The 57,671-nt window shown below is 69.0% G+C and carries 47 protein-coding genes and 2 pseudogenes (2 of these 49 only partly in view); 31 read left to right on the forward strand and 18 right to left on the reverse strand.

What is annotated here, in order from left to right:
* On the reverse strand, nt 1-254 hold the start of the coding sequence (locus ACWEO7_RS02400; RefSeq protein WP_452420157.1) for a PAS and ANTAR domain-containing protein. 385 nt of this gene lie to the left of the window's left edge; only the first 254 of its 639 coding nucleotides appear in the window; it begins with the start codon at nt 252-254; its stop codon lies off the left edge, out of view.
* A gap of 307 nt (nt 255-561) precedes the next feature.
* On the opposite strand from ACWEO7_RS02400, the gene ACWEO7_RS02405 reads away from it, so the two are divergent.
* From ACWEO7_RS02405 to ACWEO7_RS02440, 8 genes and pseudogenes are all read left to right on the forward strand, one after another.
* Nucleotides 562-855 (forward strand): hypothetical protein, encoded by a 294-nt coding sequence (locus ACWEO7_RS02405; protein WP_452420158.1) that lies wholly within the window; start codon nt 562-564, stop codon nt 853-855.
* A gap of 65 nt (nt 856-920) precedes the next feature.
* Complete coding sequence (locus ACWEO7_RS02410) at nt 921-1,049, forward strand: hypothetical protein (protein ID WP_452420159.1); 129 nt, start codon at nt 921-923, stop codon at nt 1,047-1,049.
* A 158-nt stretch (nt 1,050-1,207) separates the two neighbouring features.
* Nucleotides 1,208-1,921, forward strand: a pseudogene (locus tag ACWEO7_RS02415) (APC family permease); the annotation flags it as partial.
* Between the two features lie 106 nt (nt 1,922-2,027).
* Nucleotides 2,028-2,450 (forward strand): amino acid permease, encoded by a 423-nt coding sequence (locus ACWEO7_RS02420; protein WP_452420267.1) that lies wholly within the window; start codon nt 2,028-2,030, stop codon nt 2,448-2,450.
* Between the two features lie 150 nt (nt 2,451-2,600).
* Nucleotides 2,601-3,146, forward strand: a complete 546-nt coding sequence (locus tag ACWEO7_RS02425; protein WP_452420160.1) for a hypothetical protein — start codon at nt 2,601-2,603, stop codon at nt 3,144-3,146.
* A gap of 404 nt (nt 3,147-3,550) precedes the next feature.
* Entirely contained in the window at nt 3,551-5,863 is a 2,313-nt protein-coding gene (locus ACWEO7_RS02430) for an arylsulfatase (RefSeq protein WP_452420161.1), read from the forward strand.
* A gap of 354 nt (nt 5,864-6,217) precedes the next feature.
* Nucleotides 6,218-6,493 (forward strand): annotated as a pseudogene (locus ACWEO7_RS02435) (hypothetical protein); the annotation flags it as partial.
* A 105-nt stretch (nt 6,494-6,598) separates the two neighbouring features.
* Nucleotides 6,599-7,609 (forward strand): DNA topoisomerase IB, encoded by a 1,011-nt coding sequence (locus ACWEO7_RS02440; RefSeq protein ID WP_452420162.1) that lies wholly within the window; start codon nt 6,599-6,601, stop codon nt 7,607-7,609.
* Between the two features lie 42 nt (nt 7,610-7,651).
* On the opposite strand, the gene ACWEO7_RS02445 is transcribed toward ACWEO7_RS02440, so the two are convergent.
* The gene (locus ACWEO7_RS02445; RefSeq protein WP_452420163.1) at nt 7,652-8,854 is read right to left on the reverse strand and encodes an AI-2E family transporter; all 1,203 of its coding nucleotides are present in this window, start codon (nt 8,852-8,854) and stop codon (nt 7,652-7,654) included.
* A gap of 506 nt (nt 8,855-9,360) precedes the next feature.
* Between ACWEO7_RS02445 and ACWEO7_RS02450 the strand changes: the two genes are divergently transcribed.
* Nucleotides 9,361-10,425, forward strand: coding sequence for a DUF4185 domain-containing protein (locus tag ACWEO7_RS02450; protein ID WP_452420164.1), 1,065 nt, complete (start codon nt 9,361-9,363; stop codon nt 10,423-10,425).
* On the opposite strand, the gene ACWEO7_RS02455 is transcribed toward ACWEO7_RS02450, so the two are convergent.
* From ACWEO7_RS02455 to mftR, 6 genes are all read right to left on the reverse strand, one after another.
* Nucleotides 10,370-12,661 (reverse strand): SpoIIE family protein phosphatase, encoded by a 2,292-nt coding sequence (locus ACWEO7_RS02455; RefSeq protein WP_452420165.1) that lies wholly within the window; start codon nt 12,659-12,661, stop codon nt 10,370-10,372. The two genes, ACWEO7_RS02450 and ACWEO7_RS02455, sit on opposite strands and share 56 nt — an antisense overlap.
* Nucleotides 12,658-13,293, reverse strand: a complete 636-nt coding sequence (locus ACWEO7_RS02460) for a SpoIIE family protein phosphatase (protein WP_355077479.1) — start codon at nt 13,291-13,293, stop codon at nt 12,658-12,660. The genes ACWEO7_RS02455 and ACWEO7_RS02460 overlap by 4 nt, the downstream gene beginning before the upstream one ends.
* On the reverse strand, nt 13,286-13,699 hold the full coding sequence (locus ACWEO7_RS02465; RefSeq protein ID WP_051020806.1) for an ATP-binding protein: 414 nt from the start codon (nt 13,697-13,699) through the stop codon (nt 13,286-13,288). Before ACWEO7_RS02465 ends, ACWEO7_RS02460 begins: the two co-directional genes overlap by 8 nt.
* Complete coding sequence (locus ACWEO7_RS02470) at nt 13,689-14,078, reverse strand: STAS domain-containing protein (RefSeq protein WP_039798459.1); 390 nt, start codon at nt 14,076-14,078, stop codon at nt 13,689-13,691. Before ACWEO7_RS02470 ends, ACWEO7_RS02465 begins: the two co-directional genes overlap by 11 nt.
* Before the next feature lie 13 nt (nt 14,079-14,091).
* Nucleotides 14,092-14,997, reverse strand: coding sequence for an STAS domain-containing protein (locus ACWEO7_RS02475; RefSeq protein WP_039798458.1), 906 nt, complete (start codon nt 14,995-14,997; stop codon nt 14,092-14,094).
* Nucleotides 14,998-15,135: 138 nt separating this feature from the next.
* On the reverse strand, nt 15,136-15,732 hold the full coding sequence (gene mftR, locus ACWEO7_RS02480; RefSeq protein ID WP_452420166.1) for a mycofactocin system transcriptional regulator: 597 nt from the start codon (nt 15,730-15,732) through the stop codon (nt 15,136-15,138).
* 64 nt (nt 15,733-15,796) lie between these two features.
* On the opposite strand from mftR, the gene mftE reads away from it, so the two are divergent.
* Complete coding sequence (gene mftE, locus ACWEO7_RS02485; RefSeq protein WP_452420167.1) at nt 15,797-16,498, forward strand: mycofactocin biosynthesis peptidyl-dipeptidase MftE; 702 nt, start codon at nt 15,797-15,799, stop codon at nt 16,496-16,498.
* Nucleotides 16,495-17,718 (forward strand): pre-mycofactocin synthase MftD, encoded by a 1,224-nt coding sequence (gene mftD / locus ACWEO7_RS02490; RefSeq protein ID WP_452420168.1) that lies wholly within the window; start codon nt 16,495-16,497, stop codon nt 17,716-17,718. Before mftE ends, mftD begins: the two co-directional genes overlap by 4 nt.
* Nucleotides 17,719-17,722: 4 nt before the next feature.
* On the opposite strand, the gene ACWEO7_RS02495 is transcribed toward mftD, so the two are convergent.
* Nucleotides 17,723-18,193: a MarR family winged helix-turn-helix transcriptional regulator gene (locus tag ACWEO7_RS02495; protein ID WP_452420169.1), complete on the reverse strand. Its 471-nt coding sequence runs from the start codon at nt 18,191-18,193 to the stop codon at nt 17,723-17,725.
* 274 nt (nt 18,194-18,467) lie between these two features.
* Here ACWEO7_RS02495 and ACWEO7_RS02500 point away from each other — a divergent pair, with 274 nt between their 5' ends.
* From ACWEO7_RS02500 to ACWEO7_RS02515, 4 genes are all read left to right on the forward strand, one after another.
* The gene (locus ACWEO7_RS02500; RefSeq protein WP_452420170.1) at nt 18,468-20,144 is read left to right on the forward strand and encodes a fumarate hydratase; all 1,677 of its coding nucleotides are present in this window, start codon (nt 18,468-18,470) and stop codon (nt 20,142-20,144) included.
* 137 nt (nt 20,145-20,281) lie between these two features.
* Nucleotides 20,282-20,746 carry a hypothetical protein gene (locus tag ACWEO7_RS02505; protein ID WP_452420171.1) on the forward strand — a complete coding sequence of 155 codons (465 nt, stop codon included), beginning with the start codon at nt 20,282-20,284 and terminating at the stop codon, nt 20,744-20,746.
* A gap of 775 nt (nt 20,747-21,521) precedes the next feature.
* The gene (locus tag ACWEO7_RS02510; protein WP_452420172.1) at nt 21,522-21,812 is read left to right on the forward strand and encodes a hypothetical protein; all 291 of its coding nucleotides are present in this window, start codon (nt 21,522-21,524) and stop codon (nt 21,810-21,812) included.
* A 268-nt stretch (nt 21,813-22,080) separates the two neighbouring features.
* Nucleotides 22,081-22,500 (forward strand): M15 family metallopeptidase, encoded by a 420-nt coding sequence (locus tag ACWEO7_RS02515; RefSeq protein WP_452420269.1) that lies wholly within the window; start codon nt 22,081-22,083, stop codon nt 22,498-22,500.
* Between the two features lie 221 nt (nt 22,501-22,721).
* On the opposite strand, the gene ACWEO7_RS02520 is transcribed toward ACWEO7_RS02515, so the two are convergent.
* From ACWEO7_RS02520 to ACWEO7_RS02535, 4 genes are all read right to left on the reverse strand, one after another.
* Entirely contained in the window at nt 22,722-26,912 is a 4,191-nt protein-coding gene (locus tag ACWEO7_RS02520) for a TIGR02680 family protein (protein WP_452420173.1), read from the reverse strand.
* A 3-nt stretch (nt 26,913-26,915) separates the two neighbouring features.
* Nucleotides 26,916-28,340: a TIGR02678 family protein gene (locus ACWEO7_RS02525; protein ID WP_452420174.1), complete on the reverse strand. Its 1,425-nt coding sequence runs from the start codon at nt 28,338-28,340 to the stop codon at nt 26,916-26,918.
* The gene (locus tag ACWEO7_RS02530; RefSeq protein WP_452420175.1) at nt 28,340-30,037 is read right to left on the reverse strand and encodes a TIGR02677 family protein; all 1,698 of its coding nucleotides are present in this window, start codon (nt 30,035-30,037) and stop codon (nt 28,340-28,342) included. Before ACWEO7_RS02530 ends, ACWEO7_RS02525 begins: the two co-directional genes overlap by 1 nt.
* A gap of 107 nt (nt 30,038-30,144) precedes the next feature.
* Entirely contained in the window at nt 30,145-31,284 is a 1,140-nt protein-coding gene (locus ACWEO7_RS02535; protein ID WP_452420271.1) for an XRE family transcriptional regulator, read from the reverse strand.
* A gap of 331 nt (nt 31,285-31,615) precedes the next feature.
* On the opposite strand from ACWEO7_RS02535, the gene ACWEO7_RS02540 reads away from it, so the two are divergent.
* On the forward strand, nt 31,616-31,921 hold the full coding sequence (locus ACWEO7_RS02540) for a hypothetical protein (protein WP_350901430.1): 306 nt from the start codon (nt 31,616-31,618) through the stop codon (nt 31,919-31,921).
* Here ACWEO7_RS02540 and ACWEO7_RS02545 read toward each other — a convergent pair.
* Nucleotides 31,823-34,414: an AMP-binding protein gene (locus ACWEO7_RS02545; protein WP_452420176.1), complete on the reverse strand. Its 2,592-nt coding sequence runs from the start codon at nt 34,412-34,414 to the stop codon at nt 31,823-31,825. The two genes, ACWEO7_RS02540 and ACWEO7_RS02545, sit on opposite strands and share 99 nt — an antisense overlap.
* A gap of 114 nt (nt 34,415-34,528) precedes the next feature.
* On the reverse strand, nt 34,529-35,413 hold the full coding sequence (locus tag ACWEO7_RS02550) for a PAC2 family protein (RefSeq protein WP_063018039.1): 885 nt from the start codon (nt 35,411-35,413) through the stop codon (nt 34,529-34,531).
* A 166-nt stretch (nt 35,414-35,579) separates the two neighbouring features.
* Between ACWEO7_RS02550 and metH the strand changes: the two genes are divergently transcribed.
* From metH to ACWEO7_RS02605, 11 genes are all read left to right on the forward strand, one after another.
* Complete coding sequence (gene metH, locus ACWEO7_RS02555; protein ID WP_452420177.1) at nt 35,580-39,176, forward strand: methionine synthase; 3,597 nt, start codon at nt 35,580-35,582, stop codon at nt 39,174-39,176.
* A gap of 656 nt (nt 39,177-39,832) precedes the next feature.
* On the forward strand, nt 39,833-41,653 hold the full coding sequence (locus ACWEO7_RS02560; protein ID WP_452420178.1) for a serine/threonine-protein kinase: 1,821 nt from the start codon (nt 39,833-39,835) through the stop codon (nt 41,651-41,653).
* Nucleotides 41,654-41,799: 146 nt separating this feature from the next.
* A complete protein-coding gene (locus ACWEO7_RS02565; protein WP_452420180.1) occupies nt 41,800-42,501 on the forward strand; it encodes an HAD family hydrolase in 702 nt (233 codons plus the stop codon).
* 159 nt (nt 42,502-42,660) lie between these two features.
* Nucleotides 42,661-43,524, forward strand: a complete 864-nt coding sequence (locus tag ACWEO7_RS02570) for a HalD/BesD family halogenase (protein WP_452420182.1) — start codon at nt 42,661-42,663, stop codon at nt 43,522-43,524.
* Between the two features lie 44 nt (nt 43,525-43,568).
* On the forward strand, nt 43,569-44,405 hold the full coding sequence (locus ACWEO7_RS02575; protein WP_452420183.1) for a class I SAM-dependent methyltransferase: 837 nt from the start codon (nt 43,569-43,571) through the stop codon (nt 44,403-44,405).
* Complete coding sequence (locus ACWEO7_RS02580; RefSeq protein ID WP_452420185.1) at nt 44,402-46,216, forward strand: choline/carnitine O-acyltransferase; 1,815 nt, start codon at nt 44,402-44,404, stop codon at nt 46,214-46,216. The genes ACWEO7_RS02575 and ACWEO7_RS02580 overlap by 4 nt, the downstream gene beginning before the upstream one ends.
* Before the next feature lie 102 nt (nt 46,217-46,318).
* Entirely contained in the window at nt 46,319-46,600 is a 282-nt protein-coding gene (locus ACWEO7_RS02585; RefSeq protein WP_450020653.1) for a phosphoribosyl-ATP diphosphatase, read from the forward strand.
* 47 nt (nt 46,601-46,647) lie between these two features.
* The gene (hisG, locus tag ACWEO7_RS02590; RefSeq protein WP_452420187.1) at nt 46,648-47,499 is read left to right on the forward strand and encodes an ATP phosphoribosyltransferase; all 852 of its coding nucleotides are present in this window, start codon (nt 46,648-46,650) and stop codon (nt 47,497-47,499) included.
* Nucleotides 47,500-47,612: 113 nt separating this feature from the next.
* Nucleotides 47,613-47,747 carry a hypothetical protein gene (locus ACWEO7_RS02595; protein WP_355077510.1) on the forward strand — a complete coding sequence of 45 codons (135 nt, stop codon included), beginning with the start codon at nt 47,613-47,615 and terminating at the stop codon, nt 47,745-47,747.
* Entirely contained in the window at nt 47,747-48,943 is a 1,197-nt protein-coding gene (locus tag ACWEO7_RS02600) for a YeiH family protein (RefSeq protein ID WP_452420189.1), read from the forward strand. Before ACWEO7_RS02595 ends, ACWEO7_RS02600 begins: the two co-directional genes overlap by 1 nt.
* Nucleotides 48,944-49,099: 156 nt before the next feature.
* A complete protein-coding gene (locus ACWEO7_RS02605) occupies nt 49,100-49,327 on the forward strand; it encodes a hypothetical protein (protein ID WP_452420191.1) in 228 nt (75 codons plus the stop codon).
* Between the two features lie 4 nt (nt 49,328-49,331).
* Here ACWEO7_RS02605 and ACWEO7_RS02610 read toward each other — a convergent pair whose 3' ends face one another.
* Nucleotides 49,332-50,243, reverse strand: coding sequence for a RecB family exonuclease (locus ACWEO7_RS02610; RefSeq protein WP_452420193.1), 912 nt, complete (start codon nt 50,241-50,243; stop codon nt 49,332-49,334).
* 74 nt (nt 50,244-50,317) lie between these two features.
* On the opposite strand from ACWEO7_RS02610, the gene ACWEO7_RS02615 reads away from it, so the two are divergent.
* Nucleotides 50,318-51,151, forward strand: a complete 834-nt coding sequence (locus tag ACWEO7_RS02615) for a tRNA (adenine-N1)-methyltransferase (protein WP_355077516.1) — start codon at nt 50,318-50,320, stop codon at nt 51,149-51,151.
* A gap of 32 nt (nt 51,152-51,183) precedes the next feature.
* On the opposite strand, the gene ACWEO7_RS02620 is transcribed toward ACWEO7_RS02615, so the two are convergent.
* Nucleotides 51,184-51,699 carry a hypothetical protein gene (locus ACWEO7_RS02620; protein ID WP_452420195.1) on the reverse strand — a complete coding sequence of 172 codons (516 nt, stop codon included), beginning with the start codon at nt 51,697-51,699 and terminating at the stop codon, nt 51,184-51,186.
* Between the two features lie 179 nt (nt 51,700-51,878).
* Here ACWEO7_RS02620 and arc point away from each other — a divergent pair, with 179 nt between their 5' ends.
* The 3 genes from arc (at nt 51,879) to ACWEO7_RS02635 (ending at nt 55,973) form a co-directional block, all read left to right on the forward strand.
* The gene (gene arc / locus ACWEO7_RS02625) at nt 51,879-53,639 is read left to right on the forward strand and encodes a proteasome ATPase (protein WP_450020639.1); all 1,761 of its coding nucleotides are present in this window, start codon (nt 51,879-51,881) and stop codon (nt 53,637-53,639) included.
* A gap of 182 nt (nt 53,640-53,821) precedes the next feature.
* Complete coding sequence (locus tag ACWEO7_RS02630; protein ID WP_452420197.1) at nt 53,822-54,457, forward strand: TetR/AcrR family transcriptional regulator; 636 nt, start codon at nt 53,822-53,824, stop codon at nt 54,455-54,457.
* Entirely contained in the window at nt 54,450-55,973 is a 1,524-nt protein-coding gene (locus ACWEO7_RS02635; protein ID WP_452420199.1) for an ArnT family glycosyltransferase, read from the forward strand. The genes ACWEO7_RS02630 and ACWEO7_RS02635 overlap by 8 nt, the downstream gene beginning before the upstream one ends.
* Before the next feature lie 12 nt (nt 55,974-55,985).
* Here ACWEO7_RS02635 and ACWEO7_RS02640 read toward each other — a convergent pair whose 3' ends face one another.
* On the reverse strand, nt 55,986-57,671 hold the 3' portion of the coding sequence (locus ACWEO7_RS02640) for an acyltransferase family protein (protein WP_452420201.1). The gene runs 405 nt beyond the window's last position; the window shows 1,686 of its 2,091 coding nt (coding positions 406-2,091); its start codon lies beyond the right edge, outside the window — the gene reads right to left on this strand; the stop codon is at nt 55,986-55,988.

Below are 57,671 nucleotides of genomic sequence, written 5' to 3' on the forward strand. Positions count from 1 at the left end.
GTGACGCCCGCGGTATCGACGATGCGGTGGCGGCCGCTGAACGGCAGCCCGGTCTGCACCGCCGTGGCCAAGGTGTCGGCGACCTCCGCTCGGTCGTCCGGATGCTTGTGCGCCAGGAGCAGTTCCGTCGTCGGTGTCACCTCACCCGGCGCGTACCCGTGTAGGGCCGCGACCTCGTCCGACCATTCCCAGCGTTGATCGGCGAACCAGAACTGGAAACTTCCCGTCCTTTTGGAGACGGGGACCGTGGGCACGGCCCCCGATGGTGCGTTGTCGTTCACTGGTTCGGCATTCCCCGCCGCGTAATGGGTATGCGTGTGTACCGCGGGAGGCGTGAACCGCCTCACGACGCCAGGACGCATCCGCGGGCGGCCGGGCGTCACAGCTGTGGAAGCACCTGCGCGACCATCGTGCCCTGGCACGGGAAGACCGACCATGCGCGCCGTCGCTCCGGCAGCAGGCACACTGTGCGAGGCATTCGATCGAATGTCACAGTGGCCTGGTCTGCTCCGTCTGCCCGGAGAGAACGCGGGGCGCGAGCGGCGAAGCGAGGAGCGGGAAGTGGTCGATACGAAGAGGATTGCGGAGGAACGATCCGACAGCGGACGGCCGGTGCGCGCGGATGACGCTGTCCCGAGCGCGGCCGCGCGTCCGGCGAAGTGGAAGATCTGGTTGCTGACGATCGCCGGTCTCTATCCGTTGCTCACGGGATTGGTGACGATCGCCGCGCCACTGCTCGACCAGCTGCCGTCGCCGCTCCGGCTGGCCTGTATCGTGCCGGTTGCGGTGGCCGCGATGGTGTGGGTGATCATGCCGCTGCTGTCCCGGTGGTTCGCAGGGTGGTTGTCCCGCTGAGGATGTCGGTACCCGTCGGCCGAACGTGATCGGCGCGATTGTCGCTGCGGAATCATGCTGGGGCCGTGCGGATCAGACTGCGGCGGCCGGTGTATCCGGGCGCCGAGTACGCGACACTGTTCTTCGGTGTGTTCACGGTCGGTCTGGGCAGGCACTTCTATCACGGAGCCGTGCAGGCGGCCCCACCCGGATGATCGGGGCGACGCCGGCGTGACACGGCGCGCTCGGCGCGAGCTTCAGCGTCGATGACGCGGGTATCCGCCGCCCTGTGGTGGATACTCTGCGACGAGCGGTGAGCACGCCTCTGCTGTACTTCTTCATTCTCGGTGACATCCTGGGCGCGGGCGTCTACGTGCTGGTCGGCAACATCGCGCGGGAGTCCGGTGGTGCGATCTGGTTACCGCTTCTCGTGGCCCTCGGTATGTCCTGCCTCACTGCCGGTTCCTATGCCGAGTTGGCGACGAAGTATCCCAAGGCGGGCGGCTCGGCCCACTACGCGGGCCGTGCGCTCGGGCCGGCCGCGGGATCGCTCGTCGGCTTCTGCATGCTCGCGGCCGGTGTCGTGTCGGTGGCCGCGCTGAGCAGGGCGTTCGCCGCGGACTACCTCCGAGCCTTGGTCACATTGCCGACCGCGCTGGTCGTGGTGGTGTTCATCGGCGCGTTGGCGCTGCTCAACATCTATGGCATCAAGGAGTCGCTCGGCGCCAACGTGGCCGCGACCGTGGTCGAACTCGGCGGCCTCGTCGTGGTCATCGGGCTCGGCGCGTGGGTGATCGTTCGGGGAGACGCCGAACCGGCCCGGCTCGCCGAGGTGGGGACCGAGCAGCACGGGGTCGTCGGCGCGACCCTGGCGGGCGCGGTGCTGGCCTTCTACTCTTTCGTCGGGTTCGAGACCTCGGTGAATCTGGCGGAGGAAGTCGCCGAGCCGCGCAGGTCCTATCCGCGCGCGCTCTTCGGGGCGCTGCTTACCGCCGGTGGCGTGTACCTGCTGATCGGCTTCGTGGCCGGTGCGGCGGTACCCACCGATCGGCTGGCGAATTCGAGCGGTCCGCTGCTGGAGGTGGTGCGCCTGGCCGGTGGCGTTCCGGACGAGTTGTTCGCCGTGGTCGCCCTGGTGGCCGTCGCGAACGGGGCGCTGCTGACCCATCATGTCCTCGCGGCTGGCCTACGGCATGGCTCGCGAGGCGCTGCTTCCGCGCGCGCTGGGGCGGATTCTGCCGGGCCGCCGTACGCCGTGGGTGGCGATCGTCGTGACCGCGGCGGCGTCGTTGTCGCTCGCACTGACCGGCGAGGTGGCATCCCTCGCCGAGACATTGGTGTTGTTGCTGCTGGTTGTTTTCGCGGCGGTCAATACGTCGGTGCTGATCCTGCGGCGGGAGCCCGACGGGGCCGAGCATTTTCGCGTGCCCCGCGTCGTGCCTTGGCTGGGTCTGGCTTCCTGTCTGTTCCTATTCACGCGGATCGACGGGGTCGTGTGGTTGCGGGGCTGCATTCTGATCGGCGTCGGATTGCTGTTCGCGGCCGTGAACGCGGTTCGCGCCCATCGGTCCGAGCCGGACGGCGATAGCACTTTCTCGGCCGGGTGCGGTGCATGACGATTCGCTCTCCATTGCGCCGCGACACGGACAGGTCGTTGCACCCGGATGCGCCCGGTGGTACTTCTTCACGGCGCCACGGCGCCGATCGCAGTACGGAGATCGGATCGGTACCCCCTGAACTCGCCCCTGTCCCGGAGGTTCCACGCGATGACTTATCCAGTGCACGGCGGCTCCTCGCTCCGCAGCAGACTCCGCGGCTACACCCCGCGGCGGTACAACCGGCTCCCGGCGGCGCATCGCGTTCTCGCCGTCCCGAATCGACCCAGCGAATGGCATCCGGGGATGCTGTGGTGGGATGCGAGCACAGTGCGCGTGACGTACCCACGGCCGGAGGCCACGGGGCGTTGGAACACCTTGCCGCACCTCGTGTTACCGGTCGACCACGGGCGTCTGGCCTTCTGTATCTCGTCGCATTCCAGCGAGGCTCGGCACCTGGCCCGCGAACCCCGGGTCATCGTGCAGGCCGCGGACTGGCGAGGTGCGCCGGCTCTCGGGTCGCGGCAGCATCAGGGCACGGCCGAATTGCTCCGTACCGGGCCACTGTTCCACCAGGTGCGGACCGGTATGCCGACCAAATACGGACGATGGCTCGGTCTGGCGCGTCTGGGCCACAGACTGGCCATGGGCGCGGCGCCCTACGGCGACATCGTGGTCGTCGTCACCGTGAGCGAGAACTCGCTGCTCGGCACGTGACCTCACCCTTCGGGAGTTCCGCTGTCCGGCGGGGACATCGCCCGCAGCCGATCCGAGAGCGGTTCGCTCGAACTGGACACATGCACAGAGCACTGTCCATACGATGTGGGCGTCGTGCCGCGGAAAGCGTGACGCACCGAGACCGACGGAGGTCGGCGTGCATCAGGGCCCGCTTCGGCGCCGGGATCGAAGAGGTGTGCTGCTACTTCCCCGGCTACCCACCGGATGCGGCGGACGTCGCCGACTTGGTGCGCGCATTGCACCGGAGCGGTGAGGTGCGCCCCTCGCTCGACGCGGCCCAGGGCCGACAGCGAAGTTAGCAACCACGGACCACCGGGTCATCCGTTCGGCGCACGATGCGCGAAAGAGTGGTGACCCGGGCGAAGGTGGCTTTGACTGCACGAATGCCTGTTCCACCCCATGCTCGCGGCTATGACGACTTCGGCGGCTCCGTCGGCCGCACCACGGCCGATTCGACGCCGGAGTGGAGCTATCCGCCCACCGCTCCCGAGGGGGCTCCGAACATCGTCGTGGTGCTGATCGACGACATGGGGTACAGCGACATCGGCCCGTTCGGCTCCGAGATCGAGACGCCGACGCTGGACCGCCTGGCCGCCGACGGCCTCCGGCTGACCAACTACCACACCACTCCGCTGTGCTCGCCGTCGCGCGCGTCGCTGCTGACCGGCATCAACGCCCACCGCGCCGGCTTCGGCTTCGTCGCCAACGCCGATCCCGGGTATCCGGGGCTGCGCCTGGAACTGGCGGACGACGTGCTGACACTGCCGGAGATCCTGCGCGGCAACGGTTACGCCACCTATGCCGTCGGCAAATGGCACCTGGTGCGCGACGCCACGATGAACCCGGCCGCGCACCGGGATTCCTGGCCGACCCAGCGTGGCTTCGACCGCTACTACGGCTCGCTCGAGGGCCTCAACTCCTTCTACTACCCCAACCAGCTGGTCTCGGACTCCTCGGTCGTCGACATCGAGGAGTACCCGGAGGGGTACTACCTCACCGACGATCTGACCGACAAGGCCATCGCCTACATCAAGGATCTGCGCGCGCACGACGCCGCCAAGCCGTTCTTCTTGTACTTCGCGCACGTCGCCATGCACGGTCCGTTGCAGGCCAAGCCCGCGGACCTGGCCAAATACCGCGGCCGCTACGCGAAGGGGTGGGACGATCTGCGCAGGAGCCGGTTCGCCGCCCAACTCGCCCAGGGCCTCTTTCCCGCGGGCACGCAGCAGAAGCCCCGCAACACCGAGCCGGGTTACGAAGCGGCGGAGTGGGATTCGCTGACTCCCGCGCAGCAGCGGCGATTCGCGCGGTACATGGAGGTGTACGCGGGCATGGTCGACAGCATCGACCAAAGCCTGGGGCGCCTCGTCGACACGCTCGAACAACTCGGCGAGCTCGACAACACCATCGTGGTGTTCACCTCGGACAACGGCGGCACCGCCGAGGGCGGCCCGGAAGGCACCCGCACCTACTTCGCGGAGTTCGCCCACATCACCGATCCGGACTGGATCGGCGACGTCCCGCACGACGAGGACCTGATCGGCACCGCGAAGCTGGGTGTCCACTATCCGCGCGGGTGGGGCCAGGCGTCCAATACGCCGTTCCGCTTCTACAAGGGCCAGACCTTCGCGGGCGGCGTACGCGTGCCGTTCGTGATCTCCTGGCCCAAGGGGCTGCGGCGCGGCGCGGGCGACAACGGCATCCGGCACGAGTACACCTACGTCACCGATCTCGCGCCGACCTTGCTGGAACTGGCCGGATTGCGGCGGCCGGGCGTACGCAACGGACTGCCCGCCAAGGAGTTCGACGGCGTCTCGGCCGTGCGGACGCTGCGTGACCCCCAGGCGGTGTCCGAGCACACCGAGCAGTACTCGGAGATGGTGGGCAATCGCGGCTTCTATCGCGACGGATGGAAACTGCTGTCGCTGTACGAGCCCGGGACCGATATCGATGAGCCGAGATGGCAGCTGTTCGACGTTCGCACCGATCCGACGGAGTTGCACGATCTTTCCGAGCGGTTCCCGGAGAAGGTCGCGGAACTGGCCGCCGCATGGGACGAATCCGCCTGGGCGAATACCGTGTTCCCCTTGCTCACGCGCCAGGATCTGGCACGGCGGCGGCCGGAGGAGGACCGATTCTCCGCGCCGGTCCGGCTGCTGCCGGGCACCCCGACCCTGGAGCGGTATCGCTCGCAGCGACTGATCGCCTATCGGGACTTCGTCATCGAGGCGGAACTCGCCGGGTACGCGTCCGGCGACGAAGGGGTTCTCGTCGCGCACGGTGACCCGCTCGGCGGCTACGTGCTCTACCTCGAGAACGGCCGGGTGACGTTCGGTGTCAACAGCTACGGCCGCTACGACAGCGTCACCACGCGCACCCTCGCGGAAGGAACGCGGCACATCACCGTGCGCGCCACGGTGCGGCCCCGGCTGCGGTGGGATTTCGTCATCGAGCTCGATGGCGTTCAGGTCGCGCGGCTGGTGGATCGAGTCCAGCTGGTCGGTATGTCGCCGTGGACCGGGATTTCCGTCGGCGTCGACGCTCGCGGTCCTGTGGCGTGGGAACTGCGCGAACGCCGCGGCACTTTCCGCTACACCGGCGCGCTGCGAGCTGTCACCTACACGCCCGGTCCGATCCAGGTGCCGCGCCGGACCATCGAGGCGGTGGAGCGCGAGGCGGAGTTCGTCGCCGAATGAATCTCTGTGGCCGGGCGTTGGTGCACCGGTTCGATCGTGCCGCCGCCGGGGCGGCACGAAGGCGCTCAACATCCCGTGAGCGGTCGGGGAGGGTGGGTGCATTCGGAGGGGATCGAGCGCACCCACCCTCGCGCCTCGGCGACAGCTGAGCAGCGGGCACAGCCGACGCGGGCAGCGTCGGGACTGACCGACGGAAACGAATGCGAAAACCCCCGGAAACCCCGACCCGTCACCGACCTTAACGCCGTCGGCCCGACAATGACAGAGAAACGCTTGCCTGAAACAGTTTTCAGGCGACTTCAGGCTGTCTTAAGCCGACGCTTGCGAAGGTGATCTTCGTCTTCGAGATCGCTCGCCGCGATCGGCACCGTCGCCGGTGGCCTCGGTGGCGGCCTGGCCGGCTGCGTGCTCGGCGGCATCGCGGGAGCGACCGTCGCGGCCGCGACGATCGTCGGCATGTTCGGCCCGTTCATCCCCGCCGCCGCCGTCGGCTGTCTGGGCGGAATCCTGGCAGTGGGGGCTCTGGGCACACTCGCCGGTCAGCTGTTCGTCACCGCGCCGATCGCCGTCGCCGCTCTGGTGCAGTACTTCACCACTGTCAACCAGCCCTTCGTCCCGCCGGTCCCGTAGCTCTCCGGCTGGATCACCGAACACGTGCCGCGCCAGGTCGTCCTGCCGGGTCTCGGCCTCGAACTGTTTCGCCCGTCCAGGAGAGGGCAGCACTGTGAGGTGAGCATGCGATTGCGCCGTAGCCGACCGTACGACGGCGGACTCCAACGCGTCCGGCGTGGACGCGGGTTCGGCTATCGCACCGTGCACGGCGAACCGGTGCGGGACGACGCCACACTGGAGCGCGTCCGCGGGTTGGCGATTCCGCCGGCCTGGCGAAAGGTGTGGATCTGCGCGCACGAGAACGGTCACATCCAAGCCGTCGGCGTCGACGCCGCGGGCCGCCGCCAGTACCTGTACCACGAGCAGTGGCGCAAGGAGCGAGACGAGGAGAAGTTCGACCGGGTCCTGGCCTTGGCAGGCCGCCTGCCGGAGGTCCGCGCGCAGGTACGGGAGGATCTCGCCCTGCGCGGCTCGGCCCGTCGGCGAGTGGAAGCGGTGGCCATCGATCTGGTGGATCGCGGAGTGTTCCGGGTCGGGGGCGAGGAGTACGCCGAGGAGCACGGCACCCGGGGAGTCGCGACACTGCTGCGCGAGCAGGTCCGTGTGTCGGGGGAGCAGATGCTCTTCGACTATCGCGCCAAGGGCGGTATCCGGCGACGAGTGAGCGTCCGAGACCCATTGCTGGCCGAAGCCGTTCGATCACTGCGGCGCGGCGGGACGGAATCCGATCGGCTCTTGGTGTACCGGGACGGCGACCGCTACGGCGAACTGCGCGCCGACGACGTCAACGCGCGCTTCCAAGAACTGGCCGCCTGCGAGTGCAGCGTCAAAGACCTGCGCACCTGGCAGGCGACCGTCCTGGCCGCGGCCGCGCTCGGTTCGATCGAACGGCCGTCGAACCTCCGTGCGCGCAAGCGCGCGGTCCGGGAGGTCATGGACGAGGTCGCAGCCGCACTCGGCAATACCCCGGCCGTCGCCCAGGCGTCCTATGTCGATCCACGGGTGGTGACCGCCTTCGAGAACGGTACGACCGTCGCCGCGGCGCTGCGGCGCGCGAAGCGGGCCGGATCCGCCGACGCGGAGCGGGCGGTCATCGACAGCGCCGTCATCCGCCTGCTGCGCCGGACACGGTGATGCCGAGGTACCGGGAACGCGATGCGGCCGCACCCGGTCTCGCTATCGCTCGTCGAGTGAGGGCAGGACGGTCTCGCGCATGATCAACAGGACGGCCGCGGCGACGGGGATGGCCAGCAACGCCCCGATGATCCCGAGCAACGCGCCACCGAGCAGCACCGCCACCACGGTCACGAGCGCGGGTACGTGCACCGCCCGGCCGATGATGCGTGGCACCAGAACGTAGTCCTCGACCAGGCGCAACGCGATGAAGAACGCGACGGTCGCCACCGCGACCGGCAGGGAGACGGTCAACGCGACCAGCGCGACGATCACCCCGGCGAGCGTCGAACCTACGATCGGGATCAGGTCGAGCACAGCTACCAGCACCGCCAGCAGCAGTGGGTACGGCACGTCGAAGATGAGCAGCCAGATGCCGGTCAGGACGGCGGTGATCAGCGAGATGACCAGGTTGCCCAGGATGTAGCCGCCGACCTTGGCGAAGATCTCGTCGCCGATCAGAATGGCGCGGGAGCGGCGCGAGTGGGGAAAGAGCCGGTAGACCGAAGCGCGCACACGGGTGAAGTTCGCCATGAAGTAGGCGGTCAGCACCGCGATGACGATCGTGCTGCTGACGATCGAGAACACCGCGCGCCCGGCGTCCAGCACCCCGGTGGTCAAACCGGAGGAGTCCGATTCGAGTGTTCGCCGCAGCCGGTCTTGCAGGTGGAATCGCTGGTCGAGGCTGCCGATGTAGGGATAGCGGTCGGCCAGATGAGTGACGTAATCGGGCGCGTTGTGCGCGAGCGCCTCACCCTGCGTGACCAGCGGTGGTATCGCCGCGGCGAGGAGTCCGGCGAACAGGCCGAGCCCGACCAGGTAGACGGTCGTCACCGCGGCCCAGCGCGGGAACCGGGGCCGTACCAGCCGGGACACCAACGGCTCCATCCCGACGGCCAGGAACAACGCCACCACGATCAGGATCAGCGTCTGGCCCGCCGCGAGCACGGTGCGAATGGCGGCGTAGGTCACCGCGACACCGGCGGCTCCGGTCATCCCGACCATGAACGGCGAGCGCCGGTCGAAGGGACGTCCTGGTCGGCCCAGGGGGAACTCCGCACTGCGCGCACGGGCGGCTTCGGCCTCGGCGGCGACGATCGGACCGGATTCGTCGGTGCCGTGGGGTTGTGCGATGTTGCCGCTGTGTCCGCTGTCCGCGACATCGGGGGCGGGATGTTCTTCGTCGGGAGTATCTCTTTCGGACATACCTTCCGTCCGATCCGTGGGTGTGCTGGCCCGGTATGGCAGTGCGCGATTTACCCGCTGCGCGGCCGCCCAAACACGGCACCGGAGCGGTGAGGGCCGGTCTACGCGCCGAGGGTGTCGCACCGGCGCGGAATCGCACCGCGGCGTCGGCACGCACGTCATCGGGGTCGGTGGATGCCGCGGACCGATGGAATCGACACCGTCGGGTCGTTCGATCGGCACCGGCTGATCCCGCGCGTTCCCGGCCGTGGGCGAACACCGCGCACACCCGAAGCGGCACCCGAAAAGCGGCCTCGGCCACCGCTATCGCGCGGACTGTCACCGGATCGAGCTGCCGGAATACAAGCTGCACAGTCGGTTTCCGCATTATCGCTTGCCCTCGTCCGCCCGAATCAGCAACGTCGCAGCCATCGGCAGCCGATACTGATGGATATCCCGCGCACACCCGCGGTGAGCCCTACGAGCCGATCCATCAGCGACGCTCCGAGAATCGACAGGATCCGGCGATGCCCAAGATCGCAAACCTGAACCCGCTGCCGATGGCCGACATCGGAGGCTCGGACCTGTTCATCCCCTTCCGCATGCCGAGCGGTGAGATCGGATACCTGCTCGGTGACACGTTCTCCGGCACCGAACCCGCGGTGGGAGGGCCGAATTGGCGTTCGCCGATGCTGTTGCGCAGCGGCACCCACGACATGTCCGGACCGATCGAATTCCGATCGGCGGCGCGGGATGCCCGGCAACTCTGGGACTACCGGCACGACAATCCGCAGTACTCCACGGTTCTGCCCTGCGACGCCATCACGATCGGCAGCCGGATCTATCTGTGGGTGATGGTCACCCAGGGATTGGCGAACGAGCGGTGGTGCGAGATCCGGTATTCCGACGACAACGGCGACAGCTGGACCGATACCGCCGTGCGGTGGTCGACCAGCGCCTACGGCGGCAAACGCACGATGATCTCGTGGGAACGCGGTGGCGACGGCTACGTCTACGTCATCTCCACCGGCGGACTGGCCCGGAACAAGAACATGCTGCTGTGGCGAGTACGCGAGAGCCATGCCGCGCTCATCGACCCGGCGGCCTGGCAAGGATGGGGCTGGAACGGACAGGATTGGGGCTGGGGCCGGGATCCGGGCGGCGATCCGCGTTTCGGCATCCTGGCCGACGACACGAAACTAGGCGAGATCGGATTGCGGCGGATCCAAGGAAATTGGGTGATGTCGGGATTCGACGCCGGTGCCTACGGCGCCTTCGTCAAGGTGGCCAGGAGGATCACCGACAACTGGCGCACAGCCTGGACCTACCGCCCGGTGAAAGGATCTTTCTGGGCGCCGGGCGGTCCCGATATCGTGCCGCGCCTCTATGGTTGTTATGTCCACCCGGACAGCAGGTTCGACGGCGCGTTCTGCATGATCGTCAGCGAATGGGCGGAATCCGGTAACCCGTATCGGGGCATGCAATACCGGATCTACGGAGTCCGGCCCGCCGCTACGCTCAGCACCAGGCGGGTCCTCAGCCGGGAACGCGCCGGTTCGTCCCGCGCAACGGATTGGCCACCGGGAAGGTGATCGCGGGCAGCGTCACCGACATCCGCACGGTCGTTCCCGATTCCGAGTGGTCGATGTCGAGTTCCTCGGTCAGGGCGCGCATCATGTCGATACCGCGGCCGCGATACCCGGGATCGGATGCCCGTGGCTTCCAGCCGCCCGCGTCGGCGACCACGATGACGACCGTGTCGATGTCGCAGGTGGCCGACATCCGCACCCGGCCGGTGTCGTCGTTGCGGTAGGCGTGCTCGATGCTGTTGCTGCACGCCTCGTTGGCCGCCGCGACCAGATCGGCGGCCAGGTCGTGCGGCACCGCCGCGGCGGCCAGCCAGCCCTTCAGCGTGCGCCGCAGGGCCGCGAGCTCGTCCGCGCGCGCGGGCACGTCCAGCCGCAGCGGCGCGGGCGGCTGGCGGTAGACCACCATGGCGACGTCGTCGTCGTACCCCGCGGACGGCCGCAGGCGCGACAGCACCGCGTCGGCCACTTCGCGCGGCAACCGTCCCGAGGTGTCGGCGAGCACCGCGGCGATCTTCGCGAATCCATCATCGATGTCGACGCCACGCTGTTCGACCAAACCGTCGGTGAACAGCACCAGGGTCGAACCGGGTGTGAGCGCCGTGGTGGCCTCCGGCCTGCGCGGCGGATCGAAGGTCGCCAGCGGCACCGAGCGCCCGCCTTCCAGCAGTCTGCCGGTCCTGGCGACGTCGGCGAGGATCGGTGGCATGTGACCGGCGCTGCTGTAGCGGACCAGACCGCGCACCGGGTCCAGCACGGCGGCGCAGACGGTGGTGCACATGGCGCCGGGGATGCGCGCGGCGACGGTGTCGAGTTCGGCGAGCAGCTGCGCAGGTCCCGCGCCGCGCAGCAGCAGCGCACGGGCGGCGGTCCGCAGCTGTCCCATCACGACCGCGGCGGACAAGCCGCGACCCACGCAGTCGCCGACCACGACGCCGATGGTGCCGTCGCGCAGCGGCACCACGTCGTACCAATCGCCGCCGATCTCCAGCGGCGGCAGCGCCGGCTCGTAGTGCACCGAGAAACGCGGCGGCAGATCGATCGGGCCGAGCATGGCGCGCTGGAGGGTCAGCGAGGTGGCGCGGGCCTGGTCGAAGTTGCGCGCCCGCTGCACGGCGAGACTGAGATGACCGATCAACAAGGAGAACAGCGTCCAGTCCGCGGCACTGATCGCCCGGGGTGCGGCGAAGCGCAACCACACCGCCGCGTCGCCGGTCTCACCGAGCGGAGCGACAATGCCCTCGGAGCTCTCGGCTCCGTCCGGAATGGCCAGCAGGCTGCGTGGCGGCCTGCGTCTGGCCCGCTCCAGCAGGGCGCGCGACCCGTCGTCGAGGGACGCGGCGCCGTCGTGCGAAGTGCGGTCGGCGCCCGTACCGGAGACGTACACCTCCGGCACCGCGTTGCGGCTGGGCCACACCGCCACCACCGCGGTTTCCGCGCCCACCGTGCGGCGCAGCTCGTCGAGCCCGACGGCGAGCACTTCGACCACACTGGTGGCCGCGCCGACAGCGGTGGCGAGCCGGGACGCGGCCTGGTCGCGCGCCTGCGCGTCGTGTTCGGCGGTGATGTCGCGGAGCGTGCCGACGAAGATCCGCTCGTTGTCCTCCGGCTTGATCAGGGCGCTGGTGCTCACCGCGAGCCATACATTGCGCCCGTCGCGGTGCCGGATCGGGATGACGAAGCGCTGTGCCTCGGTACCGAGGTCGGGATAGCGCGGACCGTCCGGGCTCGACCACGGATGCGGCAGCGGATAGGGGACGCCCGCGGCGCCGTAGCCGGTCAAGGCGCCGAAGGCGGTGTTGACCTCGATGATGGTGCCCTGCGCGTCGGCGACGAAGAAGCCGTCCTGCAGCGATTCCACCAGCGCCGTGCGGAACGCGTCGCGTCCGGCGAGATCGTCGGCACGGGTGCGCTGCTGCTCGTAGCGGCGGGTGCCGTCCAGGTAGCCGCGGGTCGCGATGTCCAGCGGAACGAGGGTCTGCAACAGGAATTCCAGCGCGGTTTCCGGTAGGCGTGCCGCGGGTTCGCCGCCCCCGGTGGCAGCGTCCTTCGGTAGCTGTTCCTCCGCTTCCTGGACCACGCGGAAGTGGTTCTCCGTAAGGTCGAGCAGACTGATGCCTTCGACCAGGGCCCGCCTGCCCAGCTCGTAGCCCTCGGCGAGACCGGCCTGGGTCGGCGAATCCATGTGCCGCCGTAGCGCATCGCCATAGTCGCCCAGGAAGTCGGCCAGCAGGGCGCTCATTTGGCCGTCCCTCCCGCACCGCGGTGCCGCGCCGCGAGCACCAGCGCGTCGTCGGTGTCCTTGGCGTGCCGGGCGAGCATGTCGGCGGTGATGTCGGCGGTGGACTTGGAAAGGTCGATGGCGGAGGCGGATTCGGTGACGATACCGTCGGTGGACATCAACAGCAGGTCACCGGGACGGACCGCGACCGACTGCGGCTGGAGGTTGGCCGGAAGGCGATAGCCGACGATGCCCGCGGTCAGCAGGACGGTGGCGTGCACCTTCAGGCTGCCCGCCGGACCCGCGGTGAGCACTTGGGATTCGACATTGCCGACGCCGAGCCAGCGCACCGTGTCGCCCTCGTCGAACAGGGCCAGCGAGATCGCCGCACCCCGGGTGTCGGCCATCGCCCGATGGCACAGCACCATCAGCACGTCCAGCGGTTCGGCGCGGTTCTCCGACAGCACCCGCGCGGCGCGATCGGCCGCGTCCGCCGCGGCGGCGCCGTGCCCGAGCCCGTCGAGGACCGCGAAGAGGACGGTGCCGCCACCGGCGTCGAGGACGACACCGCGGTCACCGGAGACCTGTTGACCCGGCAGCGCGCGTCCGGCCACCGCCCACTCGATCCGGCCGATGAACCCGTCCTCATGCACCGTTCGGTACCCACTTCCACATCTCCACCAGCGTGCCGCGACCCGGCGCGGAATCCACGGTCAGCCGGTCCATCAACCGCCGGGCGCCGGGCAGACCGAGCCCGAGCCCGCGTCCGGTGGAGTAGCCGTCCTCCAATGCTCTGGCGATGTCGATGATGCCGGGCCCCTGGTCCTCGGCCTGCACAACCAGGGCCTGACGGCCCTCCCGGTCGTCGACGAGCAGACGGATCTCGCCGCTGCCCGCGTAACTGGTGATGTTGCGGGCGATCTCGGAGATCGCCGTGGAGATCATCGTGCGGTCGGTGAGGGTGAATCCGAGTTTCGCTGCCAGTTCGCGTCCGGCTTGACGTGCGGTCACGATGTCTCCGGACACCCTGACCGCGATCACCACGTTCTCAGCGGCCACTGTCACGACCGTCTCGCTGGCGACGGGCTGGGATCTTGCGGTCCAACCAGGCGAGTCCCTCTTCCAGATCGAGGGCGGTGTGCATGTCCTCGAAGGTGAGACCGAGCTGCACCATGGCGAACGCGACTTCCGGTTGCAGACCGACGATCACCGTTTCGGCGCCGCGCAGCTGCGTCATGTGCGCGATGGTACGCAACGATCTCGCGGCGAACGAATCCATCACGTCGATCGCGGTGACATCGACGATGATTCCGTGTGCCCGGTATTTGCTGACCTGTTTCATCAGGTCGTCCTGTAGGCGCTCGGTATCGGCGTCGGTCAGCGCCGACTGCACCGACGCGATGAGATACGTCCCTTGTTTGAGAATCGGAACCGGCATGTGGCGCGCCTGATCAGCGGCCGTCGCGTTCGGTGACCCGTTCGGTCACGCGGGAAACCTCGTAGCCCAGCAGCCGTTCCGCTTCTTCGATACCGCCCTGCAGGTCGCCGACCGCGTTCATCTTCGACAGATCCAGGCCGATGGTGACCAGGGTGAGCGCGATCTCCGAGGACAACCCGGTGATGATCACGTTCGCGCCCATCAGGCCGGACGCGTCGACGGTCTGCACCAGATGGTTGGCCACGGTGGAGTCGATCTGGGGCACACCGGTGATGTCGATGACGACGACCTTCGCGCGGTTGGCCCGGATGGCGCGCAGCAACTGCTCGGTGAGCTGGCGGGCGCGCTGACTGTCCAGCACGCCGATGATGGGCAGGATCAACAGCTGCTCGCGCACCTGCAGCACCGGCGTGGACAGCTCGCGGATGGCTTCCTGCTGCTGCCGGATGACGCGCTCGCGCTCCTGGACGAAGGACACGGTCACGGTGTTGGCGATGCGGTTGGCGGCCGGTTCGTAGGCGTCGAGCACCTTGTTGAGGAGTTCGAAGTCCGACTGATACTTCTCGAAAAGGCTGCGTGCGAGCACGTCGCGCAGCAGAAGCACGATGCCGATGACCTCGTCGGTCTCGACGCCTCTCGGGATGATGCGTTCGGACAGGTCCCGCGCGTACGCCTGCAGCGCTTCGACGCTACCGGTCTCGAGCACGTCGACGTAGCCGTCGTAGATCGAGGTCGCCTCGGAGAAGATCTCCTCCGGGGTCATGGCGGTGAGCAGTTGGGCGTCGGCGATGCGGCGGGCCCACTCTTCACGCAGCGCGGTGCGGTTCTGGCGCAGGTGCTCGACGAGTTGCGGGAGCAATTGATCGATCGGTCCCGCGGTCAGGGAATCCGCCGAAAGGCTCATGGACACCTCGGACATGGACTCCTGCCCCTTTCGACGGTTCAGTCGGGATCTGTGTGCATTCGGCGCGTGCCGATTCCGAGCCTAGTCATACCCCACCCGAGTCGCCGACGAAACCTGCCGGTTGTTCGCCTGATGTTCGAGTGCGGGAGTTCCTCACGGCACCGTAGCGAATCCGCGTTCCAGCGCTGCGAGCGCCTCGTCCAAATACACCGTGAGGTCCGCGTCGGCGCGGGTCAGCCAGGCGTCGAACGCGGCGCGCGCCGCCGCCAGCGTGGTCCGGCCGACGGCGAGCGGGATGAGCCCGTCCTCCGGTTCGCCGAGCCGGCCCGCCGCGAACGCGCTCACGGCGCGCTCCCAGGCGTCGTAGTGCGCGCCCGCGGTGGCGGCCAGCGCGGGGATGTTCGCGACCAACTGCATCCGGGTGCGCAGTTCCGGAACGTCCTCGGCGCGATACTTGTTGGCGTCGACCACGACTCGGCGCACCGCGGTCATCATCGGAACGTCGTCGGGCACCGTCGCGAACGCGGCGCGCAGCGCGGCGACCTCGTCGTCGAACTGCGACCAGAGCACCTCCGCCTTGGTGGGGAAGTACCGGAAGAAAGTGCGTCCGCTGATGCCGGCGGCGACGGCGATCTGCTCGACGGTGGTCTCGTCGAAGCCCTGTTCGCTGAACAGTCGCATCGCGATCAGTTCGAGTTCGCGTTTGGTGGTGCCGCGTGGGCGGCCGCGCGTGGCCCGGTTCTCCAGCATTGTTCGATTGTGCTCGGCCGTCGCGACCCTTGATTTTGTCAGTGACTGACGATAATCTCGCCGCATGTTGGCGGATCTCACCTGGCCCGAGGCGGGCGTGCGCGCCACCGCGGGTGCGATCCTGGCCGTCGCGGTCGGCGCGACCGAGCAACACGGCCCGCATCTGCCGCTGTCCACCGACACCGACATCGCCGCGGCATTGTGCGCCCGGCTGGCCGCGGCGCGCGCGGACGTGCTCGCCGGACCGGCGATCCCGTACGGCGCCAGCGGCGAGCACGCGGGCTTTCCCGGCACGCTGTCGATCGGGCAGGCGGCGCTGGAACTGCTGGTGGTCGAGCTGTGCCGCTCGGCGACCGAAACCTTCGAGCGGATCCTGCTGGTCAACTGGCACGGCGGCAACATCGAACCGCTGCGCCGGGCCGAGGATCTGCTGCGCGCCGAATCGCGTGACGTGCGCGTGTACCTGCCGCGCTTCGAGGGCGACCCGCACGCGGGCCGGTCGGAGACGGCACTGCAACTGGCCCTCGCGCCCGAGCGCGTGCACCCCGACCGCGCCGCGGCCGGGGACACCCGCCCGCTGGCCGAACTGCTGCCGCTGCTGCGTAGCGGCGGAGTGCGCGCGGTCAGCGCCAACGGCGTGCTCGGCGACCCGGCGGGCGCGACCGCCGCCGAGGGCGCGGCACTGCTCGATCACCTGAGCACCGACCTGCTCGACCGAACCCGGCACTGGTGGCCGGAGAACTCCCGGGAAAGGACCGGAACATGAACCCGTGGTTCGAGACCGTCGCCGAAGCGCAGCGGCGGGCGAAGAAGCGCCTGCCGAAATCGGTGTACGGCGCGTTGATCGCAGGCTCCGAGCGCGGCCAGACCATCGAGGACAATCAACGGGCGTTCACCGAGCTGGGTTTCGCGCCGCACGTGGCCGGGCCGATCGGCGCGCGCGACCAGTCCACTACCGTACTGGGACAACAGCTTTCGATGCCGGTGCTGATCTCGCCGACCGGTGTGCAGGCGGTGCATCCCGACGGTGAGGTCGCCGTCGCCAGGGCGGCCGCGGCGCGCGGCATCGCGATGGGCCTGAGTTCGTTCGCCAGCAAGCCGATCGAAGAGGTGATCGCGGCCAACCCGACGACGTTCTTCCAGTTGTACTGGTGTGGCGGCAAGGACGAGATCCAGCAGCGGATGGACCGGGCGAAGCGGGCCGGCGCGGTCGGGTTGATCCTGACGCTGGACTGGTCGTTCTCGCACGGGCGGGACTGGGGGAGCCCGGTCATCCCGGAGAAGCTGGACCTGCGCACGATGCTGAGGTTCGCGCCGCAGACCCTGGCGCGTCCCCGGTGGCTGGCGACCTATGCGCGGTCGGGCAGCATTCCGGATCTGACCGCGCCCAACATGGCCATCGGCGACGCGCCCGCGCCTGGTTTCTTCGGAGCCTACGGCGAATGGATGGGCACGCCCGCGCCGGACTGGGCGGATGTGCGCTGGGTCTGCGAGCAGTGGGAAGGCCCGGTGCTGCTCAAGGGCGTCATGCGGGTGGACGACGCGCTGCGTGCGGTCGACGCGGGTGTGGCGGCGATCTCGGTGTCCAACCACGGCGGCAACAACCTGGACGGCACCCCCGCCGCGATCCGCGCGCTGCCGGTGCTGGCGGACGCGGTCGGCTCGCAGATCGAGGTGCTGCTCGACGGCGGCATCCGGCGCGGCAGCGACGTGGTGAAGGCCGTGGCGCTGGGTGCGCGGGCGGTCATGATCGGGCGCGCCTATCTCTGGGGCCTGGCCGCGAACGGGCAGGCCGGCGTGGAGAACGTGCTGGATATCCTGCGCGGCGGCATCGATTCGGCGCTGCTGGGTCTGCGCAAGACGAGCGTCAGCGATCTGGATCGCTCGGACGTGGTGGTGCCCGCCGGTTTCGAGCGAGCGCTCGGGCTGCCCGAAAAGCGCTCCGCGGCAAGCGGTCCGGCGGACCATGCGGCCGCGCCCGCCTGAGCGGTCAGTTCTCGGCCGCCACCCGCCGGTGGTGCGCGAGCAAGGTGTCGTAGATGTCGGCCAAGGCGGCCAGCTGCTGGCGATCGAGGATGTCGATCATGTGCCTGCGCACGCTCTGTACGTGCGCGGGCGCGGCGGCGGTGAGCACATCGGCGCCGAACGGGGTGAGCTTGGCCGCGGTGCGGCGGGCGTCGTCGGGGATCGGCTCACGGACGACCAGTTCCCGTTTCTCCATGCGGGTGATCTGGTGGGAGAGCCTGCTCTGCGACCACTCGAGCTTGGCCGCCAGGTCGGCGAAGGTGAGCCGGTGGTCCGGTGACTCGGCCAGATAGGCCAGCACCGAGTATTCGACGTAGGTGAGGTTGGACTCCTTGGTGGAATCCCGCCCGACCGCCGCGGCGATGAGGTCGCGGGTGCGCACGAAACCCAGCCAGGCGCGCATCTCGACGTCATCGAGCCAATGGGGATCGGTCACGACAGCGCTCCAAACTCCGATTTGTCCCAAGATCGTTCCGTGTCGCGATGTGCGGTGCGGAACGGTCCGCGCGCGGCCGGACTCGGCCGCCCGTGCGCTTTCTCAGAGATGAGAGGTAGCATCACCGGGGTTGAACGTGCAACCTTTGCTGGCCAACTGTCCGAGATAGGGTTGCCTAACCAGTAGGGGCGTACGCGGCGGTGACTAGGCTCGCTGTGCTCGTGACCAGCCCGGCCGTTCGCGGTGTTCGGGCCCGTTCGAAGGAGTGCGACTGGTGACCGCGCCGGAGTTCCGTTATTCAGACCTGCTGCCCATCGGCGCGGACGACACCCCCTACCGGTTGCTCACGACGGAGGGCGTCAGCACGTTCGAGCACAACGGGCGCACCTTCCTGCAGGTCGCGCCGGAGGCGCTGCGGCTGCTCACCGAAACGGCGATGCACGACATCAGTCACTTCCTGCGTCCGGCGCATCTGGGCCAGTTGCGCAAGATCATCGACGACCCCGAGTCCAGCGGCAACGACCGCTTCGTCGCGCTGGATCTGCTCAAGAACGTCAACATCTCCGCGGGCGGCGTCCTGCCGATGTGCCAGGACACCGGCACGGCGATCGTGATGGGCAAGAAGTCCGAGGGCGTGCTGACCGGCGCCGACGACGCGGAATGGATCAGCAGAGGCGTGTTCGACGCCTACACCAAGCTGAATCTGCGGTACTCGCAGCTGGCGCCGATCACCATGTGGGAGGAGAAGAACACCGGTTCGAACCTGCCCGCGCAGATCGAGCTGTACTCCACCGCAGGCGATCCGGCGAACCCCGCCTACAAGTTCCTGTTCATGGCCAAGGGCGGCGGGTCGGCGAACAAGTCGTTCCTGTACCAGGAGACCAAAGCCGTCCTGAACCCCACACGGATGCTGGAGTTCCTGGACGAGAAGATCCGCTCGCTCGGCACCGCGGCTTGCCCGCCGTACCACCTCGCTGTCGTGATCGGCGGCACCAGCGCCGAGTTCGCTTTGAAGACGGCGAAATACGCCTCCGCGCACTACCTCGACAACCTGCCCACCGGGGGCTCGCTGTCGGCGCACGCCTTCCGTGATCTGGAACTGGAGGAGGAGGTCTTCAAGCTGACCCAGTCCTTCGGTATCGGCGCCCAGTTCGGCGGCAAGTACTTCTGCCACGACGTGCGGGTCGTGCGGCTGCCCCGGCACGGCGCCAGCTGCCCGGTCGCCATCGCGGTGTCCTGCTCGGCGGACCGGCAGGCGCTGGCCAAGATCACCGCCGAGGGTGTGTTCCTGGAGCAGCTCGAGCGCGAGCCCGCGCAGTACCTGCCCGAGCAGACCGACGCGATCCTCGGTGGCGACGTGGTGCGCGTGGATCTGAACCGGCCGATGGACGAGATCCGTGCCGAATTGTCCAAATATCCGGTGAAGACCAGGCTTTCGCTGACCGGTCCGCTGGTCGTCGCCCGGGACATCGCGCACGCCAAGATCAAGGAGCGGCTCGACGCGGGCGAGCCGATGCCGGACTATCTGCGCGACATGGCCGTCTACTACGCGGGCCCGGCCAAGACGCCGGAGGGTTACGCGTCCGGCTCGTTCGGCCCGACCACCGCGGGCCGGATGGACTCCTACGTCGACCAGTTCCAGGCGGCGGGCGGCTCGTTCGTCATGCTCGCCAAGGGCAATCGGTCCGCGCAGGTCACCAAGGCGTGCAAGGAACACGGCGGCTTCTATCTCGGTTCGATCGGCGGGCCCGCGGCGCGGCTGGCGCTGGACTGCATCAAGTCGGTCGAGGTGCTCGAATACCCCGAACTGGGCATGGAAGCCGTCTGGAAGATCGAGGTCGAGGACTTCCCGGCGTTCATCGTCGTCGACGACAAAGGCAACGACTTCTTCGCCGAAACGCAGAAGCCGATCGCGCTGCGCGTGCGCACCCGCTCCAAAGAGCGCGTCTGAGCCGTCCTCCGGGCCCGCCTCGGCAGGCCCGGACACGACGATGTCACCCCGATCACCGGGGCTGTGGTGCGGTCGCAGCGGGCACGCTTAGCGAAGAACTTCGTCGATTTCCGCACCGATGCAGGTCGAGGAGAGCTATGAGCACGTCCAGGCCAGTACCGACGGCGTTATGTATCACCGAGTCGGCCGCCTCCCTGTTGGCCGATCGCGCTGCCCGTGAGGGAACCAGCTGTACCACACTGCTCGATCGGCTGATCCACGAAGGCGTCGACCAGCTCGACCACCCCGGAATCGTCTTCCGCGGTCCGCTGCACGACCGGCGCGCCGCGCTGACGGCCGGTCCGGAGGTTTGGGAAGTCGTTGCGCGCCTGCGCGAATTGGACGGACCGCTGGAACGCCGGATCGCCGTGCTCAGCGCCAAATCGGACCTGCACGCGAGCAAGATCAGGCTGGCGCTCGCGTATGCCCGCGCGCACGGCGGCGAGATCCTGGAGCGGATCGTGCGCAACAGGGAAGCGGCGGAGTCGATTCGCCGGGCAGGTGTGCGGATGACCGCGCCGCCGTCGCGTCCGGGCGCGCTGGGCGGCCCGCCGGGAGTGTGACCGGTCCGTATCGTCTGATGCGGCCGGTCTTCACATGGCTGGGGAGGGAATGTGAAATTCCCGACATCTGTGGATGATTCACCCGATTCACGGGCGGCTGGCGGCGCGAGCCACAGCCGCCCGCGGTGTGTCTGCGGCTCGAAATGGTTCGCCGCGCCCGGATCGCGGGGATTCGCGGAATATGTCCGTACTGATGTCCGGGCTCGGATATGCCTGACATACAGGCCGAAAGGGACACATCGCCTCGCGAAAGTTCCTCGCGGGGGCTCGATCTCATCTCGCCGGTCGTCCACGATAGGGCGCAAATCACCCAAAGGCCGCTTATCGGCGGCCAATTCGAGATTGGCAGCAGGTTGAATGCCGTAGTGATCCACAACACATCCACAGATTGTGGACATCACTCGTTCCAGGATGGGCGAAATGTTTGCCGCAAGGCGGCAATTGAGCGCATACCGGACATAGCAGATGGGCATTATCCCAAGTTGTGGAGTTTTCTGTGGAATTCGCTGACTGTTGTCCACAGGTGAGGTGCACTGCATGTGGAGTGGCGCCAGTTGGATGCACCGGCTGTAGTCGACCTTGTGTCTCGAACCCCTGCTGAGCCGGGAAGCGGATGATTTGTTCGCTCACGCACTGTTCGAAGCCGAAATGAACTTGTCCAGGTACCCCGAACCGTACGACTACGGCAGTAGATCGATATCCGCTTCATCGGTCGGACGCAGGGGGGCGAAGTGTCGGAATTACGGCGCGAAGACCGAGTTCGGTACGGCAGCGTTTGGCGATCGCACGCGCGTTGCTGACCGAGCCCGACCTGCTTCTGCTGGACGAACCGACGTCGAACCTGGACCCGATCAGCGAAGCGGCTGTCTTGCGGACGTTGCGCGAACTGCGCGGACGTTGCACCGTTCTCGTGGCCGCCCACCGGTATTCGACGATTCGAAACGTGGACAGTGTCGTGGTGCTCGACGGCGGACGCGTGGAAGCGATCGGAACCCATGACGAACTGATTGCCTCGAGCGAGTACTACCGCGAGCTCGCGAAGGACACGATCACCGCGTCCGCGTGAAGCTCCCGCACCGCCCGTGCTGCCGAGCCGGCTCCGGTGCGGCGGCGACCTGTCTTCTGCCGTGCGCCGGTCACCGCGAAAGTCCTGCGCCGTTAGCACGGGAGCGCGTTGCGATCGGGGCATATCCGGCATAGGTGATCGCAGGCGATAGCATCGGCGCATGGTGTTCGGGAATGCTGGGCGGAGCCGGGTGGCGGCGGGACTATCGGTGGCAGTGCTTCCGGCGCTGGTCGCGGTCGGTTTTTCGGCGGGGGAGGCGCAGGCCGACATGGCACTCGCCATCGAACAGCGCGAGTCGGTGGGTTCGGCGACGGGGGCCGAAGGACTCGATCCCGCGCTGGCGCTGGCCTACACCTTGGCCGAACGCGAGGCGCACGCGCAGGGGGTGCCGCTGTCCATCACGTCCGGGTACCGGACGCCCGCCGAGCAGCAGGCGCTGTGGGAGGACGGTGTGGCGACCTACGGGCCGGACAATGCGCGCCGCTGGGTCCTGCCGCCGGAGGAGTCCACCCACGTGTCCGGAGACGCCATCGATGTCGGTCCGCAGCAGGGCGCGCGGTGGCTGGAGGCGAACGGCTACCGATGGGGGCTCTGCCGGTCGTTCGAGAACGAATACTGGCATTTCGAGTTGCAGACCGCGCCGGGCTCACCGTGCCCGCCCATGCTCCCCGACGCCAGCGTGCGGTGATCGGGACGGTTCGGCAGAATACGGCCACTTCGAAAACCATTGGCGGCGCTGTGAATCGCCCCACCCCGCGCGAGCTGACCGGCGTGGGAGCCAGCCGCGCACGCTGCCTGCCGCTGCTGCGGCCCGCTGGACCACCGGGTCCGGAATGGCGGTGATCAGACTGCGGTCGGCCCGCTGCGACCTCCCGGACCGAGCCGTCGATCAACCCGGCCCGGAGGCGATCAGCTCACCGGCGTGAGTTCCAGCGCGCCCTCGATCGTGGTGGGAAGCCTGCGGCGATCGGGGGAGCCGAGGGCGGCGGTGAGATCGGTTCCGTCGTGTTCGGCGAGCAGGTCGCCGCTGTCCCACACCAGCAGGGTCGCGCTGACGGTGTTCTCGGCCGCCGAGTGCGCCAAGTCGTAGTGCGCGCATGCCGGGACGTGGGGGTAGGTGATCCACAGGTCGTAGCCGGTCATGAACAGATCGAGGTCGAACTGCACGCTCAGCCCGAGCAATTCGCTGCGGCCGTTGTCGTCGACGCCCGCGAATGCCTCGTCCAGCGCCAGTAGGCGCGGGGCCTGCGGATCGGCCGAGTCGAGCATGACGTGCGCCGCGGCGAACAGCGGCAAGTGCAGCGACACCGACTGCTCGCCGCCGGACAGCGCGCTGTGCCTGGCCACGGTGAGCTTGTCCTCGCTACCGTCAGCGGAGATCAAGGTGAACGAGAACACCCGCCAGATGCGGTAATCCAGGGTCGCGGCGAGGATCTCGGGGTAGGAGCGTTCCGGATGCGCCGCCCGCGCCGCCCTGATCTCGGAGGCGAAGTGCGCCCGGATCGCCGCGAGATCCTCCGCCGTCAGCGCCGACGCGTCCCGGTCGAGCAGCTTGCACATCGCCCGCGCCGCGTCGGACAGGCTGTCGGCCAGCACCCAGTGCACGCCGATGGTGTTGCCCGAGGACATCCGCCGCTGCTTCATCTCCGCGCCCATCCTGGCGATGAGATCGCGCGCGTCGCTGGTGCGTTCGTGGATCTGCTGGGCCAGGCCGGTCAACAGGGCATCCTCCAGGATGCGGCGCTCGGCGTCGGTGAGCAGCAGTTCCTGATCCCGCCGGGCGGCGTCGACGCGGGCGGCGAAGTCGGCCAGTGCGGAAACCCCGTGTTCGTCGTGCACCTGGACGACGGTGAGGCCGTCGGCGGCGTCCCATTGCAACCGGTAATCGCGGCCCGAGCCGGCCAACGCCGCGTCGAACTCCTGCAACGCCCCGGTCACCGCCGTGCGCGTGGACTTGCGGGTCGCCTCGCTCGCGCGCACCGCCGCCGTGGCCGCCGTGAGGCTGTCGAACAGCGCGGCGACTTCGTCCGGCAGCACCCGCGGTGATGCCTCCGGCCCCGCCGTCGCGATCCGGTACAGCAGTTGCTCGGGCGTCGACCACGCGGCGTCGCTGCTGGGCCAGCGTCCGTCGGCGGGGGCGCCGAGCAGCGTGAGCAGATCCGGCTGAGCGTATGGCGCGAGGGCTTTCACCTCGGCCAGCACCTCGGTCAGCGCGGTGGCCAGCGACTCGTGCGCGGTACGGTAGGCGGCTTCGGCGTCGCCGACCGCCTCGATGGCCTGGTTGGCGGCCTTGCGTGCGGCCTTCTGCTCGGCCTTGGTCGCCTCGATCCGCTGCCGGGCCTGCCCCAATTCACGGTCGATGTCGGCCGCGCCGGCGCCGAGGGCATCGCGCAGGGTCTCGAGTTTGCGCAATTGCTCCTGGTAACCGGTGCGCGCGGCCTCGGCCTCTTCCGCGAACGCCTCGGCCAGGTCGGTGGCTTCGGTCAAGCGGTCGTCGGCTTCGCGCTCGCGCTCTCGTTCCCGCTCGTGGTCGCCGCGCAGCCGCAGCAATCCCGTCCCGGTGTTCTCGAAGTGCCGGATGGCGGCGGCGAGGGCATCGATCTCGCGCGCCGTGCGCGGTGTGCGGTGTGCGGTGGCGGCGGCGCGCAGTTTCTTCTCCGCGGCGGACACGTCCGCGACCGCCTGGTCGAGTTCGCGCTCGGCGTGGGCGGCGGCCTCCGCACGCGATCGCAGCACGCCCGCGGCCTCGGACACCGCGCGCAGCGCCGTGGTCACCGCGGTCGGGCGCGGAAGCGCCTTGGCGGCGGCGGAGATTCGCGCGAGTTCGGCGGTGGCGGCGGCCTCCTGCTGTCCGGCGGCGCTCCGGTCCTCCTCGGCGGCCGCCACGGCCGCGGTCAACTCGGCCGAACGGAGCTCGCGGCGTCTGGCTCGCGCGGTGGCGCCGATGAATTCCGCGTCGGTCTTGCGGTGGCGGCCGATCTGCACACCTTGCCGGAACGCGCCGTTCGCTCCGATCGTCACCGCGCCGCTCGGCTCGCCCGCGTCCTCGTGCAGGGCGATGGAAGCGAGCACATCGGCCACGACCTGCCGCGGCACCGTCAGCGTGTCCGAATCGTCCTCCACGATAAGCACGTCGGCGAGCGTGCGACCGGCCGGGCGGTCCGATGCGGGCAGCGGCAGCAGGAACTGATCGGATTCGTAGTCCGGCGGCAGCTCCCCTTCCGGGCACACCCAGGCGTCCAGCAGATTCGCGGCGTGCAGCGCGGCCTCGATGCCCGCCGCGGTCTCGGGCGGCACGTCGTCGGCGAAGCGCACCAGCCGCCACAGCGCGGCGCCGGGCCGGTCACCGGTCCGGCCGGAGCGGCCCGCGAATACCGGTGGCGCGTCGTCGCGCCGGGCCGCGACCCGCTCGAGTTCGGCGGTCAACTCCTCGACGTGGGCCGTGGCCGTGGCCACCCGGGCGCGTGCCTCTTGGCGGCGGGTGCGGATCTCCTCGAGCAGGGGTTCCGTGCGATCGGCCAGCACCTCGGCCACGGTGGGCGCATCCGAACCGGCCTCGGCCAGCGCCGAGTTCAGCGCTTCCAACAGGCCGGTGCGCACCGGGGTGTAGACCGCGCGGTGCTCGTCCCACCAGGTCCGCAACGCGGCCGCGGCCTCGGAGCGGGTCAAGGCGACCGTCGCTTCGGCGTGCGCGACCTCCGCCGCGGCGGCATCACGCAGTTCCCGCGCGCGCTCGGCCAGCCGCTCGGCCCTGGTGCGTTCGGCGGCAGCCGTGTCCACCGCGCCCACCGCCTTGCGCACCGCGCGCACGTCGACGTCGCGCTCCTCGGCGTGCCCGCGCACCGCCGCGGTGAGCTGCTCGGCCCGCGCCGACTCCGGCAGCGGCGTCCATGCGATCCCCGCCTCCTCGGCGGCGGCGCGCAGCTCGTCCTCGCCGCGGGCGAGCGCGGCGGCGGCGGTGCGCACCGCGGTGCGTGCGCGCTCGGCCTCCTGGGTCCGCTGGTCCAGGGTCTGGCGGGACTTGAGTGCCTTGTCGGCGTGCACGCCCGCCGAGGTCTCCAGGCGACGCACCGCGTCGGCCAGGTCGTCGAGTTGCTGTTTGCCCTCGTAGGCGCTGGAACGCTGGAGATTCTCCCGGTCGGCGATGGCTTGCTCGTAGGCGCGGTCGGCGTCCTCGGCCCGAGCCTCGGCCGTGGCGCGCTCGGTCTCCCTGCGCTCGCGCAGCGCGGTGGCGGCGAACAGCGCGGTGCTCGCGTGGGTCACCGCGTCGAGCCGCGCCCGCACCTGGTCGACATCCGTCTTCGCTTGAACCGCAAGGTATTTGCGATACACCTCGACGAAAGCCCTGGTCGCTGTGTCGGCGTGCACCAAACCCTCCAGGGTCCGGCCGACCTCCTCCATATCGCTGAACGAGCGGGCGGCGTCCAGGATCAGTTGCTCGTCGAGCGGGCGCAGGCCGTCGGTGAGCGCCTGCGACAAACCGCGCGGGTCCAGGTTCTTGGCCAACTGCGGGCGGCGCAGCGTGAGGATCAGATTGATCAGCTGGTCGTAGCGCTGCGTCCCGAGGCCGAACATGCGCGCGTCGATCGCGTTGCGATAGTCCACCGGCCGGTCGACGATCGAGTCGGTGCCGATCTGCTCGGCCAGCTGCTTGCGGGTGAACGGCCGATCGTCCGGGCCGATCAGGGAGAAGTCGATCCCGACCCGGCCGTCGGCGACGAAATACCAGCGGGTCACCTTGTCCGAGGAACGGGTGGCGCGCATGCCGATGCCGACGGTGACCGCCTCGGGGTCTTCCCAGCGACCGCGCGCGAACTCCATCCAGACATAGGAGTAGGCCGAGTCCTGCTTGCGGTAGAGCAGGTTCGATTTCATCGTGCGTTCCTCGCCCGCGAACGGGTTCAGCCTGCGCGGCTCGATCCGTCCGTCCAGGACGAAGGGGAACAGCACCTCCAGCGCTTTGGTCTTGCCCGACCCGTTCGGCCCGCGCAGGACCAATCTGCCGTCCGCGAAACAGAACTCCTGGTCGCGGTAGTCCCACAGGTTGACGATCCCGGCGCGGGTCGGGGTGAACCGCACTCCGCCGTGAATGAGCGACATTCGTCAGTTCCCTTCCGTCCCGGCGCCGCCGGGCCCGTAGGTGTCGGCCGCGGTGACGAACAGTTCCGCGGCCCGCTTGGTGCGGACCGTGACGACCGCGCCACGGTAGCGGGCCAGTGCGGGCAGCACGAGCAGTCCGTCCTCGACCATCCGGATCAGCCGCAGCCGTTCCAGCAGCGCCACCACCTCGGTGGTGAGGCGAGGAACGTCGGCCTGCCATTGCGCGGCGAACGTCGTGCCGTAGCGGTCGGCCAGCGCCTGCACCGTCTCATACAGCCACGGCCGGTCGATCAGCGGATAGCCTGCTGCGCCACCCCGGTCTGTCTGCTCCGCTGCATCCGTCGCCGGATCCGGTTCGGGGGCGGACGAATCCGGCGAACGCGGCTCCGCGAGCGGCACGAACAGTGTGGATTCGGGAATGGCTTCATCGAGCTGGTCGGCCAGTGCCGCATCCGTGTCCGGGCCGGCGTGGCGCCGCGGCAGCGGGTGATCGATGTCCAGCACGCGGTCGGCGATCTCACCGGCCAGCAGCAAGGCGACCTGCGCGAGCGTCCCGGTCCCCGGAAAGCGGACGTCCGACAGCCGCCCCGAGGTGTCGATCAGCGCTACGCCCTCCGCGCGGCGTTCGGCGCGTAGCCCGGTGAACAGTTCGACCTCCGCGACGATCCGCTCCTGAGCGAGAACAGGACGCTCTTCGGGTGCGAGATCCTCTGCGTACACCACCGGCTGCTCTACCAGCGCCCTGCGTACCCGGCGGGCGATCTCGGCGGTGGTTGTCGCGTGCGCGGAAACACCGCCGACCATGGGCTCTTCGGTGAGCAGCCCGCGCACACCGTGCAGATGTTGCAGGGCCCGCGGCGGCCGGAACAGCGCGAAGACGACCGGCCGGTCGATGTCGTAGAGCGCCTCACCGGCCTCCGGATCGCTGGCCCAGCCGCCCGCGTCACCGTCGGCCAGGCCCAGCGCGCCGCGCACGGTCAGCCAGCCCACCGCGTCGACGAACGCGTCGCGGTCGGCGGCCCGGTCGGTGGCGAGTTCCAGTCCCTCCACCCGGTTCGCGTAGGCGGCGACCTGATCGGCCAGCTCCGACAGCGTGATCTGGTCCCCGGCGCGCCCCAGCGCGGCCAGCGCGAGAGCCAGGTAGGCGTAGCGGCGGCGGTCGAAGACGCGCTCGGCGGCGGTACGCGCGGGCCTGCCCGCGTCCAGGCGGTCGACGATCGGGAAGACCCGCGCGGTGGTCTCGGTGACTTCCAGCCGGTACCCGAACAATTCGGCGAGGTCCTCGCGCAGCTCGGTGGCCCAGCGCCGGATCAGCGGCAGTGCGATCCGGTCCGGATAGGCGCGGGTCACCAGGTGGTTGGCCAGGACGACTCGGGCGGCGCGTTGGTAGTTGTCCAGCGCGAGCGCATCGATGGTGCGTGCGTGCATCAGCCGCGCTCCCCACGCGGACGGGACCGTGTTCCGGCGGTCTGCTCGATCTTCAGTGACCGGTTGTTCAACCGCAGCAGTCCCCGGGTGGTGCGCACGACGGTCGGACCGTCGTGCTCGGACACCGTCAGGGTGACGCCGCTGTCGGAGCCGGTGGTGCCAGCGACCCGGCCGCGCACCGGAACCCACGCGGTGGACGCGGCGTCCAGCAGCCGCAATAGCACTTCGGTTTCCCGGTCGTCCAGCACTCGTTCGTGCACGTCGCCGGAAGCCAGCGACCTGGCGGCCTCCGCGCGGGCCCGCTGCGCGTCCAACTGCGCCTCGCGCAGACGCCGGATACCCGCGTCGTTGCGGTGGATACGGGCGGGCGCACCCGCGGAGGGCGGGCGTCCGGTTTCGGCGAGCGTGCGCGAGATCTCCAACGGCGGTGCGTCCCACCAAGATCGAATCGCCGGGATCACGTCGGCGTCCGGGTGCTCCATCGCCAGGTGCCGCGGCTTGCCCAGCCCGAACACCGCGTCGAACAGCGCGTGGGCGCTGTCCACGGTCGGCGCCGCGGTGAACCAGCCGGCCAGATGTCGCAGCGCCGACTCCCGGCTGACCCCGCCGCGCCGCGTCTCGGTGACCCGCCGCAGCAGCGACAGCACCGCGGCGATCGCGCTCATGGTGGCCTCACGCAACCGCTCGGCCTCCGTCGTCCCCGCCTGTTCACCGCCGGACGCCACGAACCAGGTCCGCAGTCCGTCCCACCTGGCCTGCCAATCCGATCGGCGTTCCCCGACACTCAGCAGCACCCGCTCGTCGCAGCGCGCCGCCCGGCCGATCAGGTCGTCGACGCCCGTCTCCTCGATCTCGGCGATCGCGGCCGCCAGCCGCGGGGTGAACCGGGCCAGATCGAGGCTGAACTCCCGCATGTGCGCCAGCAGCGCGTCCTTGTGCGCGAGAAACGATTCCGGGGTGATCTCGGTGGTGCGAACCAGGTCGCCGAGCCCCAGATAGAAGTGCGCGGCGCGGGCGGCCAGGTCGGATAACGCGATGTCGAGACGGCGCAGCGTGCGGTAGACGCGTTCGGCGTCGCCCGCCCGGTTGGCCTCGGCCAGGGTGTGCAGGTCGGCCAGCAGTTCCGGCAGCACCAGGCGCGACAACGAGGCTTCGTCGAGGCGGGCGCTGAGCACATCGGCGACTGCCTGGTAGGCCTGGAAACCAGCCTGGGAGAACTGGTACACGTAGTGCCGATTACGATATTCGGCCAGCGTCGCGGCGCGTGTTCCGTCGTAACTGCGCTCCAGCATGCCCCACTGGTGCAACTGGTCGAGCAACGGGCCGATCTCGGCCGCGGTCAGCGGTGGCGCCGCGGGTCGGCCGGGTGTCTCCGGGGACCGGTCCGGCGCACCGGTTTCCGCCTCGCCCCCAGGTGGATCCGACGGACGCGTGCGCGCTTCCGCCGGATCCACGCCGGCATTCGTGACCGGTTGGTTCGCACTGACCGGATCGGGCGTGTGCAGCATGTTCCCGTTGCGGTCGATCCACTCCGCGACGTCGTCCGCGTGCAGCAGCACCACGTATGCTGCCCGCGCGCCGTCGAACGCGCGCAGCACCCGGAGGTAATCGGCGCGCCGCTCGGCGGTGGCGAAAGAGAACAGCCGCAGCCGGTCGTCCCAGTGGGCGTCGGCCCAGCCGTCATCGGAGTCGGTCACCGGCAACAGGGTAGTAGCGGGCCGATCGCCACCCGCACGACGTTCCGGTGTTGGGCGTGGCCGGGTCCGGTTCGTCACCGTTCGCCGCGGCCGGGGCGCAGGCCGGCTCACTCGACGGACAGCGAACGCAACTGGTCCAGATAAGCGCCGGTGCGCGGATCGCCGGGGAACCGCTCGATGATCTCGCGCGCGACTTCCCCCGCGATCCACATCAGCGAGGGCAGCGACCGCCTGCTGCCCGCGAACGCGCGCATGCCCTCGGCCACCGCGAGTTCCAGGTCACGGTCGCGCACCGCGACCACGGCCAAAGTCAGGTGCGCCTCGGAGACCCGCATCGGATTGCGCACGCTGCCGTCCGGGCGGGTGGCGTTGCGGATCACTTCCCGCGCGTAGGTTTCGGCGAGCCGATCCTCGCCCGCGACCCGGCAGCAGTCCATCGCGTAGAAGTCGAACTTGTTCGCATCGATGACGAAATGGTTGTCCAGATTGGCCGGATGATCGAGTCGCTCCAAGATAGCTCGGCCCTCGTCGAGCGCCGCCTCCACCTCGCGCGGGTTGCCCAGCCTGGCCCAGGCTTTGGCGCGCTGGGCGGCGAGCTGGACACCGACGCGCAGGTGCTGGCTTACTTCCAGCGTCGGCTGCACGGTCTCGATGACGCCGCGGTAGTTGCCCTGGGTCAGCGCGAACCACGCGGTCATTTCCGCTGCCCATGCCGCGATCTCGATGTTCTCCGCCTCCTGCGCCAGCGACTGGGCGGCGCGGCGGGTCGCCTCCGCGGCGGTGCGTCGGCCGAGGTCGTAGTCGACGCAGCCGACCAGCAACGCCACCCATCCGGCGAGAACGAGGATTTCGCGGTGCTGCGCCAGGGTCAGGCGACCGTCCAGCAACGAGGTGATCCTGCGCAGCCACGCGGTGCCGTCGGCGTGCAGGTCGTGCGGGTCGGCGTAGGAGTATTCGCAGCACAGGCGTTCCGCGGTGATGCGGACGGCCTCCAGTGTCACGGAGGAGACATCGGACATACGGAGTCGTCCGATGAACTCGAGCGTGTCCATGCCGGTGGCCGAGAGCAATTCGTCGTCCCGGTTCGGTCTGGTCTTGGGGAAGAACGCCGCGGTCACCGTGTCGAAGGTGGCGGCGATGATCGGCGCGTAGAAGTCATCGGGGCGTGATTCGCCCGATTCCCAACGGCGCCAGTTGCGTAGGAGAGTACTGTCGGTCGGCAGGTTGTGCGAAGACTTTCCACGCATCACGCGAACAGCGTCGGCTTGCGACCACCCCCTCGCGTCACGCTCGGAACGCATTCGGACTGCCCAGACGGGTCGATCGTCGGTAGCGGCCACGTCTGTAGTATCGCACCAGTTAACGTTCGGTGGCCTTAAGAGGGCAGGCAGATGTCCGTGTGTTGACAGCTACTTTCGCGCCGCCGCGTTGTGCATGCTGAACATGGCGCCAGAAGTTAGCCAGCCCCTCCTGTAAGAGCAATTGCAAGTACATCTGCTCTTGCACGAAGCGCAAATACCCCGTAAAACGGGTGGATCCACATAAGAGAACAGCGATCCCAATCCAACGGAGGTTCGGGTGGAAGCGTTGATCTATGGATACTTGCGTGACGATCTGGCCGATGGCCATAGCAAGGAGCTCGAGGCCGCGATGAGCAGCCTCGCCCGCGAGGAAGGGCTGTGCTTCGCCGCAACGTTCCATGAATCGACCGGCGGTGACGGGGCGGCTTTCGCCGAGCTCACGGCGGAACTCAAGCGCGCGGACGCGCACCATGTGGTGGTTCCCTCACTCGATCACTTTGCCGGCCAGACGATTCCGCGCGACATCTTGATCGCCAAGCTGGCTCAGGAGGCGGCGGCGCGGGTGTGGACCGTGGAGAGCTGATCGCCGCGACCGAATTGCCCGGTACCGCCCCGAACCCCAGCGTCGCAGCCCGGTCACCGCGCCGGTGACGAGTACACCCGCTGCCAGGGAAGCGAGCAGCCCCGCGAGCCGGTGCTGTTCGAACAGCGGGTATACCTGCCAGTGCAGCAGATAGACGAACAGGGAGCCGTCGGCCAGCACCGCGGCGCAGACGGCGACGACGGCGGGAACCCGGACCGCGGACAACCACACCAGTGCGAGCAAGCCCGCCATGATCAGACGTTCCCGTTCGGGAACACCGAAATAATCAGGCACCGTGATCAGTACGACGGCACTCACCGTCATCCGCTGCCACATCGACGTCGCCTTCGCCGCCGCCCAGCCGAGCGCGAAGAGCCACACCGCCAGTGGAGAGAACGGGATGTCCTTCGCCGAATACAGACCGAACGCTTGGTATCGAAAGACGAGGCTCAGCGCGACCAGCGCCATCGCGAACCAGAACGGCTCGGCCCGTTGCCACCGGTCCACCACGGGGATCCGGATCAATAGTGTGGCGGCCAGCATGAAATACACGAGCACCTCGAGAAACCACAGGTGCCCGGCGGTGGCGCTGTCGTGCGGGCCGAGAATCTTGTTCAGTAACAGGACATTCTGCCAGCCGTAGTAGTCGGTGCGGGTCATGGTCAGCGCGACCCAGAGCGCCGTGGGCACCGCGATGTATGCCACGGTGCGCAACGTGTGGCGCAGTCGCTCGGCGGCTGGGGCCGTGGTCACCCCGAACCGCGCGAAGTTGAAGCCGGCCACGCCGAGCAGCACGTGCGCCGCGCCCCAGAGCACATACACTCCGGCGTGCGAGCTGACGATGAGTATGATGCCGATCGCCCGTAGCAGCGTTCCGGTGTCGAGTGCCCGTCCGAAACGCCTGCGGCCTCGGGGTATCCGTTCCAGTTCCGCCACGGACGTGTTCGGCCAGTCGGTGGGCAGGCGGCCGATCGCCCGCTCCAGCCGTGCCGCGGTGGTCACGTAGGTGAGCGAGTTGCCCCCGAGGTCGACGAACGTGCTGTCCGGGTGGACCCGCGCGGGATCGATGCCCAGCGTCGTGGCGTAGAGGGAGCGGATGTCACGTGTCTGCGGCGCGGATCCGGCCAGCCGTCGGATAGCGGGGTAGTCGGGTTTGCCGTTCGGTAGCCGAGGGATCCGTTCGACCACGTGGACCCGCACGGCGGCGGCGGGCAGGCCGGACAGGCGCGCGGCGAGCTCGGTGAGATCGGACCGCGGGGTCTCCACGGCGACGACGAGGTGCGCGTCGTCGTCCGTGCACCGCGCCGTGAATCCGGCCTCCGCCAGCCCGGATTCGAGACGCTCCAGATCGATGCGCAGTCCGAAGATCTTGGCGAACCGGCTACGCCTTCCGACCACCTGGTACAAGCCCTCGGGTGTGCGTCGTGCCAGGTCGCCCGTGCGCAGGGCATCGACCGTACGGCCGAGCGCGAGGTCTGCGGCGGACTTCGCGTATCCCATCATCACATTGGCCCCGCGATAGACCAGTTCGCGCGGTTCGTCCCCATTGTCGTCGGCTTCCTCGACCGGCTCGAGGGTGAATCCGCCGCCCGGAATCGGTATTCCGATGCAGTCCGGGTGCGCGCTCGCCAGATGCGCGGGCAGGTAGGCCATTCGCGCGGTGGCCTCGGTCTGGCCGTACATGACCACGAACTCCCAGCCGTGTTCTCGACCGAGCGCGGCGTATTCGCGTACCCGCTCCGGCGCCAGTCTGCCGCCCGCCTGGGTGACATAGCGCAGGTGCGGCAGGTCCATACGGGCGAAACCGATGCGGTCCAGCAGTTCGATGGTGTAGGGAACCGCGGCGAACGACGTTGCGCGACAGTCCCGGAACGCGTGCCAGAACTGCGCGTCCAATACCGACTGGTCGGTGAGCATGAGGCTCGCCCCGCGCCACAGGTGGCTGTGCACCACCGACAGCCCGTAGCAGTAGAACATCGGCAGGGTGGTGGCCGCGCAATCGCCGGGGCCGATGGCCAGGTACTCGGCGATGGCCGCCGCGTTGGAACGCAGGTTCGTCGCCGAGAGCCGGACCAGTTTGGGCGACCCGGTGGACCCCGAGGTGCTCAGCAGCAGCGCGAGATCCGGATGCAGGCGATGCGCCGAGCGTTCCCGGACCACCTCGGCGCGCCCGTCTTCGATGAGCACGTCCGGATCGTAGGCGTCCCGCAACTCCGCAGTGATCTGCTCGGTCAGCAAGACCACGCATCCGGCGCTGAGCGCTCCGAGGTACGCGACGAGCGAGGAAAGATCGTTGCGCGCGGCGAGCGCGACGAGGCGACGGGCGGGGCCGAGCTCGGCCGCGAAGGACTCGACGAGCGCAGCAAGCCGAGCGTAGGTCACCTGCCGAGCGGGTGGGCACCCGCCGCCGTCCGCGCAGGCACGGTCGGGGCAATGGACGGCGATCCGCTCGTCGAAGGTGCGCAGACGCTCGACGATCGGATGGGCGGTCACCGGCGAAAGTGTAGGAGGGGGTCGATTCCCGACCTGAAGGTGGCCCCCCGGCGAACTTCCGGTGAACCCCGCGGACACCGGCCGCCCGCACCGAACGCGCCGACGCGCAACCGATCAGAGACCGAAGCTGCCCGGACCCCGTCTGCGCAGATACTTCTCGAATTCGGCCGCGATGGCGTCGCCGTCGATCTTGGCCATCGCCTCGTTCACGTCGACCGCGGCGTCGCCGCGTTCCTCCAGCGAGCGCACGTACTCGCTGATCTCCTCGTCGCCCACGGTCATCTCGTTCACCGCGGTCTCCCAGTCCTCGGCCTGCTTGGGCAGCTCACCCAGCGGCACCTCGATGTCGAGCACGTCCTCGACCCGGTGCAGCAGCGCGATGGTCGCCTTCGGATTCGGCGGCTGGGAGACATAGTGCGGAACGGCGGCCCAGAACGACACCGCCGGGACCCCCGCCTTCACACACTGGTCCTGCAGCACGCCGGTGATCCCGGTCGGTCCCTCGTAACGGGTCTGTTCCAGGCTGAACCGCTCGGCCGCTTCTTTGCTGTAGGCGGAGCCGGTCACCGGTACCGGACGGGTATGCGGAGTGTCCGCGAGCAGTGCGCCGAGAATGACCACGGTCTGCACCCCGAGCTGCTCGATGAACTCCAGCAGGTCGCCGCAGAAACTGCGCCAGCGCATATTCGGTTCGATACCGCGCAGCAGCACCACGTCGCGGTCGCTGCCGGGCGGCGAGCACACCGACAACATCGTCGACGGCCACTGGATTTCCCTGGTCACACCGTCGACCTGGCGCACCGTCGGCCGATTGACCTGATAGTCGTAGTAATCCTCGGAGTCGAGCTCGGCCAACGGCTCGGCGTCCCAGATCAGTTCCAGATGCTCGACCGCGCCGCTGGCCGCGTCACCGGCGTCGTTCCACCCCTCGAAGGCGGCGACCAGTACCGGATCCCGCAACGTCGGCAGTTCCGGATCGGGAGTTTCACTGGCGTTCACTCGGTCAGCCTACGGCGTGCGGCGATATGGCGTGTCGTATGGCGGCCGGACCGGGTGGCGTGTTTCCGCGCGCGGACGCCGCGGCGCCGGGCCGGGCGTGTGGTCCAGGACACCGAGGCTCTACGCCGTGGCCTGGATCGTCGGCCCCCCCACTACGCTGGAACGCATGTCTGCGTCCGTCCCCGCCGAGTTCGACACCACGCTACTCGACACGCTGCGCCGCCGTGTCGTCATCGGCGACGGTGCGATGGGCACCATGCTGCAAGCAGCTGATCTGACCCTCGATGATTTCCGCGGGTTGGAGGGCTGTAACGAGATCCTCAACGACACCCGCCCCGACGTCCTGCGCGGCATCCACCGCGCCTATTTCGAAGCGGGCGCCGACGCGGTCGAGACCAACACCTTCGGCTGCAACCTGCCCAACCTCGCCGACTACGACATCGCCGACCGGATCCGCGACCTCTCCGAGCGGGGAACCCGGCTGGCCCGCGAGGTCGCCGACGAGATGGGACCGTCTCCTGACGGTACGCCACGCTACGTGCTCGGCTCGATGGGGCCGGGCACCAAGCTGCCCACGCTCGGTCACGCCCCGTTCGCCGCGCTGCGCGACGCCTACGCCGAGGCCGCCCTCGGCATGCTGGACGGCGGCGCCGACGCCATCCTCATCGAGACCTGCCAGGACTTGCTGCAGGTCAAGGCGGCGGTGACCGGCAGCAAGCGCGCGATGGCGAAGCTGGGCCGCCGGATCCCGATCATCACGCACGTCACGGTGGAGACCACGGGCACGATGCTGGTCGGTAGCGAGATCGGCGCGGCGCTCACCGCGCTGGAGCCCCTCGGCATCGACATGATCGGCCTGAACTGCGCGACCGGCCCGGACGAGATGAGCGAGCACCTGCGCCACTTGTCCCGGCACGCGCAGGTGCCGGTCTCGGTGATGCCGAACGCCGGGCTGCCGGTGCTCGGCGCGGACGGGGCGGTCTACCCGCTCACCCCCGAGGAACTGGCGGTCGCGCTGCGCGGGTTCGTCACCGAGTTCGGCCTGGCCCTGGTCGGCGGCTGCTGCGGTACCACGCCCGAGCACATCCGCCAGGTCACCGCCGCGGTGCGCGAAGTCGAGCCGGCCCTGCCGCCGATCGCGCAGCGGCGCGCGCCGGTGCACGAGCCGAGCGTGTCCAGCATGTACACCGCGGTGCCGTTCGAGCAGGACGCCTCGGTCCTGATGATCGGCGAACGCACGAACGCCAACGGCTCCAAGGCATTCCGTGAGGCCATGCTCGCCGGGGACTGGCAGAAGTGCTTGGACATCGCCAAGGACCAGACCCGTGACGGGGCACACATGCTCGACCTGTGCGTCGACTACGTCGGCCGGGACGGCACCCGCGACATGTCGGAGCTGGCGAGCAGGCTGGCCACCGCTTCGACGTTGCCGATCATGCTCGACTCCACCGAGGCCCCCGTACTGCGGGCCGGGCTGGAGCACCTGGGCGGGCGTTGCGCGGTCAACTCGGTGAACTACGAGGACGGCGCCGGTCCCGATTCGCGGTTCCAGCAGACCATGCGCCTGGTCGCCGAGCACGGCGCCGCCGTGGTCGCGCTGACCATCGACGAGGAGGGCCAGGCCCGCACCGCGGCGAAGAAGGTGGAGATCGCCGAGCGGCTGATCGCCGACATCACCGGCAACTGGGGGCTGTCGGAGAGCGACATCATCATCGACACGCTCACCTTCACCCTGGGCACCGGCCAGGAGGAGTCGCGCCGCGACGGGCTGGAGACCATCGAGGCCATCCGCGAGCTCAAGCGTCGTCATCCACGGGTGCAGACCACCTTGGGTCTGTCCAACATCTCCTTCGGCCTCAATCCGGCCGCCCGGCAGGTGCTCAACTCGGTCTTCATGCACGAATGCGTCCAAGCCGGTCTGGATTCGGCGATCGTGCACGCCTCCAAGATCCTGCCGATCAGCCGTATCCCGGAGGAGCAGCGCGAGGCCGCGCTGGATCTGGTGTACGACCGCCGCGCGGAGGACTACGACCCGCTGCAGAAGCTGATGGCGCTGTTCGAAGGCGTGTCCACCTCCTCGTCGAAGGCGTCGCGGGCGGAGGAACTGGCCGCGCTTCCGTTGTTCGAGCGGCTGGAGCGGCGGATCGTCGACGGTGAACGCGCCGGGATGGAAGCCGACCTGGACGCGGCCATGACCGAGGTGCCGCCGCTGCAGATCATCAACGAGACCCTGCTGGCCGGGATGAAGACGGTCGGCGAGCTGTTCGGGTCCGGTCAGATGCAGCTGCCGTTCGTGCTGCAGTCCGCCGAGGTGATGAAGGCCGCCGTCGCGTACCTCGAGCCGCACATGGAGGCCACCGACGACAGCGGCAAGGGCCGCATCGTGCTGGCCACCGTGAAGGGCGACGTGCACGACATCGGCAAGAACCTGGTCGACATCATCCTGTCGAACAACGGCTACGAGGTGGTCAACCTCGGCATCAAGCAGCCGATCGCCACCATCCTGGACGCGGCGGTGGACAAGAAGGCCGACGTCATCGGTATGTCGGGCCTGCTGGTCAAGTCGACCGTGGTGATGAAGGAGAACCTCGAGGAGCTCAACGCCAAGGGCGTGGCCGAGCAGTTCCCGGTGCTGCTGGGCGGTGCGGCGCTCACCCGCTCCTACGTGGAGAACGACCTGACCGAGGTGTACGAGGGCGACGTGCACTACGCGCGCGACGCGTTCGAGGGCCTGCGGCTGATGGACGACATCATGACCCGCAAACGCGGCGGCGACCTCGACCCGGACAGCCCGGAGGCCGTCGCCGAGCGGGAGAAGGCCGCCGAGCGCAGAGCGCGCCACGAGCGCTCCAAGCGGATCGCGGCGGAGCGCAGGGCGAACGAGGCGCCCGTCGTGGTGCCGGAGCGCTCCGACGTCGCGGCCGACCTGCCGGTGCCGGTGCCGCCGTTCTGGGGCACACGGGTGGTGAAAGGCCTTTCACTGCACGAGTATTCGGGCCTGCTCGACGAGCGAGCGCTGTTCCTGGGGCAGTGGGGCCTGCGTGGGCAGCGCGGTGGCGACGGTCCCGGCTACGAGGAACTGGTGGAGACCGAGGGCAGGCCGCGTCTGCGCGCCTGGCTGGACCGATTGAGCACCGAGGGCGTCTTGCAGCACGCCGCGGTGGTGTACGGCTACTTCCCCGCGGTGTCCGAAGGCGACGACGTCATCGTGCTCTCCGAACCGGAACCCGATGCGCCGGAGCGGTACCGGTTCACCTTCCCGCGGCAGCAGCGCGACCGGTTCCTGTGCATCGCCGACTTCATCCGTTCGCGGGAGTACGCGCGCTCGACCGGTCAGGTGGACGTGCTGCCGTTCCAGCTGGTCACAATGGGTCAGCCGATCGCCGACTTCGCCAACGAGCTGTTCGCCGGCGACAGCTACCGCGATTACCTCGAGGTGCACGGCATCGGCGTCCAGCTCACCGAGGCGCTCGCCGAGTACTGGCACCGCCGCGTCCGCGAGGAGCTCGTCCTCGACGGTCACGCGGTCGCCGACTCCGACCCGGCCGACGTGCTGGAGTACTTCAAGCTCGGCTATCGCGGCGCCCGCTACTCGTTCGGCTACGGCGCCTGCCCGGACCTGGAGGACCGCGCCAAACTGGTCGACCTGCTCGAAGCCGATCGCATCGGCGTCGTGCTCTCGGAGGAGTTGCAGCTGCATCCGGAGCAGTCCACCGACGCCTTTGTCCTGCTGCATCCGGAGGCGAAGTACTTCAACGCGTAGCCGTTCGCCGATGCGGTGCGGCGCCGACGCCCGAGGGTCTCGGCGCCGCGCTGCCAGCGCGAATACGGCTGCCCGATCGTCAGGCGCGAGGCTTTGGGAGCCGTATCGGTACGTCGCCTCTGCCGCGGGTCGGCATCGCTGGTTCCTGACGCTCTCGACGGGCCGATCGGTCTGCCGAGTGCCCGGGGGCGCGCCATCTTCGTCTCGCGGATCGGGCGCAGGCGCGCGGAGTCCAGCGGACCTGAGCGCCTTTCTCGGTCTGTCCGTCCGTTCGTGGTCCGCAGCGGGCGGCGCGGCCGGACGGCGATCCGTGGTGGACTGTGAGCAATAGCGAGATGCTCTCGTGAAGAGGGCCTTTGCTACCTGCCCGGATGTCATGTCTCGCGTGCATCGGGGCGCTCGTCGGCGCGTCACAGTGGCGGGCGCGCGCGGTTTACCTGGGCGATCGTCCGTCCCCGCACCGGGAGGTGGCTGTGTGTCGGGTGGATGTGCCATTGTCGAAGGCGTTGTAACTGCATCCGGGGCAGTCGGCGGATGCGTTCGCGTCCCTGCTCAGTGGTGCAAAGCACCTCGGCGCGTACGCTTTCGGAATTCTTCCGGGCTTGCGTGTGGAGTGCGAGACGGCTAGGCGCGCAAGTAGGAAGAGGCACACCACCATGACGGCGGATCGATTGATCGCGGGACGTTACCGGCTCACGGATCCGATCGGCACCGGCGCCATGGGCGTGGTGTGGCGGGCCACCGACGTCCGGCTGCAGCGCACCGTCGCGGTCAAACAGGTTCTCCTCGGTCCCGGACTCACCGGATCGGCTGCGCTGGAGGCGAAACGGCGTGCCATGCGGGAGGGGCGGATCGCCGCGCGCCTGCACCACCCGAATGCGATCACCGTGTTCGACGTGGCCGAGGAAGACGGCCAGCCCTGGCTGGTCATGGAGTACCTGGACGCGCCGAGCCTGGCGACCAAGCTGTCGGGCAACCGGACGCTGCCGCCGCTGGAGGTCGCTCGGATCGGCGCGCAGGCGGCGAGCGCCTTGGCCGCGGCGCACGACGCGGGGATCATGCACCGGGACGTGAAGCCGGCGAATCTGCTGGTCGCCGACGACGGCACGGTCAAGATCACCGACTTCGGCATCTCCCGCGCGGTCGGCGACGTGACGGTCACGGCCACCGGGTTTCTCGCCGGGACACCGGCCTACCTGTCGCCCGAGGTGGCGCGCGGAGAGGACCCGGAACCGGCTTCCGACGTCTTCGCTCTCGGTTCGACGTTGTACGCGGCGGTGCAGGGCGCTCCACCGTTCGGCGAGAGCGACAACCCGCTGGCCCTGCTGCACGCGGTGGCGCGGGGCGAAATCCCGGCGCCGGAGGCGGCCGGCGCGCTGGGGCCGGTGCTGATGTACCTGCTCGCCCCGGCCGTCGCCGACCGCCCGACCATGCGGGAGGCGAAAGCGCTCCTCGAAGCCGTCGCGGCGGGACGGGATCCGGAGCTGCCCGCCTCGGTGACCAAGGTGATCCCCGCCCCCGGCGCCACGACGACCGTGCTGCCCGACCCCGCCGCTGCCGTATCGCAGGGGCAGTCGGACGATACCGGTGTCACCGCGGTCGTACCCGCCGCTGTATCGGGTCCGGCCGTGCCGCAAGGAGTTACGTCACGGCCGGTGCCGAGGTGGGCCGGGGTGGCGGCGACGTTGCGGAGTGTTCTGAGCGGCAGGCAGCACCGCCGACTGATCGCCGTGGAAGTCGCCGCGGTGGTCGGGGTGCTGATCCTGGTCGGCATCATCGCAACGCTGGCCGGCGTGGACGGCGAGGGCGGCGCCGCGCCGACGTCGTCGGTCGAGCCTCCGGCCGCCGTGGCGCCCGAGAACACGCAGGCGCCGGCCGACGCGGCCGGAGCCGAGCCGCGACAGGCGCCGGTGCAAGCTCCCGCTCCAGCCCCGGCGCAAACTTCCGCCTCCTCAGCGCCCGTGCCCACTCCTGGACCCGTGCCGGGGCCCGCGCCCACTTCAGCGGGTGCTCCGCTGCCCCCGCCTGCCCCGGGCACCACCCCTCCGGCGCAAACGACGAACCCCGCGCCGAGCCCCACTCCACCGCCCAGCACCACGCCGCAGGCCACGTCGAGCCCTGCCCCGACCACCACGGGACCGGCCGCCACCGCGACGACCACCCCGTCCGGTCCGCCGACGCCCGACCGGATCGCCTCGTTCATCCAGGGCTACTACGGCATGCTGCCCACCAACGTGTCCGGCGCCTGGACGCAGCTGGCCCCCGGCTACCAGGCCAAGACCGGCTACGACTCCTACGTGAACTTCTGGGGCACGATTCGCTCGGTGAGCGTGGGCTCGGTTACGCAGAACGGCGCGAATCGTGCGGTCGTCGCGTTGACCTACACCTTGAAGAACGGCACGACGACTTCCGAGAGCCGCTGGATCGAGGTCGTCGGCGACAGTGCCAAGTTGCAGATCGCCGCATCGGGTACCTAGGGGGAGACGGCCGAGTCCTGGCCTGCGCCATCAAGTAACCCAGCCCTCCGAGGGTGAGCAGGCTCGGCTGCGGAGCGGCTTCGTCCCGGCGGTACGGTTCGTGCGGCGGCAGGGTGATCTCGGGCGGTCGCCGCGGTGCCCGTGACATGGACGAGAGCTGGGAGAAGGACCGAAACGTGACAGCGCGACTGGCTGGAGTGCTCTGGGACATGGACGGCACGCTCCTCGACTCGGAGAAGCTCTGGGATGTCGCGGTGCGGGAACTGGCACGTGAGCACGGTCACGAGATGACCGATGCGATCCGGCACGCGCTGATCGGGGCGTCCGGCCCGAACGCGCTGCGGATCATGTTCACCGGCTTGGGTATCGAGCCCACGCCGGACTCGTTGCGTGCGGCGGGGGAGTTCCTGGAGCGGCGGGTGACCGACTTGATGACCGGCCCCATCCCGTGGCGGCCTGGTGCGAAGGATGCGCTGGCCATGGTACGCGCGGCGGGGCTGGCCAGCGCGCTCGTCACCAATACCAAGCGGTCGCTCACGGAGTTCGGTCTCGACACGCTGGGCCGGGACTTCTTCGATGTCTCGGTCTGCGGCGACGAGGTGGCGCACGGCAAGCCGGAGCCGGATGTCTACCTGCGCGCTGCCGAGCTGCTCGGGCTCGATCCGGAACAGTGTGTGGCGGTGGAGGATTCGCCGACCGGTACGCGTGCGGCGCAGGCCGCGGGCTGCGCGGTGGTGGTCGTCCCGTGCGAGATTCCCGTGCCGCACGCGCCAGGGCGGGTGTTCCGGGATTCGCTGATCGGGTTGACCGTCGCGGAACTCGAAATCGCTCTGCGCGTGCGGGGTTGAGCCATCCGGGTGGCCGCGTTGCGCGACATCGGCGCACCCGCCATGCCGAGAGTTACTGTGCCGCAACGGGTGTGCGTGCAGATGATAGGTGTGACCGTGATCACCGGCAATCTCGTCGAATCCCGGGCGTGTCGGCGACCGCTCCACCAAAATGACGCCATGGCAGCGTTGGGCGTCCTCGACGAGATCGTAGATACCGGACGGTATCCCCTGGCGGACCCGGAAGGACCCACGCTGCGGGAAGCGGTTCGGCGCGCCCGTGCGGAACTGGCCGACACCGGATGCACCGTGCTGCGTGGCTTCATCCGTCCGGAACTGACCGAGACGTTGCGGGCACAGGGCGAGCTGATGGCCCCGCACGCCCACTACGAGGTCGAGCGGGTCAACGCCTACAACATTCCGCTGGACGCAGACCTGCCCGAGGACCATCCGGGCCGGATCGTGCTCGAGCGGGGCAACGCCTTCGTGCCCCGCGACCGCATCCCCGCCGACGCGCTGATCCACCGGCTCTACACCGACGAGCTGTTCCAGCGATTCGTCGCCGACTGCTTCGACCTGTCGGAATTGCACGAATTCGCCGATCCCCTCGCGGGACTGTGCCTGAACGTCGTCGCGCCGGGCATGTCGCACCCCTGGCATTTCGACACCAACGAATTCACCGTCTCGATGCTGACCCAGCCCGCCGAGGAAGGCGGCGTCTTCGAGTACTGCCCCAACATCCGCACACCCGAGGCGGAACACCTCGACGACGTCCGCGCCGTGCTCACCGGCACCGGCGAGCGCTTCGTCCAGCGGCTCGAACTGCGTCCGGGCGACCTGCAGCTGTTCCAGGGTCGCTTCTCGTTGCACCGCGTCTCACCCGTCGACGGTGCGCGTCAGCGCCATTCGGCCATTTTCGCCTACACCGATCGTCCCGGGATGGTCGGCACGGTGGAGCGCACCCGGCAGTTGTTCGGCCGCGTGCTACCCGACCACCTAGCCGCCGCGGCCGACGCCGTCCGGGGCGATCGACTGCTCGACTGAGCCGAACGGCTCGACTGACCGAGCTCGACCCGAGAGGACCGACAGTGCCAGTGCCGTTAGACACCACCGGGAAAGCGTCTTTCGACGATATCTACGTCCGCCCCGATCCGCGCGCCTACTACGCGCGCATGTCCGAATTGGACTACCGCATTCCGGAACTGGCGAAACCGTTCTTCCAGCAGCAGATTCGGGAATACCGCGCGTCCGCTCGGGTCGCCGTGCCGACCGTGCTCGACCTCGGCTGCTCCTACGGCGTGAACGCCGCGCTGCTGCGCCTCGACACCACGATCGGCGAGTTGGCCGAGCATTACGCCGCCGCCGACACCGATCGGGCCGGTCTGATCCGGCGCGATCGAGACCGCGTCGCGGCGCGGGCCGCGGTGGAGGACGTCCGCTTCCTCGGCATGGACGCCGCCCGCCCAGCCCTGGAATACGCGCGGGAGGCCGGGCTCCTGCACGACGTCGTGCACGCCGACCTCGAGTCCGGCGAGCCGACCGACGAGCAGCGCGCCCTGCTCGCGACCGCCGATCTGGTCGTCTCCACCGGCTGCGTCGGGTACATCACCGAGAAAACCTTGACCAGAGTGGCCACCGCGCACCCGCGCAGGCGGCCGTGGATGGCACACTTCGTACTGCGCATGTTCGACTTCGCACCGATCGAGGCGGAACTCGCCGCGCTCGGCTACCGGACCGAGCAGGCGCCGGGGTTGTACGAGCAACGCAGGTTCGCCTCCGCGGCCGAACAGGCGCAGGTGCTGAACACCCTGTCCGCCAACGGGATCGACACGACCGGCCGGGAAGACCAGGGCTGGCTGTATGCCAACCTGTACGTGTCCAGGCCGCTGCCGAAACATCACGCCGACACCGAGGACTCGCATTGACCGAACGCACCTTCGCCGCCGACGACCACCTACCCCGGGTGCCCCTGCCGACGCTGGAGGACAGCTGTGGCCGGTTCCTGCAGTGGTGCGAGCCGCTGCTGACCGCCGACGAGATCGCCGCCACCCGGGCCGCGGTCGACGACCTGTTGCGACCCGACGGGCCGGGGCGCACGCTGCACGCGGCGCTCGCGGAGTACGACGCGACGCCCGGTGTCGGCAGCTGGCTCGACCTGTTCTGGCCGTCGCGATACCTGGGCAGGCGGGACCGGATCGCCCTGAACGCGAACTTCTTCTTCCTGTTCCGGGACGACACCCCACTGGCCGCCTCCACCGCCGCCACTCAGGTGGACCGGGCGGCGGGCATCATCTCCGCCGCCGTCGGCTACAAGCTGGCCCTCGACCGGGAGGCCATCCCGCCGGTGACCCAGCGCGGGCAGCAGCTGTCCATGTGGCAGAACAAGTACCTGTTCTCCGAGACCAGGATCCCCGGCGTGGAGCAGGACACGGTCCGGGTCCCCTACAGCCCGGAATGGCCGGGTCACTCACAGGCCCGGCACATCGTGGTGTTCTTCCACGGCAGCACCTTCCGGATGGACGTGATCGGCCCGGACGGAGCGCCGTACTCGCCGGAGGATCTCGCCGACGGGCTGCGCGCGGTGCTGAAGGCGGGCGCCCGCCCTGCCCGCACCGACACCGCCGTCGGGCACCTCACCACCAAGGCCCGCGCGGAATGGGCCCAGAGCAGGCAGCGGCTGCTGGCCGAGCCTGCGAACGCCGCGGCGCTGGACACCATCGAGACCGCGCTGTTCGCCGTCTGCCTCGAGGACTTCGCCCCGCGCGACGAACTGCACGCCTGCGACGAGTTGCTGCACGGCGACAGCGCGAACCGGTGGTTCGACAAGTCGGTGTCCTTCATCGTCTTCGCCGACGGACAGGCGGGCATCAATGTCGAGCACTGCGGACTCGACGGCACCACCATCCTGTCGTTCGTGGACACCCTGCTGGAAACCTCGGTGCCGGATCACGCCGCCCGCTCCGGCGCACAGGCGCAGGGACTGCCCGCGGTGGAGCCGGTCGAGTTCGTGCTCGACGAGGCGCAGCGCGGCGATATCGCCGCGGCGGCCGCCGCCTTCGCCCAGTACGCCGCGGCGAACGCCACCCAGACGGTGTCGTTCCCGGACTTCGGCACCGCCAGGGCCAAGCAGCTGGGCATCTCGCCGGACGCGTTCGCGCAGTTGAGCTACCAGCTGGCCCATCGGCGCAGCAAGGGGCTGACCGGCGCGACCTACGAGTCCATCGCGACCAGGCAGTACCGCAACGGCCGCACCGAGGCCATGCGGGTGATCACCCCGGAGATGATCGCCTTCGTGGACGCGATGCAGGACCAGGACGCGAGCGCCGAGGCGAAGCTCGCCGCGGCGCGGACGGCCGCGTCCGCGCACGTGGAGCGGGCCAAGCAGTGCCAGGCCGGGGACGCGCCCGAGCAGCACCTGTGGGAGCTGCAGTGGATCCAGCGCCGCCGCGGCGCGGAACTGGGCGTCACCGACCCGATCCCGCTCTACGACAGCCCCGGCTGGACGATCATGCGCGACGACTACCTGAGCACCAGCTCGGCGCCGTCGGTCAACATCCGCTACTTCGGTTTCGGCTCCACCAGCCCCCGCTGCATCGGCATCGCCTACGTCCTGCTGCCGGACCGCTGGAATCTCTACCTGGCCACTCCGAAGCCGGTCGCCGACCAGATGCACGCGTTCGCCGACCACCTCCGCACGGCGGTCGCCGACCTGCAGGCGCTGCTCGCCGGGAACTAGCCGCTTTCCGCCCGGTTCCTCCGCACCCGGTCAGGGGCGGAGGAACCGGGCGGTCGCCGTTACCGGCCATCGTGGGCCGGAGCAACAGACCCGCATCCGGGTCTGAAACAATGGCTCATCGTGAAGAACTTCGAATCCCTGTTCGCCGAACTGCAGGATCGTGCGGTCAACCGCCCCGAGGGGTCCGGAACCGTTGCCGCGCTGGACGCAGGCGTGCATGCCCAGGGTAAGAAGGTGCTCGAGGAGGCCGGTGAAGTGTGGCTGGCCGCCGAACACGAGAGCGACGAGTCGCTCGCCGAGGAGATCTCCCAGCTGCTGTATTGGGTGCAGGTGCTGATGGTGGGTCGCGGGCTGAAGCTCGAAGACGTGTACCGACATCTGTGATGACGGCCGTCCGACACCCCGTTTCTCCTCCCGAAAGGACTCCCTCCATGCTGCGCGTCGCAGTTCCCAACAAAGGCGCCCTCTCCGAATCCGCCGTCTCGATCCTCGCCGAGGCGGGCTACCGCAAGCGCACCGATTCCCGCGATCTGACCGTGCTCGACCCGGCCAACCAGGTCGAGTTCTTCTTTCTGCGGCCCAAGGACATCGCGATCTACGTCGGTTCCGGGGAGCTGGATCTCGGCATCACCGGTCGTGATCTCGCCCTCGATTCCGGCGCACCGGTGCAGGAACGGCTCGCTCTCGGCTTCGGCCGCTCCACCTTCCGCTACGCCGCCCCGGCCGGACGGGAGTGGAAGGTCGAGGACCTCGCCGACAAGCGCATCGCCACTTCCTACCCGAACCTGGTGCTCGACGATCTGCGCGGCCGCGGCATCGAGGCCGAGGTGATCCGCCTCGACGGCGCGGTGGAGATCTCCATCCAGCTCGGCGTCGCCGACGCCATCGCCGACGTCGTCGGCTCCGGGCGCACGCTGCGCCAGCACAACCTCGTCGCGTTCGGTGAATCGCTGTGCGACTCCGAGGGGGTGCTGGTCGAGCGCAAGGACGCCGATCGCGGCGACCGGGCACGGAATCAGCTCGTCGCCCGGATCCAGGGCGTGGTCTTCGCCCAGCAGTACGTCATGCTGGACTACGACTGCCCGAAGGACCTGCTCGACGAGGCGTTCGTCATCACCCCCGGGTTGGAATCGCCGACCGTGGCGCCGCTGGCCGACGCCGGCTGGGTCGCGGTGCGCGCACTGGTGCCGCGCAAGAAGAGCAACGAGTTGATGGACAAGCTGGCCGATCTGGGCGCGAAAGCCATCCTGGCCACGGACATTCGCTCCTGCCGCGCATTCTGAACGCCGGATTCGTCCGATACGCCTGATTCGTTCAGGCTGAGCGCAATCGGTGTGCCCTGTGACCGGGGGTTGCTACCGTGCGGCCTCTCGATGAGGAAACGCAAGGAGCCCCCGTGTCACAGTCACCACCCGAGGAGCAGTCGGGCAGCACATTCACCTGGAACGAGGACTGGCTGGCGGCGATCGCCGGGCTGATCCTGATCGCGCTGGTTCTGCTCGGCGCGATTCCGGATTGGCTGGTGCCGTGATGGCCGGGACCGGCCCCGAACCGGCGAAGGAATCGAAGGCCTTGGCGGACAAGGATTCCGGCGTGGCCGCGCCCGGCGGAATCCCGTCATCCGAGACGGAAGCGGTGCAGGCGACGTCCCGGCCGACCGCCGGGACCATCGCGGCCGGTATCGCGGTCGTGATCGTGCTCGGCGCCCTCACCCGATACTTCGAGACACATGTGCCGCGGTGGGCAGTGGGCACTCCGTTCCAGCGGGTCGCCAAGTCCGTCGAATACCCGGTGTACGCCATCGCCCTGGGTCTGCTCGGCAATGTCGTGCTGAGCAAACTCGCACTGCGCGACCGGCTTTCGGCGGGATTCCGCACCGAATTCTTCATCAAGACCGGCGTGGTGCTGCTCGGCGCTTCGATCAACCTGAAGGTCCTGGTCACCGCGGCGGGGCCGTCGATCCTGCAAGCGCTGCTGCTGATCACGGCCGTGTTCGGCTTCACCTGGTGGCTGGGCGGACGCCTCGGGCTGGACGACAAGCTGCGCGCGCTGCTGTCCTCGGCGGTGTCGATCTGCGGTGTCAGCGCGGCCATCGCCGCGGCGGGCGCGGTGCAGGCGCGGCGCGAGCAGATCGCCTACGCCGCCTCGCTGGTGATCGTCTTCGCGCTGCCCTCGATCTTCCTGCTGCCCTGGCTGGCGGAGGTGTTCGGCTTGTCGGACGCGGTCGCGGGCGCCTGGATCGGCGGCAATATCGACACCACGGCGGCGGTCGCGGCCTCCGGCGCCATCGCGGGGGAGAAGGCGCTGCAGATCGCCACCATCGTCAAGACCACGCAGAACGCGCTGATCGGCGTGGTCGCCATCGCGCTGACCGCGTACTTCACGCTGCGCGTCGAGCGGGCGCCCGGTGCGGTGCGGCCCTCGCCGCGCCAGTTCTGGGAGCGGTTCCCGAAGTTCGTGCTCGGCTTCATCGCCGCCTCGATCATCGGCACGCTGTACCTACAGGCGGTGGACAAGAAGTCCGGGGCGGCGCACATCGCGATCATCAACGATCTGCGCACCTGGTTCCTGATCTTCGCGTTCGTCTCCATCGGCTTGGAGTTCTCGCTGCGCGGACTGCGGGAAGCGGGCTGGCGGCCGGTCGTGGTGTTCGGGTCCGCGGCGGTCGTGAATCTCGCGGTGGGTCTCGGACTCTCGGTGCTGCTGTTCCACAATTTCACCGCCTGAGCGTCGGCTCCCATGGATACGCAACCGAAACTCGGGCACGCGGTGTCGCCCGGTCCTGGACATCGGGGCCGGTCGGCCCGCCGTTCGGGAAATGTTCACCGGCCGAATTCGCGGGTCGGCTCGAAACCACCGGCCTCATCGGGAAGACTGTCGGGCGTGTCGGACAGGACCAACGACGAGAAGGCCGCGGCGGAGCCGGGCCGACGAGCGACCACCCCGGCGGCCGGCGGTGTCGCCGCGCGCGTCCCGGCGTGGACCCGGATACGAAATCTGTTCATCATCGCGGGTGACGCGGTGCTGGTCGTGGTCCTGATCGGAGCGGTTTTCCTGCTCGGCGAGCGCGGAACGTCATTGGACTTCCTGGTGGCCGCGCTGCGCCACTAGCTCGTCAGTCCGAGACGGCTTCGGCCAGGGTCTCGTCCGGGGATTCGGTGACGCCGCCGCTCGGCCAGCCAGGGTAGGGCGGCGGCGTGCCGCCGAATGCCGGGCACAAAGGCTTGTAGTCGCAGTACGAGCACAGCCAGCTGGTGTTCGGCTGGAAGTCCCCGGTACGGCCCGCCTCGAGAATGGCCGCCCACAGTGCCGAGAGCGTGCGCTCGAAGCGCAACAACTCCTGCTCCTCGGGGGCGTAGGTGAGGATCTGCTCGTCGGCGAGGTAGATCAGCCGCAGCTGGGCGGGCACGAGGCCGCGGGTGCGCAGCACGACCAGCGCGTAGAACTTCAACTGGAAGAGCGCTTTGGTCTCTTGCGTCGGCCCCGGCGCACGGCCGGTCTTGTAGTCCACGACGCGCAGGGCGCCGCTGGGCGCGAGGTCGATCCGGTCGACGAACCCGCGCAGCGGCGCGCCGTCGGCAAGTTCCACCTCCACCCGGGCTTCGCGCGATTCCGGATCGAACCGGGTCGGATCCTCCAGCCGGTAGTAGCTGCGCACCAGCGCGCGCACCTCCTCGAGGAACGCGTCGAGTTGCCCGGCGGCGACCAGTTCCGCCACCTCCGGCTGTTGGGCGTGCACCCGCGCCCACGCCGTCGGCACCAGGGCCTCGGCGCGCTCGGGCACCCGCTCGGCCGCGGGCAGCCCGTAGAGGTCCTCCAGCACCGCGTGCACCACCGTGCCGCGCACCGCGTGCACCGAGGGCCGCTCCGGTATCCGATCGATCGCGCGGAAACGGTATTTCAGCGGACACTGCTTGAAATCCGTTGCCCGGGAAGGCGAGAGCGCGGGCCGGGCGCGGGTGGCCTTCGCATCGGGCGGGGCGCTCCGCGCGTCGTCGGCAGGGGGCGTGGACACGGGCGAGCACATACCTGGCAGGCTATCCGGCGGCACCGACACGCCGGTGCGTCACAGCACGATTCCGACAAGTGGAACGGAGATTCATGACGGCCAGACGGACCGGGCCATTCACCATCGGTGACCGGGTGCAGCTGACCGATGCCAAAGGACGCCTGTACACGGTGGTCTTGGAGCCGGGCAAGGAATTCCACACCCATCGCGGCGGGATCAAGCACGACAGCCTGATCGGCGCCGACGAGGGCAGCGTGGTGCATTCCACCAACGGCACGCCCTACCTCGCACTGCGTCCGCTGCTGATCGACTACGTGCTGTCCATGCCGCGCGGCGCCGCGGTGATCTACCCGAAGGACGCCGCGCAGATCGTGCACGAGGGCGACATGTTCCCCGGCGCGCGTGTGCTGGAAGCCGGCGCGGGGTCCGGTGCGCTGACCTGCTCGCTGCTGCGGGCGGTGGGGCCGCAGGGGCAGGTGGTGTCCTACGAGATCCGCGCCGACCACGCCGAGCACGCGATCCGCAACGTCGAGACGTTCTTCGGCGAGCGGCCGGCGAACTGGTCGCTGACCGTGGGTGACGTGGCCGACTACACCGGAGAGCCGGTGGATCGCGCGGTACTGGACATGCTCGCGCCGTGGGATGCGTTGCCGGCGGTGTCCAAGGCGCTCGTGCCGGGCGGCGTGCTGATCGTCTATGTGGCCACCGTCACCCAGCTGTCGAAAGTGGTCGAAGCGCTACGCGAGCAGGAGTGCTGGACCGAGCCACGCTCCTGGGAGTCGCTGGTGCGGCCGTGGCATGTGGTCGGCCTCGCCGTGCGGCCCGAACATCGCATGCAGGGTCACACCGCCTTCCTGGTCAGCGCCCGCAGGCTAGCCGAGGGCACCGTCACGCCCAAGCCGCAGCGCAGGCCGTCGAAGGGCTGAGCGCGGCCGGGCGGGCGGGGGGTGTGGCCGACTCAGGCCGGGACGCAGGGCGCCTGCGCGAAGCCGAGCAGCAGACAGCCGCTCGCGTCCGACAGCTTCCAGGTGCCGTCGACATTTTCCCAGCTCAGCGGCACGGCGGGGGCGGCGCCGTGCGGGGAGGTTATGGTCACCTGCGCGTTCGCGGTGTTGCCCTGGGTGGTGATGTCGGCGACGGCGAAGGTGAGCGTGTAGCCTTGCAGGCCCGCGTTCATCCGGTCGATGTTCGCCGTCCGCTTTTCGCCGTCGACGATCAGCTTGGTCTTCGCTGCCGTGGGTACAGCCGGATCGGTGAGTTCGACCAGCACCGCCTGCAAGGTCTCTGCGGTCGGGGCGCCGGTCGCATGGTCGGTGTGATCATGGGTGACCGACGCCGCGGCGCTGGTGCTGGCCGAGGTCGCCGCGCCGGTGGAGTCGTCGTCGGAGCCGCACGCCGCCACCGCGCCGGAGATGGCCATCGCCGCCGCGGCGGTGACGAGGGAAACACGCAGGGTTCTCGCGGGAAGGAGCATGGTCGGCAACCTTTCGGCTCGAGCGGCGAGGAGGCTCGCCAGGGTCGGGTTAGGGGAGGCTAACATGGTGGTCCGGCCGCCGATCGCGGCCCAGATGTGATCACCACGAAACCATGTCGGAAAGCGAGAACGGGTCGCGCCCGGTAGCGTTGATAGACCGGGACTGGGAGGAGCAGCACATGAGCCCCATCGAGAATTCGGATTCGGCGGCCTGGAGAGAGCTCGAGGCAGTGCGCGCCGAGGCGGCTGCACTCCGAAGGCAACTCGCCGATTCGCCGGATCGCACACGGGAATTGGAAGCCCGCATCGATTCGCTGACCATTCGCAACACGAAGCTGATGGACACCCTCAAGGAAGCGCGCCAGCAGCTGGTGGCGCTGCGCGAGGAGGTCGATCGGCTGGGTCAGCCACCGAGCGGATACGGCATTCTGATCGGTGTGTACGACGATCAGACGGTCGACGTGTTCACTTCGGGTCGCAAGATGCGGTTGACGTGTTCACCGAACATCGAGACCTCGACGCTCGAATACGGTCAGACCGTCCGCCTCAACGAGGCGCTCACGGTCGTCGAGGCCGGGCACTACGACGCGGTCGGCGAGATCGGCACCCTCCGGGAGATCCTCGATGACGGCCGTCGCGCCCTGGTCGTCGGCCATGCCGACGAGGAGCGTGTGGTGTGGCTGGCAGGCCCGCTGGCGAAGGTCGCCGAGATGGACGACCTCGATGATCCCGATTCCCCCATCCGCAAGCTGCGGCCGGGCGACTCGCTGCTGGTCGACACGAAGGCCGGTTTCGCCTTCGAGCGCATCCCCAAGGCCGAGGTCGAGGACCTCGTGCTGGAAGAGGTGCCCGACGTCGACTACAGCGACATCGGCGGTCTCGGCAGGCAGATCGAGCAGATCCGCGACGCGGTGGAGCTGCCGTTCCTGCACAAGGACCTCTTCCGCGAGTACGCGCTGCGTCCGCCGAAGGGTGTGCTGCTCTACGGTCCGCCCGGCTGCGGTAAGACGCTCATCGCCAAGGCGGTGGCCAACTCGCTGGCCAAGAAGATCGCCGAGGCGCGCGGTGAGGATGCCAAGGAAGCCAAGTCGTACTTCCTGAACATCAAGGGCCCCGAGCTGCTCAACAAGTTCGTGGGTGAGACCGAGCGCCACATCCGGATCATCTTCCAGCGGGCCCGCGAGAAGGCGTCCGAGGGCACGCCGGTGATCGTGTTCTTCGACGAGATGGATTCCATCTTCCGCACCCGCGGCTCCGGCGTCTCCTCCGACGTCGAGACCACGGTGGTGCCGCAGCTGCTGTCGGAGATCGATGGTGTCGAGGGCCTGGAGAACGTCATCGTGATCGGCGCCTCCAACCGCGAGGACATGATCGATCCCGCGATCCTGCGGCCGGGCCGCCTGGACGTGAAGATCAAGATCGAGCGTCCGGACGCGGAGTCGGCGCAGGACATCTTCTCGAAGTACCTCACCAAGGAGTTGCCGCTGCACGACGACGACCTGGCCGAGTTCGGCGGGGACAAGCTCTTGTGCATCAACGCCATGATCGAACGCGTCGTCGACCGGATGTACGCCGAGAGCGAGGACAACCGCTTCCTGGAGGTCACCTACGCCAATGGTGACAAGGAGGTCCTGTACTTCAAGGACTTCAACTCCGGTGCCATGATCCAGAACATCGTGGACCGCTCCAAGAAGTACGCCATCAAGGCAGTGCTCGACACGGGCAACCCGGGTCTGCGCATCCAGCATCTCTACGATTCGATCGTGGACGAGTTCTCCGAGAACGAGGACCTGCCCAACACCACGAATCCGGACGACTGGGCACGCATCTCCGGTAAGAAGGGCGAGCGGATCGTCTACATCCGTACCCTGGTCACCGGCAAGAACGCCAGTGCCAGCCGCGCCATCGACACCGAGTCGAACACCGGTCAGTACCTGTAAAGGTTCCGCCGACCACGATGGGCCGCGTCTCCCCGGAGACGCGGCCCATTCGCTTTCCAGGGCGCAGGTGACGGTGCACGGCGACGGCCGCACCACTCGTATCCGGCTCACTCTCGACGGCGCTCCATTCGACACCGTCGCTCATCAGCAGGCCTACAGTCCGCTCGTGCTAAAATTTGACCATGCGGCCAGAAAACAGTACGAGTGGCCAACGGCGGTCTTTCATCGAAGAGGCGCGACGGCGGCAGATCATCGCCTCCGCGGTGGAGGTGATCTCCGAGGTCGGGTACGCGAACGCTTCGCTGGCGCGGATCGCCGAGCACGCAGGTATCTCCAAGGGCGTCATCTCCTACCACTTCGAGGGCAAGGACGATCTGATGACGCAGCTGGTGGTCCAGCTCTACGTCTCCGCCGCGGAGTACATCGCGCCACGGGTCGCAGCGGCGGCCGGACCGCGCGCGAGCCTGCTGGCCTACCTCGAATCGAACCTCGGTTTCATCGATGCGAACACCACGTATGTGGCGGCGCTGGTCGAGGTGGTGACGAATCTGCGGGACGCGGACGGCAACCCGAAGTTCGCCTCCGCCGACGGTGAACGCGACATCATCGCGCCGCTGGTCGACATCCTCACCGAAGGGCAGCGCACCGGCGAGTTCGGCGAGTTCGATCCGCTCTTGATGGCCAAGTCCATCCGCGACGCCATCGATGGCGCGGCCGGACGGGCGGTCCGGGAACCGGACTTCGCGATGGACGCGTACGCGGCACACCTGTGCCGGTTGTTCGACACGGCGACCCGGAAAGCGGGTAAGGATGACTGACGTACTGGACACCCTGCGGCGCGGGGACGATTCCACGGAACCGTTGCCCTCGTTCGCCTTCGGCGGAGTCGGTGCGGTGGCGGCGCTGGGTGCGGTGGCGCTGCTGGTTTCTCTCGGGCGGTACGGATTCTTCGGCGACGAGCTGTATTTCGTCGCGGCGGGCCGCAGACTCGCGGTCGGCTACGCCGATCAGGGGCCGCTGCTACCCGCGATCGCGCGGATGACCGATCTACTCGCCCCGGATTCGCTGATGGCGCTGCGTCTTCCGGCCGTGCTGGTCACCGTGGCCGCGGTGGTGGTGACCGCCCAGATCGCCAGGGAGTTCGGGGGCGGTCGCCCGGCGCAGGTGCTGGCCGCGGCCGCGTATGCCACCTCGCCGTTCCTGCTGGTGCAGGGTGATCAGCTGGCCACCAATACGATCGACACGGCGCTGTGGGTGGTGGTGAGCTGGCTGGTGATCCGCTGGGTCCGCACCCGCCACGATGGCTTGCTGCTGGCCTCGGCCCTGTTCACCGCGGTGGATATGCAGGTCAAGTGGCTGATTCCCTTCTTCTGGCTCGCACTGGTGATCGGGGTGGCGATCTACGGACCGCGTGAGCTGCTGCGCCGCCCCGCCCTGTGGTGGGGCGCCGCGATCGTCGTCCTCACCTCGGTGCCCAGCCTGGTCTGGCAGGCGGCGCACGGGTGGCCGCAGCTGCGTCTGGGCGGTGTGGTCGCCGCGGAGCAGGCCACGATCGGTGGGCGCTACATCTGGCTGCCGCTCGCGCTCGCCGCCGCCGGATTGATCGGTGGATTGCTGCTGGTGTACGGGGTGTGGACCCTGTTCCGTGCCGAAAGCTTGCGGCCGTACCGGTTTCTCGGTGTCCTGCCGTTGGTGCTGATCGTGGTCTTCATCGCGACCGGTGGACGGCCGTACTACGCGGCGGGTTGCTACGGAGCGCTGATCGCGGTCGGTGCGGTGCGGTGGATGGCGAACCGGCGGCGATCGCGTGTGATCCTCACCGTTGCGGTGACCGCGATATCCGTTGCGCTGGTTATCTTCTCGCTGCCCCTGCGCCCGGAATCCGACATCGAGCCGGTCGACACCCAAGCCCAGGCGGGGTTGGAGATCGCGGTCTACGGGCGGTTCGGCTGGTCCGAACTCGCGGCCGGGACCGCGGCGGCCTATGCGGCGCTGCCGGAGCCTGAGCGGGCTTCGGCCGTGGTGATCGCCGATTCCTATTGGCAGGCCAGCGCCTTGGACCTCGCTCGCGCGACCCACGGCCTGCCCGCCGTCTTCAGTCCGAACCGCGGCTTCGGCTACTTCGGCACCCCGCCGGACACGGCGACGACGGTGCTGTGGGTGGGCGGCACCGAGGCCGATGTGCGCGCGCACTGCGCCGAGGTGACCCCGATCGGGCAAGTCGACGCTCGTCTCGGATTCCCGGGGGTCACCCGGGGCGTCACTGTCTGGCGCTGCGCGCAACCGCTGGTGCCGTGGTCGCGAGCCTGGCCGGACATGTTGCGGCTGAATTGATCCGGTTCCGGCTCACCACCAGCCGAGGATCGGCGCCAATTGCCTGCCGAGTTCCGGTGCCAGCGATCGCGAATAGCTGGCGGTGAGGTGATGCTCGTCGTGGTAGATCAGGACGTTGCCCTCGGTGACCGCGCACACGTCGCGTTCGCACAGTGCGTCGGACAGGTCCAGCGGGAACACGTTGGGGAACGAGGCGGCGAACTCCAGTGCCGGATCGACCGCGTTGAGCGCGTCGGCGCGCGGCATCCCGCAGCTGATCCGGTCACCGTGCTGGGCGAGGCAATCGATGGCCCGGTACCGCACGCCGTCGCGCCGCAGCCACGGCGTGTCACGGATGGCGAGCACGTTGAGTCCGCGGTCGGCCAGCCGAGTCCAGACGTCCAGATAGTCGGCCGGGGTCTCGTCACCCGAGCCGTCACGAGGGCGGGTCGCTGTCGTGAACACCCACTCCGGGCGTTCGACGCCCAGCCGGTCGATCACCTCCACAGACCAGTCGCGGCAGTCCGGATTCGCTTCACCCTTGTACATCGGTTCCGCCGCCACGGTCAGCGGGCAGCCCATCTTCAGGTAGACCTCGACCCGGAAGGAGTGCTCGCGGGCGAGCAGGTCGAGCGCGGGCACCCAGTGCTCGGCATGCGAGCTGCCCACCACCGCGATGGTGCGCTCCGCGGCGGCGTCGCCATAGGTGCAGGTGATGACTTCGCGGGTATCCCAGTCCGCGATGCAGCCGTCGCGCGACGGGTAGGCCGCGTCCGCCGGCGCTTCGTACATGCTCGGCCGCATCGGAGCCTCGGGCGCGCTCACGCCATTGACCAGTGCTTCCGCGCCGGGATAGCGCGCCGAGTCCAGCCCGGCCACCGCTCGCGGCGGATTCGCCTTGGTCACCACCTGCTCGCCCAGCGCCGCCGCGAGTACCGCGATGCCGAGCGCCGCGACCAGCCGGCCGGTGCGGCGTCCGCGGGCGGGCGTCTTTCCGGCCGGACGACCGGACCGCACTCGTAGCGGCTCCTCGATGAACCGGTTGGTCAGGTAGGCGAGTACCAGCGACGCCCCGACGACGCCCAGACCCACGCCGAGTCCCGCGGTCGCGGCTCCGGTCCGCGCCAGGACGAAGATCAGGATCGGCCAGTGCCATAGATACAGCGCGTAGGACAGTTCGCCGAGGCGCACCGCGGCCGGTGCGCCGAGCAGCCGGTTCGGTAGTGGCTGATCGGCGGCGGCGAGGTCGCCGCCCGCGACGATCAGCGCCAGTGTGGCCCCGATCGGCACCAGCGCGGCGGGACCGGGAAACCGATCGGCGCCGTCGATCAACCAACCGCACGTGAGTACCGCGACCGCGCCGAGGACAGCGGCCGCGACCCGCACCGAACGCGGCGGTGACAGCCACGGCGCGACGATCGCCAGCAGCGCTCCGGCGAGCAGTTCCCAGGCGCGGGCGAAACTGTCGTAGTAGTTCCAGCCCTGATGCACCGCGGTACCGTGCGCGGCGTAGACGAACGAGGCCACCGCGCCCGCGGCGAGCGCGATCGCCAAGGCCGGACGCACTGCCCCCGGACGGGCGAAACGCAGGCACAGACCCGCGACCGACGCCACGACGATCAGCGCGAGCAGGTAGAACTGCCTCTGCACCGCCATCGACCACAGATGCTGCAACGGGCTCACCGACGGATCGGCGGCCAGGTAGTCCGACCAGGACAG

This window comes from Nocardia sp. NPDC004260 (genome assembly GCF_053603155.1).

Bases quoted from the DNA above. Each gene is read 5' to 3' on its own strand.
- ACWEO7_RS02445 (WP_452420163.1), bottom strand. From the start codon at position 8,854: ATGTCCGAAAGAGATACTCCCGACGAAGAACATCCCGCCCCCGATGTC.
- ACWEO7_RS02450 (WP_452420164.1), top strand. From the start codon at position 9,361: ATGCCCAAGATCGCAAACCTGAACCCGCTGCCGATGGCCGACATCGGA.
- ACWEO7_RS02620 (WP_452420195.1), bottom strand. From the start codon at position 51,699: ATGCTCCTTCCCGCGAGAACCCTGCGTGTTTCCCTCGTCACCGCCGCG.
- metH (WP_452420177.1), top strand. From the start codon at position 35,580: ATGTCTGCGTCCGTCCCCGCCGAGTTCGACACCACGCTACTCGACACG.
- ACWEO7_RS02635 (WP_452420199.1), top strand. From the start codon at position 54,450: ATGACTGACGTACTGGACACCCTGCGGCGCGGGGACGATTCCACGGAA.
- ACWEO7_RS02455 (WP_452420165.1), bottom strand. From the start codon at position 12,661: ATGAGCGCCCTGCTGGCCGACTTCCTGGGCGACTATGGCGATGCGCTA.
- ACWEO7_RS02560 (WP_452420178.1), top strand. From the start codon at position 39,833: ATGACGGCGGATCGATTGATCGCGGGACGTTACCGGCTCACGGATCCG.
- ACWEO7_RS02470 (WP_039798459.1), bottom strand. From the start codon at position 14,078: ATGCCGGTTCCGATTCTCAAACAAGGGACGTATCTCATCGCGTCGGTG.
- ACWEO7_RS02430 (WP_452420161.1), top strand. From the start codon at position 3,551: ATGCCTGTTCCACCCCATGCTCGCGGCTATGACGACTTCGGCGGCTCC.
- ACWEO7_RS02505 (WP_452420171.1), top strand. From the start codon at position 20,282: ATGAGCACGTCCAGGCCAGTACCGACGGCGTTATGTATCACCGAGTCG.
- ACWEO7_RS02570 (WP_452420182.1), top strand. From the start codon at position 42,661: ATGGCAGCGTTGGGCGTCCTCGACGAGATCGTAGATACCGGACGGTAT.
- mftD (WP_452420168.1), top strand. From the start codon at position 16,495: ATGAACCCGTGGTTCGAGACCGTCGCCGAAGCGCAGCGGCGGGCGAAG.
- mftE (WP_452420167.1), top strand. From the start codon at position 15,797: ATGTTGGCGGATCTCACCTGGCCCGAGGCGGGCGTGCGCGCCACCGCG.
- ACWEO7_RS02420 (WP_452420267.1), top strand. From the start codon at position 2,028: ATGGCTCGCGAGGCGCTGCTTCCGCGCGCGCTGGGGCGGATTCTGCCG.
- ACWEO7_RS02515 (WP_452420269.1), top strand. From the start codon at position 22,081: ATGGCACTCGCCATCGAACAGCGCGAGTCGGTGGGTTCGGCGACGGGG.
- ACWEO7_RS02525 (WP_452420174.1), bottom strand. From the start codon at position 28,340: ATGCACGCACGCACCATCGATGCGCTCGCGCTGGACAACTACCAACGC.
- ACWEO7_RS02425 (WP_452420160.1), top strand. From the start codon at position 2,601: ATGACTTATCCAGTGCACGGCGGCTCCTCGCTCCGCAGCAGACTCCGC.
- ACWEO7_RS02565 (WP_452420180.1), top strand. From the start codon at position 41,800: ATGGACGAGAGCTGGGAGAAGGACCGAAACGTGACAGCGCGACTGGCT.
- ACWEO7_RS02610 (WP_452420193.1), bottom strand. From the start codon at position 50,243: ATGTGCTCGCCCGTGTCCACGCCCCCTGCCGACGACGCGCGGAGCGCC.
- hisG (WP_452420187.1), top strand. From the start codon at position 46,648: ATGCTGCGCGTCGCAGTTCCCAACAAAGGCGCCCTCTCCGAATCCGCC.
- ACWEO7_RS02440 (WP_452420162.1), top strand. From the start codon at position 6,599: ATGCGATTGCGCCGTAGCCGACCGTACGACGGCGGACTCCAACGCGTC.
- ACWEO7_RS02630 (WP_452420197.1), top strand. From the start codon at position 53,822: ATGCGGCCAGAAAACAGTACGAGTGGCCAACGGCGGTCTTTCATCGAA.
- ACWEO7_RS02535 (WP_452420271.1), bottom strand. From the start codon at position 31,284: ATGCGTGGAAAGTCTTCGCACAACCTGCCGACCGACAGTACTCTCCTA.
- arc (WP_450020639.1), top strand. From the start codon at position 51,879: ATGAGCCCCATCGAGAATTCGGATTCGGCGGCCTGGAGAGAGCTCGAG.
- mftR (WP_452420166.1), bottom strand. From the start codon at position 15,732: ATGCTGGAGAACCGGGCCACGCGCGGCCGCCCACGCGGCACCACCAAA.
- ACWEO7_RS02475 (WP_039798458.1), bottom strand. From the start codon at position 14,997: ATGTCCGAGGTGTCCATGAGCCTTTCGGCGGATTCCCTGACCGCGGGA.
- ACWEO7_RS02615 (WP_355077516.1), top strand. From the start codon at position 50,318: ATGACGGCCAGACGGACCGGGCCATTCACCATCGGTGACCGGGTGCAG.
- ACWEO7_RS02600 (WP_452420189.1), top strand. From the start codon at position 47,747: ATGGCCGGGACCGGCCCCGAACCGGCGAAGGAATCGAAGGCCTTGGCG.
- ACWEO7_RS02520 (WP_452420173.1), bottom strand. From the start codon at position 26,912: ATGTCGCTCATTCACGGCGGAGTGCGGTTCACCCCGACCCGCGCCGGG.